The organism is Streptomyces sp. NPDC048566, from assembly GCF_043199735.1.
Classification (GTDB): Bacteria; Actinomycetota; Actinomycetes; order Streptomycetales; family Streptomycetaceae; genus Streptomyces.
In genome coordinates this window covers 495,131-551,062 of sequence record NZ_JBICWL010000002.1, presented here as the reverse complement: position 1 = coordinate 551,062, position 55,932 = coordinate 495,131, and the positions used below count along the sequence as shown (strand labels likewise).

Below are 55,932 nucleotides of genomic sequence, written 5' to 3'. Positions count from 1 at the left end.
ACATCGCCCTCAAGGCGTCGGCGGCCCCGCACACCGTCAACTCGTTCTCGTTCCTCGCCGCCAAGGGCTACTTCGACCACACCAAGTGCCACCGGCTCACCACCGACGGCATCTACGTGCTGCAGTGCGGCGACCCCAAGGGCACCGGCGCCGGCGGACCGGGCTACACGATCCCGGACGAGAACCTCAAGGACAAGAGCCTGAAGGGCAACGTGTACCCGGCGGGCACCGTCGCCATGGCCAACCAGTACAACGCGCAGACGCAGCAGGGGCGGAACACCGGCGGCAGCCAGTTCTTCCTCGTCTACCAGGACAGCCAGCTGCCGCCCGACTACACACCGTTCGGTACGGTCTCGGACGCGGGCATGAAGGTGCTCAAGAAGATCGCGGCGGCGGGCGCCCAGCCGGCCGACCCCCAGACGGGCAACACCGCGCCGAACGCGACCGTGGTCGTCGACAAGGCGACGGTCACCCGGTCCTGACCGCCGCCTGCGCAATTTCGGTCGCGCGGGATGCGGACAGCCGCCCCGCCGGTCGCCTATGTTGGCCGTGACGAAACTGTGGACGATGCCCGGGGGCGCTGAAGCCCCTCGCAGGCATCATGTGGAGGAGGCGCTGTGAGCAGCGACCCGTGGGGACGCGTCGACGAGACGGGGACCGTGTACGTGCGTACGGCCGACGGCGAGCAGGTCGTCGGTTCCTGGCAGGCAGGCTCGCCGGACGAGGCGCTGGCCTACTTCGAGCGCAAGTACGAGGGCCTGGTTGTCGAGATCGGCCTCCTCGAGAAGCGAGTGAAGACCACCGACCTGTCGGCGAAGGACGCCCAGACCGCCATCGATCACATCCGTGAGCAGGTGGTGGCCCACCACGCGGTGGGCGACCTGGACGCGCTGAAGGTGCGGCTGGACAAGCTCGTCGAGACGGTCGAGGCGCGCCGTGAGGAGCGCAAGGCCCAGCGGGCCAAGCAGTCCGACGAGGCGCGGCACGCCAAGGAGGCGCTGGTCGCCGAGGCCGAGGAGCTGGCGCAGAGCGACCAGTGGCGGGCGGCCGGCGAGCGGCTGCGGGCCCTGGTGGACACGTGGAAGGGGCTGCCCCGGCTCGACCGCAAGTCGGACGACGAGCTGTGGCACCGCTTCTCGCACGCGCGCTCGGCGTTCTCCAAGCGGCGCAAGGCCCACTTCGCCTCGCTGGACGCCCAGCGCGAGGAGGCCCGCAAGACCAAGGAGAGGCTGGTCGCCGAGGCCGAGTCGCTGTCGGCATCGACGGACTGGGGGCCGACGGCGGCCCGCTACCGCGAGCTGATGGCGGACTGGAAGGCCGCGGGCCGTGCCCAGCGCGAGCACGAGGACGACCTGTGGAACCGCTTCCGCGGCGCCCAGGACGTGTTCTTCGCCGCGCGCGGTTCGGTCTTCGCCGAGCGGGACGCGGAGCAGGCGGAGAACCTGAAGCTCAAGGAGGAGCTGGCCGAGGAGGCCGAGAAGCTCGTCCCGGTCCAGGACCTGAAGTCGGCCCGCGCCGCCTTCCGCTCGATCAACGAGCGCTGGGAGGCCATCGGCCACGTGCCGCGCGACGCCCGTCCGAAGGTCGAGGGCCGCATGCACGCGGTGGAGCGGGCTCTGCAGGAGTCCGAGGAGAGCGAGTGGCGCCGGACCAACCCGGAGGCGCGTGCCCGTGCCGAGGGTCTGACCGGCCAGCTCCAGGCCGCCGTGGACAAGCTCCAGGGCCAGATCGAGGCGGCGCGCTCGGCCGGCAACACCGCGAAGGCCGACAAGCTCCAGAAGGAGCTCGACGGCCGTCAGGCGCTGCTGGACCAGGCGCTGAAGGGCCTCCACGAGTTCGGCGGCTGATCCCACCGGCCTCCCGGCCGACGCGGAAAGGGGCTCCCGTACGGGAGCCCCTTTTTGCGTGCCGCCGGCCGGGCCGGCGGCACGCGCCGATCAGGCGTCCGAGGGGCGGCGGGCCGAGGTCACCCGGTACACGTCGTACACGCCCTCCACGCCCCGTACCGCCTTCAGCACGTGGCCGAGGTGCTTGGGGTCGCCCATCTCGAAGGTGAAGCGGGAGGTGGCCACCCGGTCGCGCGAGGTCTGGACCGCGGCGGACAGGATGTTGACGTGCTGGTCGGACAGGACCCGGGTGACGTCCGACAGGAGCCGCGAGCGGTCCAGCGCCTCGACCTGTATGGCCACGAGGAACACCGAGGACTGGGTGGGCGCCCACTCGACCTCGAGGATGCGCTCGGGCTCGCGGGAGAGCGAGTCGACGTTCACGCAGTCGCTGCGGTGCACCGACACGCCGCTGCCGCGGGTGACGAAGCCGATGATCGGGTCGCCGGGCACCGGGGTGCAGCACCGGGCGAGCTTGACCCACACGTCGTCGACGCCCTTGACGACCACGCCGGGATCGTTGTTGCTGCGCCGCTTGCGGCCGCGGCCCCGGGCGGGCGGTACGGACTCGTCGATCTCCTCGCTGGCCGCCTCCTCGCCACCGAGCGCCTGGACCAGTTTCTGCACGACGCTCTGCGCGGTGACGTGGCCCTCGCCGATCGCCGCGTACAGCGACGAGATGTCGGGGTAGCGCATCTCGTGCGCGAGGGTCACGAGGGAGTCGCCGGTGAGGATGCGCTGGATCGGCAGGTTCTGCTTGCGCATCGCGCGGGCGATGGCGTCCTTGCCGTGCTCGATCGCCTCGTCGCGGCGCTCCTTGGAGAACCACGCGCGGATCTTGTTCCGGGCGCGCGGCGACTTCACGAACCCGAGCCAGTCGCGCGACGGGCCGGCGCCGGCGGCCTTGGAGGTGAAGACCTCCACGAGGTCGCCGTTGTCCAGGGTCGACTCCAGCGGCACCAGGCGGCCGTTGACCCGTGCTCCTATGGTCCGGTGGCCGACCTCCGTGTGCACGGCGTACGCGAAGTCCACCGGGGTGGCGCCCGCCGGAAGCGCTATGACGTCGCCCTTGGGGGTGAACACGAAGACCTCGTTGCGCGAGAGGTCGAAGCGCAGGGACTCCAGGAACTCGCCCGGGTCCTCGGTCTCCTTCTGCCAGTCCAGCAGCTGGCGCAGCCAGGCCATGTCGTTGACGGTGTCCTGGCCCGCGCTGCCCTTGGCGGCCCGGGGCACGTCGGTACGGATCTTGGAGGACCCGGCGACGGTCTCCTGCTTGTACTTCCAGTGCGCGGCGATGCCGTACTCGGCACGGCGGTGCATGTCGAAGGTGCGGATCTGCAGCTCGACGGGCTTGCCGTTCGGGCCAATGACCGTCGTGTGGAGCGACTGGTACATGTTGAACTTCGGCATCGCGATGTAGTCCTTGAACCGGCCGGGGACCGGGTTCCATCGCGCGTGGACGGTGCCGAGGGCCGCGTAGCAGTCGCGGACGGTGTCCACGAGCACGCGGATGCCGACCAGGTCGTAGATCTCCGCGAAGTCCCGGCCGCGGACGATCATCTTCTGGTAGACGCTGTAGTAGTGCTTCGGGCGGCCGGTCACGGTCGCCTTGATCCGCGCCGCGCGCAGGTCGGACTGGACCTCGTCGGTCACTATGGCGAGGTACTCGTCGCGCTTGGGGGCGCGCTCGGCGACCAGCCGCACGATCTCGTCGTACATCTTGGGGTAGAGGATCGCGAAGGCGAGGTCCTCCAGCTCCCACTTGATGGTGTTCATGCCCAGGCGGTGGGCGAGCGGCGCGTAGATCTCCAGGGTCTCGCGCGCCTTCTTCTCCTGCTTCTCGCGCTTGAGGTAGCGCATGGTGCGCATGTTGTGCAGGCGGTCGGCGAGCTTGATGACCAGGACGCGGGGGTCCTTGGCCATCGCGACGACCATCTTCCGCACGGTCTCCGCCTGGGCGGCCTCGCCGAACTTGACCTTGTCGAGCTTGGTGACGCCGTCGACGAGCAGGGCGACCTGGTCGCCGAAGTCCCGCTTGAGGGTGTCCAGGCCGTACTCGGTGTCCTCGACCGTGTCGTGCAGCAGTCCGGCCATCAGGGTGGCCGGGTCCATGCCCAGTTCGGCGAGGATGGTGGTGACGGCGAGCGGGTGCGTGATGTACGGGTCGCCGCTCTTGCGCTTCTGGCCGCGGTGCCAGCGCTCGGCGACCTGGTAGGCCTTCTCGATCTGGCGCAGCGTGCCCGTCTCGATCTTGGGGTCGTTGCTGCGCACGATCCGCAGCAGCGGCTCCAAGACCGGGTTGTACGGGTTGGAGCGCTGGACGCCGAGGCGGGCCAGCCGGGCGCGGACGCGGTTGGAGGAGCCTCCGGAGCGGGCGAGCTGGCCGGGGGCGGGGCGGACCGCGGGGGCGCTGCCGGGGCGCTCGGGGGGTGCCGGCTTGGGGCGCGGCTGCTCGGCCGCCGTGTCGTCCGGTGCGGCCTGGGCGTGCTCCACCGGCCCGCTCGCGGCGTTCTCGGCGGGCTGCTCCGCCGGGCCCGAGGCGGGCTCGGGCTTGGTGGAGGCGGTTCCTCCCAGGCGTTCCGCACTGGGGGCGACTGGCTGGGCCTCGTCTGGCAAGAGGGCTCCTCGTGCGCGATCCGGGTCCCCCGGTCAGGCTCCGGAGACCCCATGGTAGCGATCCCGGGCGGCGGCCTCTCGGCCGGCCGTCGGGACCACCTCGTGGACGACAACGCCCAAGGCGGGCTCCGGATTCCTCCGAAGCCCGCCTTGGGCGTTGTCCTGCGGGTGTCCCGGGCCGCTCCGCGGGCCCCCGGAGCCTTCCTCCGGGGGCCCGCGAAGGGCGCTCAGATCGTGAGCAGCGCCTCCAGCGGCGCTCCCGCCAGAGCCGGCTCCAGGCGGCCGCGGCCGCCCAGGAAGCCCAGTTCCATCAGCACGGCGACGCCCGCGGTCTCGGCGCCCGCCCGGCGGATGAGCCGGAGCGATGCCTCGGCGGTGCCGCCGGTGGCCAGGACGTCGTCGACGACCAGGACGCGGTCGCCCGTGCGCAGGTCCTCGGCGTGCACCTCGATCTCGGCGGAGCCGTACTCCAGGTCGTAGGCCTGCGCCAGGGTCGCTCCGGGGAGCTTGCCCGCCTTGCGCACCGGGATGAAGCCCAGTCCGGCGCGGACCGCGACCGGGGCCCCGAGGATGAACCCGCGCGCCTCCAGACCGACGATCTTGGTGGCACCGGTGCGGACGGCGACGTCCGCGAGCGCGTCGGTCAGGGCGCCGAACGCGGCCGGGTCGGCCAGGAGCGGGGTGATGTCCTTGAACATCACCCCGGGCTCCGGGTAGTCCGCCACGTCGCGGATGCGGCTGGCGAGCAGCTCCTCGATCCCGGTCATCGGCGCTTGCCCGACGGACGGCCGCGGCCGCGCGAGCGGGACGCGGGCTGGTTGCGGGGGCCGACGACCGCCGGTGCGGCGTCCTCGGGGTCCTGGTCGTCGTAGGAGGTCTCGGCGCTCTGCGGTTCCGGCGCTTCGCCCTTGGCCGCGGCCTGCGCCCGCTTGGCGAGCACGCGCTTGCGCAGCGCCTTCATCTGCGGCTCGCGCTCCTTGAGGTCGGCGACGAGCGGGGTGGCGATGAAGATCGACGAGTACGCTCCGGCCGCGAGGCCGACGAACAGCGACAGGGAGATGTCGTTGAGCATGCCGGCGCCGAGCACGCCGCCGCCGATGAACAGCAGGCCGGCGACCGGCAGCAGCGCGACCACCGTGGTGTTGATGGACCGCACCAGGGTGCTGTTGATCGAGCGGTCGGCGACGTCGCTGTAGGTCCAGCGGGTCTGCTTGGTGATGTCCTTCGTCTGCTCCTTGAGGCTGTCGAAGACGACGACCGTGTCGTAGAGCGAGTAACCGAGGATCGTGAGCAGACCGATCACGGTGCCCGGCGTGACCTCGAAGCCGACGAGGGCGTAGATGCCGACCGTGATGGTGATGTCGTGGATCAGGGCCACCAGGGCGGCGATGGCCATGCGCCACTCGAACGCGATGGCGAGGTAGATCACCACGAGCACCATGAAGATCGCCAGGCCCTCCCAGGCCTTGTTGGCGATCTGGTCGCCCCAGCTGGGGCCGACCAGGTCCGCGTTGATCTTCTCGGCGTCGACGCCGAGGTCCTGGGCGAGCTTGTCCTTGATCGCGTCCGACGTGTCGGTGTCGATGCCGGCGATCTGGACGCGCAGGCCGCCGTTGCCCAGCTTCTGGACGACCGCGTCGTGCCCGGAGGCGTCTTCCGCGAACGTCTCCGCCTGGCTGACCGTGACGCTGGTGCGGTCCGTGGTGAAGACGGCGCCGCCCTGGAACTCGATGCCCATGTTCAGGCCGCGCACCGTCAGGCCGAGGATGGCCGTGATGGTGATGAGGATCGAGATGCCGTACCAGATCTTGCGCTTGCCGACGAAGTCGTAGCCGATCTCGCCGCGGTGGAGCCGGGCGCCGAGGGTGCCGAGTTTCGACATCTCACGCCTCCTTCGTGTCGACGGGGGCGGACGCGCGACGGGTGCGGCGCAGCGGCGGCTTGGCGCCCAGTCGCTTCGGGTCGAGGCCGGACCAGGGGTGGCCGCTCGCGAAGAACTTCTTGCGGGCCAGGATCGTCATGAGCGGCTTCGTGAACAGGAAGACGACGACGACGTCCAGCAGGGTGGTCAGACCGAGGGTGAACGCGAAGCCCTGGACCTTGCCCACGGTCACGATGAAGAGCACCGCGGCGGCGAGGAACGACACGAAGTCGGAGACCAGGATGGTGCGCCGGGCCCGCGGCCAGGCGCGCTCGACGGCGGGCCGCAGCGAGCGGCCCTCCCGGATCTCGTCCCGGATGCGTTCGAAGAACACGATGAACGAGTCCGCCGTGATGCCGATCGCGACGATCGCACCGCAGACCGCCGGCAGGTTCAGCGCGAAGCCGATGGCCGGGCCGAGCAGCGACATCAGCACGTAGGTGAGGACGGCGGAGACCATCAGGGAGGCGATGGCGATGAGCGACAGGCCCCGGTAGTAGACCACCAGGTAGAGGACGACCAGGGCGAGTCCGATGGCGCCCGCGATCAGACCGGCGTGCAGCTGCTCGCCGCCGAGGGCCGCGGTGACGGTGGTGACGCTGGACTCCTTGAAGCTGAGCGGCAGCGCGCCGTACTTCAGCATGTTGGCCAGGTCCTGGGCCTCGGTCTGGGTGAAGCTGCCGGAGATCTCGGCGCTGCCGCTGAGCGACTGGGCGACCGAGGGGTCGGAGACGACCTCACCGTCGAGGACGATGGCGAACTGGTTCTGCGGGGGCTGGTTCTGCGCGAGCTTGCCGGTGATGGCGGCGAACTTCTTGGAGCCACCGGACGTGAAGTCCATGGTGACCTTCCAGCCCGCGGCGCTCTGCGTGTCGAAGACCGCGCCGGCCTTCTTGATGTCGGTACCCGCGACCTCCGCCGGGCCGAGCACGTACTTCTGCCACTGGCCGGAGGAGTTCTGGCCGCACGCGACGGTCGGGTCCGAGGGCTTGGCGCCGTCGCCGGCCTTGGCCCGGTCGGCCTTGTTCGTGCAGTCGAGGGCCGCGTACTGGGCCTGGAGCTTGGCGGTGGCGGGGTCCGCGCTGCCGCTCGGGGCGGGCGTGGCGCCGGAGGAGGCGGAGGAGCTCGCGGAGCTGCCGGCCGAGGGGCTGGAGCCGGCCTTCAGGGCGTCGCTGACCACGCGGCCCTGGGAGGTGGCCGTGGCCGACGGCGTCGCGGACGACGAGGGCGAGGCCGACGAGGTCGCCTTGTCGGTCGCCTTGTCCGTGGCCTTGCCGGTGGCCTTGGAGCCGCCGGAGGCGCTGGGCGTGGGGCTGGCCGAGGCGTCGGCACCGGAGATCTCGGTGGTCAGCACGGGGCGGAAGTAGAGCTTGGCCGTGGTGCCGACCTGCTCGCGGGCCTGCTTGGAGTTCGTGCCCTTGGGGATGTTGACGATGATGTTGTCGCGGCCCTGGGTCTGCACCTCGGCCTCGGACACACCGAGACCGTTGACACGGCGGTTCATGATGTCGACCGCGGTGTCCATGTTGGTCTTGTTGATCGCGTTGGGCTGACCGGGCTCGTTCTTCGCCGTGAGCGTGATGCTCGTGCCGCCGGCGAGGTCGATGCCGAGACGCGGGGTGGTCTGTCCGGAGGCGAACATTCCCCCGGTGAGCGCCGCGATGGCGATCAGGATCAGGACCAGCGCGCGCCCAGGCCTGCTCTGGGCCTTGGCGCTCCGGCCCTTCTTCGGTGCTGCCACCTTCTCGTACTCCCTCTCGGGCCGCCCGGCGCCGGTCGGGGCGGGGGCGGCCATGCCATGGTGTCGGGACTCCGTGCGAGAACAGCACGTCCCGGGAGGCGCGGGGCGGACGGTTCGCGCCCCGCTCCCGGGTCGTGGCTACTTCGCGTCGGCCTCGCCGTCGGTCTTCTTCGGCTCGCTCGCCTCGACGTCGGAGGCCGGGTCGGCCTTCGCCTCGGCGGCCTCGTCGGCGGGCGCGGCGGGCGCGGCCGGCGCGTCCTTCTTGCCGAGGTCGAGGGGCTTGTCGTCGGAGGCGTCGGAAGCGGCGTCGGCGGCGGGCTCGTCGGTCTCGGTGAGGGAGGAGGCGTCGTCCGGCACGTAGCTGCCGTCGGCCTTCAGGTCGTGCTCGATGCCGTGCACGATGCGGTTGTACTCGTCGTCCGAGAGGACGGCGCCGATCGCGTTCTTCGCGAAGAGCAGGTCCACACCCGGGGCCGCGTCGAGGAGGACGGTCTCCTCGTTGACCTCCTTGACGGTGGCGTACATACCGCCGATCGTGCGCACGCCGGAGCCGGGCTGCATCTCGTCGCGCATGGACGCCGCCTGCTGCTGCTTCTTCTTGGCCGACCGGGTCATCAGGAACATGGCCCCGATGAGCACGATGAACGGGAGGAGGGTCACGAGACTCACGGGTCGGAACTTCCTTCTTCGACCGCACGTGGTGAGCGGCCTGCTGGATGGGGGTGTGCATGCCGTCGGCAAGGGCGGCATCGGCGGAGTCTAAGCGAGTCCGCGCTCAGGGAACAACGCTCGGCGCGGCACCGGGGTTCCTGCCCCGGCGCCAGTGCGCGCCGTCACGCCCCGAACAGGTCCTGTTGTCCGTTTCCGCCTGCCGACGACCGGGGTGGCGCGAGGCCGAGATGCGCCCACGCCGCAGGGGTCGCCACCCGGCCACGGGGAGTACGGGCGAGGAGTCCCTCCCGGACCAGGAAGGGCTCGGCGACCTCCTCCACCGTCTCACGCTCCTCCCCCACCGCGACAGCGAGCGTGGACAGGCCGACCGGGCCGCCGCCGAACAGCTTGAGGAGCGCCTCCAGGACGCCGCGGTCGAGCCGGTCGAGGCCCCGGTCGTCCACCTCGTACACCTTCAGGGCCGCGGCCGCGATCTCCCGGGTGATGGTCCCGTCGGCCTTGACCTGCGCGTAGTCGCGCACGCGACGCAGCAGGCGGTTGGCGATCCGGGGCGTGCCGCGGGAGCGGCCGGCGATCTCGGCGGCGCCCTCGGTGCCGATCTCGACGTCCAGGAGACCGGCGGAGCGGTGGATGACGCGCTCCAGCTCGGCGGGCCCGTAGAACTCCATGTGGGCGGTGAAGCCGAAGCGGTCGCGCAGCGGCGGCGGCAGCAGTCCCGCGCGGGTGGTGGCCCCCACCAGGGTGAACGGCGGCAGCTCCAGCGGGATGGCGGTGGCGCCGGGGCCCTTGCCGACGACGACGTCGACGCGGAAGTCCTCCATCGCCATGTAGAGCATCTCCTCGGCGGGCCGGGACATGCGGTGGATCTCGTCCAGGAACAGCACCTCGCCCTCCTGGAGGGAGGAGAGGATCGCGGCGAGGTCGCCGGCGTGCTGGATGGCGGGGCCGCTGGTGATGCGGATGGGAGCGCCCATCTCGGCCGCGATGATCATCGAGAGGGTGGTCTTGCCGAGGCCGGGCGCCCCGGACAGCAGGACGTGGTCGGCGGTGGCGCCGCGCGCGCGTGCGGCCCGCAGCACCAGGTCGAGCTGTTCGCGGACCTTCTCCTGCCCGATGAACTCGTCCAGGTCCTTGGGTCGCAGGGCCGCCTCGACGGCCTGGTCCTCACGGTCGGCGACGGGTCCCACCAGCCGCTCGGCGGCCTCGTCGGTCGTGTCGTCCCAGTTCATCGGTGGTGCCTCGCGGTCTCGTGGGTGGTGGGGCGGTCTGCGGTCCGCAGGGCTGCGGTCGCCCCCGCGGGCGGGCGGGGGCGAGCGGCTCAGCGGGCCCGGTTCAGGGTCTGCAGGGCACTGCGCAGGAGCTGGCCCACCTGCGGGGTGCCGTCGGCGGCCTCGGCCTGCGGGGCGACGGCGGAGACCGCCTCGTCGGCCTCGCGGGTCGCGTACCCGAGGCCGATCAGCGCGGCGTGCAGCTGCTCCCGCCAGCCCGCGGCGACGGCCGTGCCGATGGCCGGTCCGCCGGGTCCCAGCGGTTCGCCGAGGCGGTCCTTCAGCTCCAGGAGCAGCTTCTGCGCGCCCTTCTTGCCGATGCCGGGGACGGCGACGAGCGCCTTCTCGTCGCCGGTGGAGACGGCGCGCCGCAGGGCGTCGGGGCTGTGCACGGCGAGCATGGCCTGGGCCAGCCGCGGGCCGACTCCGCTCGCCGTCTGGAGCAGCTCGAAGACCTGCCGCTCGTCGTCGTCGGCGAAGCCGTAGAGCGTCAGGGAGTCCTCGCGGACCACGAGCGAGGTGGCGAGCTTGGCCGCCTGGCCCATACGCAGTCCGGACAGGGTGTTGGGCGAGCACTGGACGGCGATGCCGATGCCGCCGACCTCGACCACGGCGGAGTCGGGGGCGAGCGCGGCGACCGGGCCGCTGACGAAGGCGATCATGCGGTACGGCCTTTCGTGGCGTGGCGTGCGGCGTGCGCCGCGACCGCCTGCTGCAGTCGGTTCTGCGCGGTGGCCCGGTGGCCGTCGGTGCCGGCGGCCTGCTGGAGGCGGTTCTTGGCGGGGCCGCGCCAGATGTGGCAGATGGCGAGCGCGAGGGCGTCGGCGGCGTCGGCGGGCCTGGGGGGCGCGTCGAGGCGGAGCAGCCGGGTGACCATGGCGCCCACCTGCGCCTTGTCGGCGCGTCCGCTGCCGGTGACGGCGGCCTTGACCTCGCTCGGCGTGTGCAGGGCGACCGGGATGCCGCGCCGGGCCGCGCAGAGCATCGCGACGGCGCTGGCCTGGGCGGTGCCCATGACCGTACGGACGTTGTGCTGGCTGAACACGCGCTCCACGGCGACGTATTCGGGGCGGTACTCGTCCAGCCAGCCCTCGATGCCCTGCTCCACGGCGACCAGGCGCAGGCCCAGCTCCGCGTCCGCCGGGGTGCGCACGACGCCGACGCCGCACAGCGTCAGGGGCCGGCCCGCGACTCCCTCGACCACCCCGACACCGCACCGGGTCAACCCCGGGTCCACCCCCAGCACCCGCACGCCGGCTCCTCCTCGGTTCGCCTGTTCGTGCAGGCTATCGGGTGGCACCGACAAAGCGACGGGCCGACGGGTGTGTCCCGTCGGCCCGTCGCTCTGCCGGTGCCCGCCGTCAGGCGTCGACCTTCTCCATGACCTCGTCGCTGACGTCGAAGTTGGCGAAGACGTTCTGCACGTCGTCGCTGTCCTCCAGGGCGTCGATCAGCTTGAAGATCTTCCGCGCGCCGTCCTCGTCGAGCTCGACCTGCATGGTCGGGACGAAGTTGGCGTCCGCCGAGTCGTAGTCGATCCCGGCGTCCTGGAGCGCGGTGCGCACCGCGACCAGGTCGGTGGCCTCGGAGAGGACCTCGAAGGTCTCGCCGAGGTCGTTGACCTCCTCGGCGCCCGCGTCGAGGACGGCGCCCAGCACGTCGTCCTCGGTCAGCTCGCCCTTGGGGACGATGACGACGCCCTTGCGGTTGAAGAGGTACGAGACCGAGCCCGGGTCGGCCATGTTCCCGCCGTTGCGGGTCATCGCGACCCGGACGTCCGAGGCGGCGCGGTTGCGGTTGTCGGTGAGGCACTCGATGAGGACCGCGACACCGTTCGGGCCGTAGCCCTCGTACATGATCGTCTCGTAGTCGGCGCCGCCGGCTTCGAGACCGGCTCCGCGCTTGACCGCCGAGTCGATGTTCTTGTTCGGGACCGAGCTCTTCTTGGCCTTCTGGATGGCGTCGAACAGCGTCGGGTTGCCGGCCGGGTCGGCGCCGCCGGTACGTGCCGCGACCTCGATGTTCTTGATCATCTTCGCGAAGAGCTTGCCGCGCTTGGCGTCGATCACGGCCTTCTTGTGCTTCGTCGTAGCCCATTTAGAGTGGCCGGACATCTGCCTGTCTCCTTCGCGTTACCCAACCTGGACGAGCTCCCCCGGGCTCGCGGAGCCCGAGGGGACCCCCAGATCCTACTAGGACGCCGCTGTCCGGTTCGCGCGCACCATGTCGACGAACAGGCCGTGCACGCGGTGGTCGCCGGTCAGCTCGGGGTGGAACGACGTGGCGAGCGCGTTGCCCTGGCGGACCGCCACGATGTGGCCCTCGTGCTCGGCCAGCACCTCCGCCTCGGCCCCCACGGACTCCACCCAGGGGGCCCGGATGAAGACGCCCTCCACGGGATCGCCCGCGACGCCCCGGACGTCGACGGCGGCCTCGAAGGACTCGTTCTGGCGCCCGAACGCGTTGCGGCGCACGATCATGTCGATCCCGCCGACGGTCTCCTGGCCCGAGCGCGGGTCGAGGATCTTGTCGGCGAGCATGATCATGCCGGCGCAGGTGCCGTAGACGGGCAGACCGTCCCGCACGCGCGCGCGGAGCGGCTCCATCACCCCGAAGAGGACGGCCAGCTTGGAGATGGTGGTGGACTCGCCGCCGGGGATGACCAGGCCGTCCACCTCGGCGAGTTCGTCGGGGCGCCGCACCGGCCTGGCCACGGCGTCCGCCGAGGCCAGGGCGACCAGGTGCTCCCTGACGTCGCCCTGGAGGGCCAGGACGCCGATGACAGGAGTGTTCATGGGGACTACCAGCCGCGGTTGGCGTAGCGCTCGGTCTCGGGGAGGGTGTCGCAGTTGATGCCGACCATGGCCTCGCCCAGGTTGCGGGAGGCGTCCGCGACGATCTTCGGGTCGTCGAAGAAGGTGGTGGCCTTCACGATGGCCGCGGCGCGCTTGGCCGGGTCGCCGGACTTGAAGATGCCGGAGCCGACGAAGACGCCCTCCGCGCCGAGCTGGCGCATGAGCGCGGCGTCGGCGGGGGTGGCGACGCCACCGGCGGAGAACAGCACCACGGGGAGCTTGCCGAGTTCGGCGACCTCCTTGACGATCTCGTACGGGGCCCGCAGCTCCTTGGCGGCGGCGTAGAGCTCGTTGTTGTCGAAGCCGCGCAGCCGGGCGATCTCGTTCTTGATCTGGCGCAGGTGGCGGACGGCCTCGACGACGTTGCCGGTGCCGGCCTCGCCCTTGGAGCGGATCATGGCCGCGCCCTCGGCGATGCGGCGCAGGGCCTCGCCGAGGTTGGTGGCACCGCAGACGAAGGGGGTCGTGAAGGCCCACTTGTCGGAGTGGTTGACCTCGTCGGCCGGGGTGAGGACCTCGGACTCGTCGATGTAGTCGACGCCGAGGGACTGAAGGACCTGGGCCTCGACGAAGTGGCCGATGCGGGACTTGGCCATCACCGGGATGGAGACCGCGTCGATGATCTCCTCGATCATGTTCGGGTCCGACATCCGGGCCACGCCGCCGTCCTTGCGGATGTCGGCGGGGACCCGCTCCAGGGCCATGACGGCCACGGCGCCGGCGTCCTCGGCGATCTTCGCCTGCTCGGCGTTGACCACGTCCATGATCACGCCGCCCTTGAGCTGCTCGGCCATGCCGCGCTTGACGCGGGCGGTGCCGATCGCGGTGTTCTCGGACGGGGCGGCGGACTGGGGGAGCGTGCTGGACACGGGTGACCTCGCTGGGTGAAAGAGGGTTTGTGCTCTGTCGAGGAAACGCGAGGCGGCCAGTCCACTGCAAGGGCCAATGAAAAGGCGGTGGATCGTTTTGGCCGGCGCACGGCCCTCGCGCTCCGGCCGCCGGGGTCCCCGCCGCCCGCGCCACGGCGGGGCCGCTCCGCCGGCGGGCCTCCGCCCGGCCGCCCGGCCGCTCAGCCGGCGGGGCGCTCCGCCAGCGCGACCGGCGGCTCGTCGTCCATCTCGAAGGCCATCGGGAACGGGGCGTGTCCGGCGAGCCGGAACCAGCGGACCTTGCGGTGCCGGCGCAGGGCGCGGGCGGCCCGGACCGCGTCGTTGTGGAAGCGCCGCGCCATCGGCACCCGCCGGACCGCCTGGGCCAGCTCGCCGGCCGCCTCCTCGCCGCCGGGCACCTCGCGGACCGCCTCGACCTGCTGGGTCTCCCCGAAGACGGCCCGCAGGGCCTGGCTCAGCTCGCTCTCGGCCACCTCGCGCTGCTCCTCCTCGGCCTGCCGCGCGGCGTGGGCCGCCTCGTACAGGACGATCGACGCGGCCGGGTCGAGCACGCCGGAGGTGGCCAGTTCCTGCGCCACCGAGGCCCTCCGCAGCAGTTGCGCGTCGAGGGCGGCGCGGGCCGCGTCGATCCGGGCGTGCAGGCGGTCGAGCCGCCCTGCGGTCCAGCTCAGGTAGAGGCCGATCGCGACGAGCGCGACGAGGATCCAGATGAGGGTTGCGGTCACGGGCCGCAAGGCTACCCGGCCCGCGGCGCCGCTCCCGCGGGCCCGTCGTGCGCCCTTCGCGGCGGGCGAGCGGGGTGCCGGGCGGGCCGCCGCTTCGGCGCTCCGCGGACGACCGGTGGTCCGCCGTCACCGGACGGCCACGGTGCGGATGTCCGGGGCGCTCCCCCGTTCCCCGGTCCTCGGCCCGCCGGGCCCCGGAACCCCGGGCCGCCGATCCGGCAGCGGCGGGGCGGGCGGCGAGGGACCGGCCGGCCCACCGCCAAGAACACGGAAACACCGGACACCGACCAGGCGCGTCAGGCGTTGATGGGGAGCCCGTCGACGGAGCAGTGCCGGACGGCAGCGGCGGGGCGGGGCGGGGCGGCGAGGGACCGGCCGGCCCGCGACGGGGAGCGGCCCGGCAGGGGCGGACGGCTCCCGGCGTTCCGGCGGCCCGCTCAGTCCCGGGCCAGGCCGAACCGCGCGCGCAGGCCCGTGCGCTCGTCGGCGGCCACCGCCGCCGCTCCGTCCGTCACCGTCTCGTAGACGGAGAGGATGTCCGCGCCGACCGTCGACCAGTCGAAGCGCCGGACGTGGGCGCTGCCCCGCTCCCGCAGCTCGGCCCGGCGCTCGGGGTCGGCGAGCAGCCGCAGTGCGGCGGCCGCGAGGGCGTCCGCGTCCTCGTTGGCGAACAGTTCGCCGGCCGCGCCCTGGTCGAGGACCTGGGAGAAGGCGTCGAGGTCGGCCGCGAGCACCGGCGCGCCGGCGGACATCGCCTCGACGAGGATGATCCCGAAGCTCTCGCCGCCGGTGTTGGGCGCGACGTACAGGTCCACGCTGCGCAGGAAGCGGGCCTTGTCCTCGTCGCTGATCATGCCGAGGAACTCCACGCGCGAGCGCATCTCGGCGGGGAGCGACTCCACCGCCTCCTTCTCGTCGCCGCGTCCCGCGACCAGGAGCCGTGTCTGCGGACGCTCGGCGAGGATCGCCGGCAGCGCCCTCATCAGCACCGGCAGCCCCTTGCGGGGCTCGTCGATGCGGCCGATGAAGCCGATGGTGTCGCCCTGCCACTCGGGCCGGGGCTTGGCGCGGGCGAAGAAGTCGACGTCGACGCCGTTGGGGATGACGACGGCGTCACCGCCGAGGTGCTCGACGAGGGTGCGGCGCGCGTACTCGCTCACCGCGATGCGCGCGCTGATCTTCTCCAGCGCCGCCTGGAGGATGGAGTACGCGGCCACCATCGCCCGGGAGCGCGGGTTCGAGGTGTGGAAGGTCGCCACGATCGGGCCCTGGGCGGCCCAGCAGGTCAGCAGGCCCAGCGACGGCGAGGAGGGCTCGTGGATGTGGACCACGTCGAAGGTGCCCTCGTGCAGCCAGCGCCGTACGCGCGCCGCGGACAGGAAGCCGAAGTTCAGCCGCGCCACGGACCCGTTGTAGGGCACGGGGACGGCCCGGCCCGCCGACACGACGTACGGCGGCAGCGGGGTGTCGTCGTCCGCGGGGGCGAGGACGGAGACCTCGTGCCCCAGGCCGATGAGGTGTTCGGCCAGGTCCCGGATGTGGAACTGGACGCCCCCGGGGACGTCCCAGGAGTAGGGGCAGACGATGCCGATCCTCACGGAGTCCTCTTCTCGGACGTCACCGGGGCCGCGTCGCGGGGTGCCGCCGCGGTCTCCGGGGCGCCGGGGTGACCCGCGGCGGCGTCGGGCCCGCGGTGCTCCCCGGGCGCCTTGCCGGGGTCGAGGTCCTTGAGCCACAGCCGCTGGAGCATGTGCCAGTCCTCCGGGTGGGCGGCGATCCCCGACGCGAAGGCGTCGGCCATGGCCTGCGTCATCGCGGACGTCTTCTCGGCGCGGGTGCCCGACGCGCGCACCTCGACGGGCGGGTGGACCCGGCCCTGCATGACGGGAGAGTCGTCGTACCAGAGCGTCACGGGAAGCAGCGCGGCGCCGGTCTGCTGGGCGAGCAGGGCCGGTCCGGCCGGCATCCGGGTGGCCTCTCCGAAGAACCGCACCTCGACGCCGGAGGAGGACAGGTCGCGTTCGGCGACCAGGCAGACCAGGCCGCCGTCGCGCAGCCGCCGGGCCAGCGTGCCGAAGGCGCTGCCGCCGCTGTGCGGCAGCACCTCCATGCCGAGGCCCTCGCGGTAGGCGACGAAGCGGTCGTACAGCGACTCGGGCTTGAGACGCTCGGCGACGGTCGTGAAGGGAGTGCGCAGTTCGGTGGTGACCCAGGCACCGGCGAGGTCCCAGTTCGCCATGTGCGGCAGGGCGAGGATGACGCCCCTGCCCGCGGCGAGCCCGTCGGTCAGGTGGTGCAGGTCCTTCGGCGCGAACCCGCCGCGCACCCGGTCCGCGCTCCACGCGGGGAGCCGGAAGGACTCCATCCAGTAGCGCAGGTAGGAGCGCATGCCGGCCCTGGACAGTTCGGCGAGGCGCTCCGGTGTCGCGTCGGGCAGCACGCGGGCGTAGTTGCCCTCCAGCCGCCGGACGCCCTTGCCGCGCCTCTTCCAGGCGACGTCCGCGACGGTGCGCCCCAGACGCACCGCGACCGCCTCGGGGAGCTTCTTGACGGTGCTCCAGCCGGCGGCGTAGGCGCCGTCCACCAACCGGTCCCGGAGCCGGGTCACGACGCGGCCTCGCTGCCCGCGGCCGCGGCGGCGTCCGCCTCGGCGGACTCGCGGCGCACGGTGACGACGCGCTGCACCAGAGTGACGAGACTGCCGACGGCGACGATCCACAGCGCGATCGGCAGCAGCACCTGGATGCCGGGCACGCCGAACGCGTGCAGGCCCGCGAGTCCGGCGGCGACCAGGGAGATCACGAGCCGCTCGGCCCGCTCCACGAGCCCGTTGACGGCGACCGGCAGGCCGATCGCCTCGCCGCGGGCCTTGGTGTACGACACCACCTGGCCGCTGGCCAGGCAGAAGATCGAGACCGCGCACAGCACGTTGTCGTCGCCGCCGCCCGCGTACCAGAGCGCGAAGCCGCCGAAGATCGCGCCGTCGGCCACCCGGTCGAGCGTGGAGTCGAGAAAGGCGCCCCACCGGCTGGAACGGCCGAGCTGGCGCGCCATGTTCCCGTCGACGAGGTCGGAGAACACGAAGAGCGTGATGACGATCGTGCCCCAGAAGAACTCCCCCCGGGGGAAGAAGACCAGCGCGCCCGCCATGACACCGGCCGTGCCCAGGAAGGTGACCGTGTCGGGGCTCACCCCCCGGCGGATGAGAAACGCGGCGAACGGTGTGAGGACACGCGTGAAGAATGCACGCGCGTACTTGTTCAGCATGGCCTTCCCGAGGGTCGGTGTCGCCGGAGGGCCCCTGCTGGCCACCGGCCGCCCCATCGTAGTCACGCGGGCGCCGCCGCGGCGGCCGGGCACCCGCACCCCCGTGTCACGGCCGGGCGGCGCCCGTGCGGGCGATGGCGCGATCACGTCCGCCGTATGGACGCGCCGTGACCCGAGTGCGAAGCTCGAAGACACCGCGGGCGTCACCGGAGCCGCCCTCGCCGGCCGGACCCGGACGGTGTCCGGGCAGGGAATTCGGCGTGTCCGCGCCCACAGTGACCTCACCGTGCACGGGAGGCAAGGCCATGGGCGACAAGGCGAACGCACACCCCGGAGCCGCCGGCAGGGCCACGGCGGCCGACCACCCCGCGTCCGTGCGGAACGTGGTGCTGGTCGGCCACAGCGGAGCGGGCAAGACGACGCTGGTGGAGGCTCTCGCGCTGACGGCGGGAGCGGTGAACCGGGCGGGCCGCGTGGAGGACGGCGGAACCGTCTCGGACTACGACGAGATCGAGCACCGGCAGCAGCGCTCGGTGCAGCTCTCGCTGGTGCCCGTCGACTGGGGCGGCTGCAAGGTCAACCTGCTGGACACCCCGGGGTACGCGGATTTCGTCGGGGAACTGAGGGCCGGTCTGCGCGCCGCGGACGCGGCCCTCTTCGTCGTCTCGGCCTCGGACGGGGTGGACGGCTCGACCCGGATGGTGTGGGACGAGTGCGAGGCCGTCCGCATGCCGCGGGCCATCGTGATCACCCACCTCGAATCGGCCCGGGCGGACTTCGAGGAGACGACCCGGATCTGCGCCGAGGCGTTCGGGGGCGACGATCCGGACGCCGTGCTGCCGCTCTACCTGCCGTTGCGGGGCCCGGAGGGACCGGACGGGCACGCGCCGGTGACCGGGCTGATCGGCCTGCTGACGGAGCGGCTGTTCGACTACTCCTCCGGGGAGCGCGCGGAGGCGGAACCCGGCCCGGGGCAGCGGCAGCTCATCGCGGACGCCCGCAACCGGCTGATCGAGGGGATCATCGCCGAGAGCGAGGACGAGACCCTCATGGACCGCTACCTCGGCGGCGAGGAGGTCGACCTCAAGACGCTCGTGCTGGACCTGGAGCGGGCCGTGGCCCGCGGCAGCTTCTTCCCGGTGCTGGCCGCGGCCCCGGCCGCCGAGGGCGCCCGCCAGGGCCTCGGCACGATCGAGCTGCTGGAGCTGGTCACGGGCGGGTTCCCGACGCCGCTGGAGCGCCCGGCGCCCGCGGTGACCACACCGGACGGCGCGCCCCGCGAGGTGGCGGCGTGCGATCCCGACGGGCCGCTCGTCGCGGAGGTGGTGAAGACCGCGTCCGACCCCTACGTCGGCCGGGTCTCCCTGGTCCGGGTGTTCTCGGGGACCCTGCGCCCCGACGCGACCGTGCACGTCTCGGGGCACGGGCTCACCGACCGCGGCCACGAGGACCACGACGTCGACGAGCGGATCGGCGCGCTGTCGGCGCCGTTCGGCAAGCAGCAGCGCGCGCTGACCCACTGCATCGCGGGCGACCTGGCGAGCGTGGCCAAGCTGGGCCGCGCCGAGACCGGGGACACGTTGTCGGCCAAGGACGACCCGCTGCTCATGGAGCCCTGGCGGATGCCCGACCCGTTGCTTCCGCTCGCCATCGAGGCGCACGGCAAGGCGGACGAGGACAAGCTCTCCCAGGGGCTCGCCCGGCTGGTCGCCGAGGACCCGACCATGCGGCTGGAGCAGAACCAGAGCACCCACCAGGTCGTCCTGTGGTGCCTGGGCGAGGCGCACGCGGACGTGGCCCTGGAGCGGCTGCGCAACCGGTACGGCGTCCAGGTCGACGTCGTCGCGCACCGGGTCTCGCTGCGGGAGACGTTCGCGGCCCCGGCCTCCGGGCGGGGGCGGCACGTCAAGCAGTCCGGCGGGCACGGGCAGTTCGCGATCTGCGAGATCGACGTGGAGCCCCTGCCGAACGGTTCGGGGATCGAGTTCGTGGACAAGGTCGTCGGGGGCGCCGTGCCCCGGCAGTTCATCCCGTCGGTGGAGAAGGGGGTGCGCGCGCAGGCGGCCCGCGGGGTGGCGGCCGGCCACCCGCTCATCGACGTGCGGATCACGCTGCGCGACGGCAAGGCCCACTCGGTGGACTCCTCCGACGCCGCCTTCCAGACGGCGGGCGCTCTGGCGCTGCGCGAGGCCGCCGCCGGGGCCCGCATCCACCTGCTGGAGCCGGTGGCCGAGGTGGGCGTGCTGGTCGGCGACGACTACGTGGGCGCCGTGATGAGCGACCTGTCGGGCCGGCGTGGCCGGGTCGTCGGCACCGAGCAGGCGAGCGGCGGACGGACGCTGGTCCGGGCGGAGGTGCCGGAGATCGAGATCGGGCGGTACGCGATCGACCTGCGGTCCCTCTCGCACGGCACCGCGCGCTTCGACCGGCGCTACGTGCGGCACGAACCGATGCCGCAGCAGGTCGCCGAACGACTGCGCGAACAGGCCCCGGAGTCCTGAGGACGCGCCGCGGCATGCGCCGGCGGGCGGCTTGGGCCGTCCGCCGACGCATGCCGGCCACGGCCGTTACCCTGGGAACCTGATCAAGACGATGACCTGATCAACAGGTGTGCGGAGCACCGAAGTCGGGAAGGCCGCAGAAGCGGGGGCGGCGGCGATGGGGGCGGAAGTGGCGTTCGAGGGTTTCGATTTCACTCCTGGGGCACAGGTGCCGCTCACGGGCTCCGCGGGCCAGACGGCGGCGACCTTCGCCCTCGCCTCGGCCGCGTACCGGGACAGTCCGGTGGCGGAGATCCTCAAGGCCGACAACGAATGGCACCAGTCCACGGTCAAGCCGCCGCGGCTCAAGCTGCTCGCCCCCAATCTGGGCGAGGCGTTCGCGACGGCCGTGGCCGGGCGCATGCTGGGCGTCGGCCGCAAGCCGCTGATCCAGTCCTTCGGCACCGAGCCGCAGGTGATCGTGGAGCACTGCCTGGCGGCGACCAACATCCGCCGGCAGCGGGACAACTGGCTGTCCGCCGTCATGGTGCTGTGCGGGCTGCTGTTTTTGCCGGGCCTCGTGGTGTGGCTGCTGGTCTTCACGATCCGCACGCAGATCGCCAAGAGCGAGAACAAGCGCGCCTCGGCTCTCGGCACCACGCTGCTGTTGGCCGCCGGCGCGCTCGGCGTGCTCTTCCTGCTGAAGATGCCGTTCACCGGGTTCTGGGGCTGGTACGGGCGCGCGTCGGTGGTCCTGCCCGTCGTGGGGTGGCTGTGGGCGAAGCGGATCTGCGAGCGCACGGCCAAGGACCTGCGGGAGCGCTGGGACAGCCTCCTGTCGGGCGGCGCCCTCGGCGCCAAGATCCCCGAGGCGGTCCCCGGCAGCCCGGGTGAGTCGGCCGCCGAGCGGCTGCGCCAGTCCCTCGCCCGCCTCGGCGCCGAGCAGCAGTCCAACGCGGTGTTCTACGCCGGCCCCAAGGGCATCCTCGGCATGGGAACGCGCTGGGGCAGCTGGCAGCTCGCCGAGGACCTGGTGCCCCGGGACGCGGCCAAGGAGATCCACCCGTTCCGCAGCTGGGACGTCGTCCGCAGCATCCACGACCAGTTGCGCATGCTGGAGCGCGGTCCGCTCAACACCGGTGGTTTCCCGGCTCCTTCGATCCGGCACTGGGTGGTCACCCCGGTCGGGGAGAACGCCAAGGCGGTGTCCCGGCCCGGCGGCACGGACGTGGACGCCTACACGGTCAAGACGCACGCCATCCAGGAGATCTGCAACAAGCAGCAGTTCGGCAGCGGCGACCGGCACTACCTCGGGGTGCAGTGGACGCTCTGGGACGGCCAGTTGGTCATCACCATGCTGATCACGGTGACGGTGCTGCACGAGACGCTGCGCATCGAGGTCACCGGTCACGCGCTGGGCCCGGTGAACCCACTGTTCACCACGAAGCCGGAGGCGCCGACCAAGGAGGTCGCCAAGACCGTCCGGTTCTGGGAGACCCGCAAGGTCAGCCTGCCGCTGGTCACCGCGGACGAGGTGGTCCGGCTCGCCGCCCGGGCCCCGCTCAGCTGGTATCCGCCGGTCCTGGACTGGCTGGGCGGCTCACTGGTACTGCCCGAGCCGTTCGGACTGAGGCACGCCTGGGCCGACCAGCCGTGGCGGCACCGGTTCATGGCGGACGACGCGCTGCGGGCGGCGACCCCCGTGCTGCGGGTGGTGCACGCGGCGGCGATCAGGGTGCTGGAGGAGAACGGCGTGGACACCGAGAGGTTCGGCACCCGCTCCGCGTTCCTCAGCACCGCGGTGCAGGACGCGTCCCCGCGCAAGGCCGATCTGTACGACGCCTAGGGTCGGGGGGCCGCGGAGCACGGACGGCCGCCGCCGGCCGTGCCCGGGAGCCGGCCGGGAGCCCGGTCCGGCCGCGGCCCCCGTGCGCGTTGCGATGCCGCGGCGGGCGACCGCAGGAGGGCCCGGGCGGCGCGCCCGCGGTGGGCCGGAGGGGCGCCCCTCGCCTCGCGGCTCGAACGGAGGCGACGACTCCCCCGGGGGCCCGGCGCGGCACCGGGCCCGCTCCGCGGTGCCGTGACGTGACGTGGGCGGAAGGCTGCGCCGGACGGCTCGCGGCGTCCGGTCCGGTGCACCACGCGGCGGGTCACCGCCCGCGTACCGGACGTACGTCCTCGGGTGATGCGCCGACGCGGCGCGCTGCCGTGCCGGGCGTCGCCGGGAGCCGGTGGACGGTGCGGCGGCGACGGCCGGCGCCCCGACCGGAAAGGTTCACCGGCTCGCGACGCCCGCCACGGCACTAGGGCCAGGCGTCCGCGAGCATCGTGCGGGTGTCGGCGAGGAGCTGGGGCAGGACCTTGGTGTGGCCGACGACCGGCATGAAGTTGGTGTCGCCGCCCCAGCGGGGCACGATGTGCTGGTGCAGGTGGGCGGCGATCCCGGCGCCGGCGACCGTGCCCTGGTTCATGCCGATGTTGAAACCGTGCGCGCCGGAGGCGGTGCGCAGGGCGGTCATGGCCTGCTTGGTCAGCTCGCCCAGCTCGGCGGTCTCGTCGGTGGTGAGATCCGTGTAGTCGGCGACGTGCCGGTAGGGCACGACCATCAGGTGGCCCCCGTTGTACGGGTAGAGGTTCAGTACCGCGTACACCTGTTCGCCGCGCCGCACGATCAGCCCGTCCTCGTCGGACTTGGCCGGGATCGAGCAGAAGGGGCAGCCGTCGTCGGCCCCCGGCCCGGTGGGCTTGTTCTCGCCCTGGATGTAGGCCATCCGGTGAGGCGTCCACAGGCGCTGGAACGCGTCCCGCGTCCCCACTCCGATCTGCTGCTCCGGCTCACTCGTCATGGAGTGCAGCATATTGCGTCGCCCGTTCGCGGCGTGTCGCCGGGGGCGGGGCAAGGGCGCCTGCGGCGAAGCTGGGGCCATGGACGAGGACAGCCCGACGAGCCGCTGGACGCGGCGCACCGAGGTACCGCTGGAGATCGCGTCGCTGGCGTTCCTGACCGCCTACGCGGTGCACGTGCTGGCGCACGGGATGTCCGACTGGGGGCACCAGGTCTGTCTCGTCGTGATCGCGGTCAGCTGGGCCATGTTCGTCGTCGACTACCTGGTCCTGTGGCGGCTGAGCGGCCGGCGTCTCGGCTTCGTCCGGACCCACGTCCTGGACACGGTCGTCCTCGTGCTGCCGCTGCTGCGGCCGCTGCGCGTGGTCCGGCTCTACGACGCGGTGCTGCGCCGCAGGGGCGAACCCCGGCTGCCGCTGTACGCCCGCGTGATGTTCTACGCGAGCATCGCGGTCCTGCTGCTGGGCTTCGGCGGCGCGCTCGCCGTCTACCAGGCGGAGTACCAGGCGCCGGGCGCCACGATCCGCACCTTCGGCGACTCCGTGTGGTGGGCGGCCTCCACCCTGGCGACGGTGGGGTACGGGGACGTGACGCCGGTGACCGTCCGGGGACGCGTCATCGCCGTCGCCGTGATGGCGTGCGGCCTGGCGCTGCTCGGAGCGGTCACGGGGTCGTTCTCGTCCTGGCTGCTCCAGGTGTTCGCGCGCGAGGGGGACGACGCGAGGCCCCCGGGGGGCTGAGCCTCCCGGGGGCCTCGCGCACACCGCCGCGCGGCGGTGTGTCAGACCTGTGCGCGCTCCTCGACGACGCGGGCGATCTTGGCGATCGCCTCGTCGAGCGGGATGCCGTTCTCCTGCGAGCCGTCGCGGTAGCGGAAGGAGACGGCGCCCGCCGCCATGTCCTCGTCGCCCGCGATGACCATGAAGGGCACCTTCTGCTTCTGGGCGTTGCGGATCTTCTTCTGCATGCGGTCCGAGGAGCTGTCCACCTCGACGCGCAGGCCCTTCCTGCGGGCCTCGGCGGCGAACGAGTGCAGGTAGTCCACGTGCGCGTCGCCGATCGGGATGCCGATCGCCTGGACGGGTGCCAGCCACGCCGGGAACGCGCCCGCGTAGTGCTCCAGGAGGACGGCGAAGAAGCGCTCGATGGAGCCGAAGAGCGCGCGGTGGATCATGACCGGGCGCTGCTTGGTGCCGTCGGGGCCGGTGTACTCCAGGTCGAAGCGCTCGGGCAGGTTGAAGTCGAGCTGGACGGTCGACATCTGCCAGGTCCGGCCGATGGCGTCCTTGGCCTGCACGGAGATCTTCGGGCCGTAGAAGGCGGCGCCACCGGGGTCCGGGACCAGCGGGAGTCCCTGCTTCTCGGCGACCTGCCGCAGCGTCTCGGTGGCCTCCTCCCAGATCTCGTCCGAGCCGACGAACTTCTCCGGGTCCTTGGTGGACAGCTCCAGGTAGAAGTCGGTGAGGCCGTAGTCGCGCAGCAGGTTCAGGACGAAGGTGAGCGTCTTGTCGAGCTCCTCCGCCATCTGCTCCTTGGTGCAGTAGATGTGCGCGTCGTCCTGGGTGAAGCCGCGGGCACGGGTCAGACCGTGCACGACGCCGGACTTCTCGTACCGGTACACGGTGCCGAACTCGAACAGGCGCAGGGGCAGTTCGCGGTAGGAGCGGCCGCGCGCGTCGAAGATCAGGTTGTGCATCGGGCAGTTCATGGGCTTGAGGTAGTAGTCCACGCCCTCGTCGAGCTGCATGGGCGGGTACATGCCGTCGGCGTACCAGTCCAGGTGGCCCGAGGTCTCGAAGAGCTTCCCCTTGGTGGCGTGCGGGGTGTAGACGAACTCGTAGCCCTCCTCCTCGTGCCGGCGGCGCGAGTAGTCCTCCATGACCCGGCGGACGACGCCGCCCTTGGGGTGGAAGACGGCGAGGCCGGAGCCGATCTGGTCCGGGATGGAGAACAGGTCCAGCTCGTTGCCCAGCTTGCGGTGGTCGCGCTTCTCGGCCTCGGCGAGGAAGTCGAGGTGCGCCTTCAGCTCCTCCTTGGAGGGCCAGGCGGTGCCGTAGATGCGCTGGAGCATCGGGTTCTTCTCGCTGCCGCGCCAGTAGGCGGCGGCGTTGCGCATGAGCTTGAACGCCGGGATGTTGCGGGTGGTGGGCAGGTGGGGACCGCGGCAGAGGTCCTTCCAGCACAGCTCGCCGGTCTTGGCGTCGAGGTTGTCGTAGATGGTCAGCTCGCCGCCGCCCACCTCGACGTCCGCGCCGTCGTCGGAGGAGGCGGAGCCCTTGATGCCGATGAGTTCCAGCTTGTACGGCTCGGCGGCGAGCTCGGCGCGGGCGTCCTCGTCGGTGACCACACGGCGGGAGAAGCGCTGGCCGCGCTTCTGGATCTCCTGCATCTTCTTCTCGACGGCCTTGAGGTCCTCCGGCGTGAAGGGCCGCTCGACGTCGAAGTCGTAGTAGAAGCCGTCCTTGACCGGCGGCCCGATGCCGAGCTTGGCCTCGGGGAAGAGCTCCTGCACGGCCTGGGCCATGACGTGCGCGGCGGAGTGGCGCAGGATGTTCAGGCCGTCCTCGGAGGAGATCTCGACGGGCTCGACCTCCTCGCCGTCCCTCACCTCGTACGCGAGGTCCTTCAGCTCGCCGGCCACCCGGGCCGCGACGACGGTGCGCTCGCCGGCGAAGAGCTCGGCGGCCGTCGTGCCCGTCGTCACCACGCGCTCTTCCCGCTCGGAATCGCGTTGGATGACCACACGGACGTCTGACACCGGACTCTCCTGACTGAAGGCGACTCCACACCGTCTACGGCACGGCGTGGCAATGCCCGAATCCTACCGAGCCCCGGGACCCCTCCGCGAAAGGGTTGTGGTCGACGGCGCGCTCAGTCCTCGCCGCAGCCCTCCTCGAGGAAGGCGGCCGGCTCGGCGTCGCGCTGCCACGACTTCATCAGCCGGTCCCGCTCCGCCTCGTCCACCCGGACCGGCACGACCCCCGAGGCGTCCGTCAGCCGGCGGAAGCCCCCGCGGCTCTCCAGCCGCCCGCGCACCCGCACGGGCAGGCCGTCGAGATGGGCCTGCCCGGCCGTCCGGTAGGCCTCCTCGTCGAGCGTGGTCAGCACGTGCGGGACGGCGGCACCGGCGATCACCCGGAGCCGGACGGTGCCCGGGCCGCGCGGATCGGGCCGGCGCATCCGGACCACCGCTCCGGTGATGCGGACGGCGACGGACGGCTCCTCGCGCAGATAGCGCGCTCCGGCCTCGCGCAGCACGGGCAGGTCCCCGGGGGAGAACTCCACCGCCTCGGCCGGGCTCGTGCCGCCCCCGGGGACACCCCGGGCGGGCGACCACTCGACGGCGATCCGGGCGCCCTCGGTCCCGCGGACGAGGGCCACCAGCGCCTCGGTCAGCTCGTGGCTGACGCCCGCCTCGACCGCCGCGTCGAACGCGTCCATGCCGCCGGTGGCGCGCCGGTAGTCGATCGCCTCGCGGGCCGCGTACAGCGCCTGGTGCAGCCGGACCGCGAGCGGCCGGCCGGTGGCGACGGGAACGAACGCGGTGAGGCGGCGGCCTCCCGGTTCGGCACCGACCAGCACGCCGTCCAGGGCGGCCGTCGCCGATCCGCGGTGCCGGGCGCCGTGGTAGCCGGCCCGCGCGCGGGTGGCCAGGGCGGCCGCGAGCAGGGTCCGGCGCGCGGCCCCGCGCAACTGCTCCTCGACCGTCCAGGGCGCGGCGCCCGCGGGCCCCGTCGGCACATCGCGCCACCAGCGGATCTCGTCGCTGGGGACGGCGAGCGCCAGCAGCACGTCCCGCGCGGACGGCGAGCCGCTGCGGGCGAGCGCGACGAGCGCCTCGCCGAGCAGGTCGTCGCTGTCGGGGAAGGCCCGGTTCTCCGGCACCAGCAGACTGGTGCCGCCGCCCCCGGGCCCCGGTGGCGTCCAGCGGCCGTAGCGTCCCGGCGCTCCCCCGCGCCGCCGCCAGCCGTGGCGTTCCAGGAGGGCGCCGAGGACGACCGGGTCGACCTGGTCGGGGGCGGGCGGGTCGTTCCACGGCGGTTCGGCGGGATGGGCCCTGACCGGGCGCAGGGGTTCGTCGATCGGGCGGTGTGTCATGGTCTGCCTCCCGTCCCGACCCTCGTCATGATCTCGCAGAGGGCGCGGTCGTCGAAGATCCGGGCGGTCGGGATGCGGACGGTGGTCCGCTGCCGGCCCGTGACGGCGTGCCCGGCGAGGTTGATCCAGTAGCAGCAGTGCCGCAGGTCGAGGCGGTCGTGGCCGGCGCGCAGCCAGTCGTCCCGGGATCTCGGCACGAGCATCACGACGAGGATCTTGTGCACGGAGACCGGGGTGCGCGCGAGTTTCGCCAGGTGGGCGTTGTCGAGCGTGAAGGAGAACGCGGGCCCCGGTGGGTGCGGCGGTATCTGGTAGGTGCATTTGAGCTGCACCTTGATGGTGACTTCGTCGTCGACCGTGTGCCCGGGGGCGCTGTGGCTGACGTGCCAGTCGATGCCGTTGTCGGGAAAGGGCTGGGACAGCGAGCAGCCGGCCGCCGCCGCCACGGCGTGGAGGTATCCCACCTGAAGGGTCTCCATGCAGGCGGTGGTGGCGAGTGAACCGCGATGGGGTGCCGTCCGCTGGGGCAGCAGCCCGCCCCGTTCGGGCTGCGCGAGTGCCATGAGTCCAACAGCCTTCCAGGCTCGGTGTGTCCGCGCTGCGGGTCGCTGAACTGCGCAGACCCGTATCTCTGTTGTCTCCTTCCGGCGTACGGCGCAAACAGCCCGGGTATCACCAAACGGGCAGAAGACGGTGCGTCAGCTGCCGTGGGTGAACGAGGAGTTGTGTTGGTATGACGTGCTGGTACGAGGGCCCTCTGGCCGCGTTCGACACGGAGACGACGGGTGTGGACGTCGAGACCGACAGGATCGTGTCGGCCGCCGTCGTCGTCCAGGATGCCCCGGGCTCGCGCCCGAGGACGACCCGGTGGCTGGTGAATCCGGGGGTGCCGGTGCCCGCGGGGGCGACGGCGGTGCACGGGCTCACCGACGAGCACCTCCGGCGCAACGGCCGCTGGCCGTCGCCGGTGGTGGAGGAGATAGCCCGTGAGCTGGGCGAGCAGGCCGCGGCGGGCCGGCCGCTCGTGGTGATGAACGCTCCCTTCGACCTGACGCTGCTGGACCGGGAGTTGCGCCGGCACCGGGCGTCGTCGCTGGAGCGGCGGCTGGACCCGTCGGCGCTGCGGGTGCTCGACCCCCGGGTGCTGGACAAGCATCTGGACCGCTACCGCAAGGGCCGCCGCACCCTGACCGACCTGTGCGCGCACTACGGCGTGGCGCTGGAGGGCGCGCACGACGCGGCGGCGGACGCGCTGGCGTCGCTGGAACTCGTCCGGGCGGTGGGGCGCCGGTTCGCCTCACGGCTCGAACGGCTGTCGCCGGCCGAACTGCACACCCTCCAGGCGGTGTGGCACGCGGCGCAGGCCCGCGGGCTCCAGGCGTGGTTCGCGCGCAGCGGTTCGGACGAGGCGGTGGACCCTGCGTGGCCGCTGCGCCCCGAGCTGCCCGCCGCCGCCTGAACGGCCCCGAGGGGAGCGGGCGGACCGGTGCTTCCGGGCGGACCCGAGGTCCGGGCGGAACGGGAGGGTTCCGGGCCGCCGCCACCGGCGGGCGACCGGGAGCCCGACAACGAAAGACCGGCCCGTCGGTGACGGACCGGTCTTCTCCGGGTGGGCGATACTGGGTTCGAACCAGTGACCTCTTCGGTGTGAACGAAGCGCTCTCCCACTGAGCTAATCGCCCGGGAACGGACTGAACCATACAGGTCCCGGCGGGTGGGGTTCAAACCGCTTCGAGGCGGCCGAGCAGTCCGCGTCGCCCCGCGCGCATCATCAGGGCGTGGTTGGCGCGGAAGAAGGGCCGTCCGAGCACGGCGAACCGGCGCAGGAGCGCCGTCGCGACACGCACCTCCTGGTCGTACCGGGCGCGGGTGCCCGATCCGGCCGGGTCGAGGGTCCAGCGCGCCCAGCCGACCAGGTCGCCCGACAGGGAGATCTCCAGGACGCCCGCCTCCGGGTCGCGGCGCGCCTCGCGTGCGGTGACGGTGATGTCGTAGGGCAGGGCGGAGCGGATGCGGATGACGCCGCTGCGCTCGTCCAGCGGCGTCACCTGCCGTACCTGCGGCCACCAGAGCGGGTAGTCCTCGGCGCGCTCCAGGGCCGCGTACACCGCGGCGGGGGCCGCGGGCAGATCCCACTCGCTGTGGAAGCGGTAGTGATTCCAGTCCATGCAGCGAGTGTGCCCCGCCCCATGCGCGCACGCCCTCCCGCCCGCGTCCCTGACCGCCGAGGCCGCGGTGCCGCCCCCGGCCTCGCCGGCGCGCGGCCTCCAAGCCCGTTCGCGGGCGGGGCTGTTCGCCGTCGCCTCCCGGCGGGCACCCGCGGTCCCGTGCGGCGGCCGGAGAGCCGGGTGCGGGTCCTCGTGCGCAGGGCCCGTCCCACCGACCTGAGTACGGCGTGAGTACGCGCACTCATGTCCCGGCCCGGGGGGCGGAACCACACTCCGAAGCATGACCCCGATACCGCCCCCGGCCGAGGAACTGCGGCTCCTGGACGCCGAGCTGCGTCAACTGGACGCCCGCCGAGCCGTGTTGCTGCACCGCCGTGCGTGGCTGGTCCACGTGCTCCAGCCACGGCCCGGCATGCCGGCCGGCCCGGTCGCCGCTCCACGGGTACCGCCGGCCCGGCGGCCCGAGGCCACGGCGCCCGGCGTGCAGAACGTGCTGCTGCTCCTCGGCGGCGCGCTGCTGACCGTGGCCGCCATCGCGTTCACCCTGGTCAGCTGGGGGCATCTGGGCATCGTCGGCCGGTCCGTCGTGCTCGGCGCGGTGACCGCGGCCGTGCTCGGATCACCGGCGGTGCTGCTGCGGCGCGGTCTGCGGTCGACCGCCGAGTCGCTGGCGGGGCTCGGGCTCGTCCTCACGGTGCTGGACGCGTACGCGCTGCGCGCGGCGGCCCTTCCGCACGTCGACGGCTTCGGGTACGCGGCGTTCGCCTCGGCCGCTCTGGCGGTGGGCTGGGCCGCTTACGGACACGCGTTCGGCGCGCGGCGTGCGGGCCCGGCGGGCGCGGGGCGGGAGCCCGGCGCGGCCCCCGACGCCGCCGGGCGGCCGGGCAGGGGGTCGGCGCGCGGCCTGCGGCTGCCGCTGCCGGCCGCCGTGTTCGCCGCTCAGTTCCCGCTCGTGCTGTGGGCCCTCGCCGTCGGGGCCGAGGCGCACGCGGTCACGGCCGCCCTGCTGGCGACGGCGGCGCTCGACGCGACGGTCGCCCTGCGTTTCCCGGCGACGGCGGTCCGGGTGGCCGCCGCCGCGGGCGCGTTCGGCCTCGGCGGCTCGGGCACGCTGGCCGGCTTCCTGCTCTCCTGGACGGCCAGCGGGCCGAGCGCCGCCGCGCAGGCGGCTGCGCTGCTGCTGCTGGCCGCGTCGATCGCCCTCACGGTGGCGTGGACCGCGGACCGGCCGGGCCTGGCGACCGGCGCGGCCGCGGCCGGCGGACTGATCGCGGTCGGCGCGGCCGGCGGGGTGCTGCGGACCCTGCTTCCCGCCGAGTGGACGGTGACCGGCCATGTCGTCTGCGGGCTCCTGCTGCTGGCGGCCGTGCGGCCCGGGGTACCGGAACCGGTGCGCCGCGGGACGGCCGCGGCCTCCGGGACCGTGCAGGCTCTCGCGGTGCTGGCGGCGCTCCCGGCGGTGGCGGTGTCCGTCGTGGGACCGCTCGCCCGGCTGGGCTCGGTCTGGTCGGGCGCGCCGGCGTCCGCCCGGGAGGCGGTGACGGACGGCCTGCTGCCCGTCCCCAGCCTGGTCGGCGCGCCGGTCGTCCTCGGCCTGGTCGCGGCGGTCCTGGTCCGGGCGGTGCGCTCGGCGGACCAGCGCCCGCGGGCCCTGGTGGCCGCCGTGGTCCTGACCTGGGGAGCGGCGCTGACGCTGCCGGCCGCACTCGGCCTCTCCTTCACGGGCGGCCTGGTGGCGCACGCCCTGACGACGGCGGCCCTGCTGGCGCACGCCCGCCGCGCCCGCCCCGCGGTGACGCCCGCGGTCCTCGCCCTCGCCACCTCGGTCGACCTCGCCCTCCTGGCGCTGGCCTCGCGGCCGGCGACGCTGGCCGTGTCGGCCGCACTGGCACTCGTCTTCGCCGTGACCGCGCGGCGGCCCGGCCTCGGCCCGTTCGCCGCCCCCGCGGCGGTCGCGCACGCCACCGTCCTCGCCTGCGCGGCGGCCGCGTCCTTCGGCTGGCAGCCCCCGCACGCGGGCCTGCTCGTCCTGGTGGTGCCCGCGCTGGCCGCCCTGTCCGCGGCGCGCTCCGACGACGTGCCGACGACGGTGGCGGTCGAGATCGCCGGGACCGTCGCCGCGCTGGTCGCCGTCGCCCTGGCCGCCACGGACCTCCCGACGCTCGCCACGGTCCTCGCGCTGTGCGGTGTCGTCGCGGCCGCCACGGCGGCGCGCGCGGACCGCCGGTCGGTCGGGTACGCCGCCACCGCCCTGTTCGTGCTCGCCGCCTGGGTCCGGCTCACGGCCTGGGGGGTGAGTGCCCCGGAGGCGTACACCCTGCCCGTGTCGGTCCCGGCCCTGTTCGTGGGCGCGTACCGGCGGCGCGTGGACCCGGCGGTGTCGTCGTGGACCGCGTACGCGCCCGGCCTGTGCCTGACCCTCGTACCGAGCCTGATGGCCGCGTGGGCCGACGCGCAGGCAGCGCGCCCCCTGCTGCTCGGCGCCGCGGCGCTCGCCGTGACGCTGCTGGGCGCCCGGCACCGCCTCCAGGCCCCGCTGGCGCTCGGCGGGGCGGCGCTCCTCCTGGACGCCTTGCACGAACTCGCCCCGTACATCGTGCAGCTGGTCGACGCGCTGCCCCGCTGGGTCCCGCTGGCCCTGGCCGGTGCCCTGCTGCTCGGTCTGGGCGCCACGTACGAGCAGCGGTTGCGCGACGCGCGGCGGGTGCGGGACGTGCTGGGACGGATGGGCTGACGGCGCGGCGGCCCGCCAGGCCGGCCGCGCCGCCCGACCGTGACCACGGCCCGTCACGCACCCGCGTCGCGTCGGCCCCGGCCGCGGTTGCGGCGGCCGGTCCGGCGGGGCCCGCTCGGCCGGACGGCTTCGGACCGCCGGAGTGAATGCGCGAGGGCCTCGGCGGCAATGGGATGCGGCCCGGGGCCGACCGGCTCACGTCCGGCGCCCGTGGGCGGAAGGGCGGAGTCCGCGCGGGCGGGGCGGGATTGCCGACCGTTTCCCGCGCGCTCCCGCACAATTCGGCAGGGGGCCGTCCGGGCGTTTCTCCCGCGCGTCGGGCCGCGGGTACTTGACGAGCGCCCGGAGTCCCGCCCGTTGCACGGGGGCCCGGGCGGCGCCGCTCCCCCACGCCGCCGGAACCCGCCCCCCACCGCCCCAAGCGCCCCCGTCCCGGCGGCAGGTGACACGGCGTCGGGGCCGCGACAGGAAAACGAACGCATTTCCATCCACCGGGACCCCGGTTCCCGACCCCGTGCCCGCCAATTCGACGAACGACGGAAATACCCCTCTCCATCTCTCCCGAGAGATCGGACGGACTCGCGTTCTTGTCGTACTTCCGCAGAAATACGGCAACGCCCGGAAATACGCGCACCGGATTTCCGGGCACTGCACGGAACAAGAGCTTCTCTCAGAAGTCCACATAATCCGGGAAGTTCACTTCCCGGTGGCCGGTAAAGCCCACCTTCCGCCACGGAAGCCGACCCTGACCCTCCGTCACACCGGGGGGTCGGAGCCGGCCCGACGCTGACCGTCCGTCACCACGCGCGTCCCCCGTGCGTCACGGGCGAGGCCGGCGGGTCGCGGCGGGGCGGACCGGGAATCCGGCCGGACCCCGACCTCGCGCGACGGGCGCGCCCGCTCGCCGCGGCGCGGCCCGGGCCGCCTCCGCGACCGGAACGCCGCAGGCGGAGCGCACGCGCTCGACCGGTCGAACAGGTTGCGCACCGCGGGCCGGGCGCAGTGCACGGCCGAAAACATACGGCCACCGCCGGCTTCGGCGGCGGCGGACGGAACGGAGCGTGAGCGACGGCGCCCGCTCCGTGGCGCAGCGGCCCGCACCGAAGGGGGCCGGCCCGACCCACGAGGACACCCCGCGCGACGTGACCGGAGGACGCGGGAGGGGAGCGGTCCATCCGGAACAGGGCCGCACCACCGGACGGACCCGGGCCCGGCCTCCCGGGTCGCGGTGATCCGTGCGCGCGGCCCGGGGCACCGGCGGGCCGGACGCCCCCGTGCGCGGGCCGTGCGGGGTACCGGTGCGCGGCCGGAGCGCACCGGACGGCGCCGCGCGGACGGCACCCGCCGCGACGTCCCACGCGGCCGGCGGTTCCGGGCACGGCGAAGGCCCCGGTCCACGATGACGTGGACCGGGGCCTTTCGCACAAGTGGGCGATACTGGGTTCGAACCAGTGACCTCTTCGGTGTGAACGAAGCGCTCTCCCGCTGAGCTAATCGCCCGGGCGCAGGGAGAACATTACCCCATGTCAGGGGATGGCCTCGACCGGCGCGGACGGACCGCCGGGGGCGGGTGCCGGGGCGTCACTCCGCGATGTTCCAGGGCATCTCGAAGCCGAACTTCCAGACGTACACGGTGACGAGCACGGCCACGACCACCAGGCCGATCGTCGTCAGGATGATGTTGCGGCGGCGGACCCGGGGGTCGAGGGCGCGCTGGGTCGCCTCCGTGACCTTGCGTTTCGTCCAGCGGAGCACCAGCTGGGCCCAGACGAACTCGGTCGCCCAGATGGCCATGCCGCCGAAGATCACCAGCCAGCCGGGGCCGGGCAGGGGCAGCATGATCACGCCGGCGACGACCACCGCGAGCCCGACGACGAAAACGCCGACCTGCCAGCTCACGTGCAGCGCGCGGCGCGACCTGACGAATTCCGGCGCCCGCGAACCGAGCGCTCGCTCATTCTCCGCTTCGTCGTCCACCACGGCGACCTTGCCCGACTCGTCACTCCCCGTATTCATACGACCAAACCCTACCCGAGAGAATCCGGTCACCGGAATGGCCCTATCCGGCGAAGGCGCCCTCGGCCGGATGAGTTACATAAAGACACGCAAAACCCTCGAAGGGGTTTACAACGGCACCGTAGGTGGCATGTCGATTTCGCCGACGTGCGAATCCCCGAGCGCACACTGAGCGAAAGGCCCTGGCGCTTATGAACACCACGGTCAGCTGCGAGCTGCACCTGCGCCTCGTTGTGTCGAGCGAGTCCTCACTGCCTGTACCCGCAGGACTGCGGTATGACACGGCCGATCCCTACGCCGTGCACGCCACCTTCCACACCGGAGCCGAGGAAACCGTCGAGTGGGTGTTCGCCCGCGACCTCCTCGCCGAGGGCCTGCACCGGCCCACCGGTACCGGAGACGTCCGAGTCTGGCCGTCCCGGAGCCACGGCCAGGGCGTCGTCTGCATCGCCCTGAGCTCTCCGGAGGGCGAAGCCCTGCTCGAAGCCCCCGCGAGGGCCCTGGAATCCTTCCTGAAGCGAACGGACGCAGCCGTGCCCCCGGGCACGGAACACCGGCACTTCGACCTCGACACGGAGCTCTCGCACATCCTGGCCGAGAGCTGACGCGTCTCCACAGAGCCGCCCGGCGCCGTCCACTCGGGGAGACGGCTCGGGCCCACAACCGCATAGGGATGACACCGGCGCCGGCGTCGCGGAAGGTCCGCGGCACCGGCGCCGGTGCGTGTCCGGCGTCCCGGCGTCCGCGCGCGCCCGCCGGGACGCACTACCATCGGCCAGCATCGGACGGGCGCCCTCGCCCGGCCCCCAGGCCAGGGAGCGAATCGTGCTGATCACCCACGACACCCGGTGCGCGCTCGACACCGTGGTGGATCTGGTGAACACCGCACCGGAGGACGGGACCGCCGACGGGCTCGCGGACGTCCCGTCGCTCGCGGACTTCGTGCGCACGCACGCCATCAGCGACGTCGGGGTGCTGTCCGCGGACGATCTCGCCGCGGTGCTCCGGATCCGCGGCCGGTTCGCCGCGATCTTCGCGGCCGAGGCGCCGCGGGCCGCCGCCGCGCTCATCAACGAGCTGATCGCCGCCGCGGGCACCACCCCCCGGCTGACCGATCACGACGGCTACGACTGGCACGTGCACTACTTCGCGCCGGGGGCCTCGGTCGCCGACCACCTCGCCGCCGACTGCGGGATGGCCCTGGCCTTCTTCGTCGTCGCCGGGGAGCAGGACCGGCTGCGCCGCTGTGAGGCGCCGGACTGCCGGCGGGCCTTCGTGGACCTCTCCCGCAACCGCTCCCGCCGCTACTGCGACAGTCGCACCTGCGGCAACCGGCTCCACGTGGCCGCCTACCGGGCACGCCGCAAGGAGGCCACCGGCTGAGCCGTGGCCGGCCGGCCTCCGGGGGACGCCCGGTGCGCGACGGCGGGGATCGAGAGCGGGGACACCAGGCCGGGCGCCCTCCGGGGGGACCGGACCGACGGAGCCCTCGGCGGGTGACGCCAGGGGCTCCGTGTACAGCTCAGAGCAGCAGCAGGTCGTGCAGCGAAGCCATGAGGAGCAAGCAGCCGATCACTGTCAGGAAGATCATCAGCGGCGGCTGGGAGAGCGCGAAGAGACAACCTCGCCGCTCCTTGGACGGGGCGGCGGTGTCGCTCGGTGTTGTGTCCAGCATCTCGCGGGCGATGATGACGCAGGCGGCACTCCCTGCGCGATCAACACGCACGGAATATACGGGAGTTCGCTGGATCATGTGACGGGCGTGCCCGAACCTGAACGGTTCGGCGCGTTCCGTGCGCCGCGCGTGCGATCTTGTGGACGATCCCCCCCCCCGCGCGCCACGCCGCCCCGGCCCGCTCGCTCCGCTCGGACGCGCGGGGCGGAGCGTCCCGGGGCAGGCCCTCCGGCCGGAACGGGAGTCCATGCCGGCACCGCGTCACCGGCGGACCCGCCCGGCGCTCCGGGAGCCGACCTCACGAGCGTCGCGGGCGCACCGGCGCGTTCCGGCGGGGTACCGCCCTCCCACCCGGCCCCCGGCGGCCCGGCCCGCGCCCGCGGGCCGTCCGGGCGGGACGGCACCGCCGCACCCGCCCCGAGTCCGGCGAACGCCGGTCGGCGGCACCCCGGCCGGCGTCTGTCAGATGCCGTGCTTCTTCAGGATGGCCTCGATGTCGCTGAAGTCGTCGCCCGCTTCCCCGCCGCGCGGCGCGGCGGTGGGACGGGGCGCCTGCCCCAGCGTGGGCGCCGACGCCGCGGGAGCGACCGCGTCGCGCTCCGCGGCCGCCTTCGCCGCCTTGCGCTCCCTGCGGGTCCCGCCGCCCCGTCGCTCCACGGCTCGGGTGATCATGAACAGCAGCCAGGCGCCGCCCAGCACCACGAAGCCGGCCCAGGCGGTCGGGCTGAACGCGGTGTCGGCCACCCAGCCCACCGCGCCCGTCATGACCAGGCCGATCGGCACCAGGGAGTAGGCGGCGATCCGGGCGGCCGACAGGAAACGCTTGCGGTACGCCGTCACGGCCGCGATGCCGAGCCCGGCCACGGAAACGGCGGAACAGACGGTCTCGGCAATCATCCGGTCCTCCGGGCAGCGTCGGTCGAGCGGGCGGTTCGTCCCTTCCATCCTGCACCGACACCCGGCTCCGGGGCCACGCCCGGGGCCAACCTCAGGGAGATCTCGGGGGTGCCCTCCTCCCCGGGTGCCGGTCGGGCCGCCCGCTGCCGGAACCCACCGGTTCGTCCACTCCCCGCCCGGACTGGAAGACTGGCGACCATGAACGACTTCTCCCCCGCCTCCGCCGCCCCCGGCCAGGACCCCGTCGTGCTGGACGTGTGGTGCGAGCTGCAGTGCACCGACTGCCGTGACGCGCTCGCCGACCTCCGGGCCCTGCGGGCCCGCTTCGGCGACCGCCTGGAGGTGCGGCTGCGGCACTTCCCGCTGGAGAAGCACCGGCACGCCTTCGCCGCGGCGCAGGCGGCGGAGGAGGCCGCCGAGCAGGGCGGCGGCTGGGCCTACGTCGAGGCCGTGCTCGGCCGGGTGGCGGAGCTGGACCGCGGCGGCGAGCGCTTCCTGGTCGAGGTCGCCGGAGAACTCGGCCTGGACGCCGAGGAGTTCGACACGGCGCTGATCGACGGCCGGCACATCCTGATCGTCGACGCGGACCAGGCGGAGGGCAAGGCGATCGGCGTGACCGGTACGCCGACGTACGTCATCGGCGGTGAACGTCTGGACGGCGGAACGAGCCAGGACGGACTGCGCGAGCGTGTCGAGCGGATCGCGGAGCGGCTGCTCGCCGAGCAGGGCTGAGCCGGCCGCGGCGCCGGGCGGCAGGCCGGGAGCGGCAGGCCGCTCCCGGCCGCCTTCCCGGTCTCCGGGCCGGGGCCGTGCCGCCTGACGCGCTACAGCAGGTTCTTGTAGAGGTAGTACTCCGTCGTCCCGTAGCCGAGGGACGCGTAGAGCCGTTCGGCCGGGGCGTTGTCCGCGAAGACGTGCAGCGCGAGGCGCCGGCAGCCCGCCGCGCCCGCCTGCGCCTCGGCGAGCAGCATGAGCGTCCGGCCGTGGCCGTGGCCGCGCCGGCCGGCGCGGACGGCGACGTCGTAGACGAACGCGCGCCCGTCCCGGAGTCCGAGCCACAGCTCGCCGACCGGGACGCCGTCGTGTTCCAGGACGGTCAGCAGCGCGCCCGGGCTGTCCTGCCCCCGGGGCAGCGCTCTGCGGAAGTCGCGGTCCGACTTGGCGTGGGCCTCGGCCTCCGGCACCCCGCGCCGAATCCAGTCCTCGGCGTACTCCCGCCGCCCGGCGCGTTCCCAGGCCGCGTACTCGTCGGGGGTCATCGGCCGCGTGGCGGCGCCCGGCGGCAGCGTGGGCGCGTCCGCGCCGACGGCCTTCTCCATGCCGCGGCCGCGCAGGACGTAGCCGAGCGCACGGGTGAGGGCGAGGGCCCGGGGCGCGTCCCCCGGCACCGCGACCTCGATCTGCCGGCAGCCCCAGCCGCGCGCCACCTCCTCCGCGGCCAGGGCGGCCACGGTGCCGCGACCGCGGCCGCGGTCGGGCTCCTCGATGCGGAGGTCGCTGATCCTGGCGAAGTCCGGTCCGAGTTCGGCGCTCGTGGCGAGGCGCACCGCTCCGACCGGACGGCTGTTCACGCACACCTGGTAGCGGCGTGAACGCCTCCCGTCCTCGGCGAGCTGAAGCGGCTCGGTCGGCCGCAGGGTGGTGGTCATCACAAGAGTTCTACCCCGTGCGGCGCGCGGTCGGCCCTGCCCCCTCGTCATCGGGCCCCGCCGGCCGCGCAGGGTCAGGGGTCGAGGTCGTCGCCGGCCCGCTCCTCGAAGATCCGCATCGCCTTGGCGGTCACCGGCCCCGGCGCGCCCGGCAGTTCGCGTCCGTCGATCCGGTGCACGGCCTGCACGTCGCGCAGCGTGGAGGTCAGGAAGACCTCGTCGGCGCGGTCCAGGACGTCGACGGGCAGATCGGTCTCGCGGGCGCCGGTCCACTCCACGGTGAGGGCGCGGGTGATGCCGGCGAGGCAGCCGGAGGCTACGGGCGGGGTGTGGATCTCGCCGTCGAGGACGACGAAGACGTTCGATCCGGTGCCCTCGCAGAGCCGGCCCACGGTGTTCGCGAACAGCGCCTCGGACGCGCCGTGTTCCCGGGCGCGGGCCAGGGCGACGACGTTCTCGGCGTACGAGGTGGTCTTCAGGCCGGTCAGGGCGCCGCGTTCGTTGCGGGTCCAGGGCACGGTGACGACGGCAGTGGTGTCGGGACGCCGGTCGGAGGAGCCGAGCGCGACGACGAGGGTGGTGCCGCGGTCGCCGCGGTCCGAGCCGAGCGGGCCGTGGCCGCCGGTGTAGGTGATGCGCAGCCGGCCCAGCGGCATCGGGTTGGCGTCGAGGACGGCGGCGCAGGCCCGGCGGACCTCGTCGGCGTCGGGTTCGGGCAGGCCGAGACCGCGTGCGGAACGGGCCAGCCGGTCGAGGTGGCGGGTCAGCGCGAACGGGCGTCCGTGGACGGCCTTCACGGTCTCGAAGATGCCGTCACCCACGGTCAGTCCGTGGTCGAGGACGGAGACGCGGGCGGCGTCCATGTCCTGCAGCCCGCCGTCGAGCCAGAGCTTCACTGATCACCTCGCGGATGCGTGCCGGACCCGCCGTCCGGGGCGGTGCCGCCGCTCGGTGTGCGGCGGCCCCCGGACCGGGTCAGGGCGAGACGGCCCCGTCGGCCGCCTCGTACTCCCCCGACGCTACCGCGAGCAGCCGGGCCGCCTTCAGCTCGGTCTCCCGCCACTCCCCCTCGGGGTCGGAGCCCCAGGTGATCCCGGCGCCGGTGCCGAAGCGCAGGGCGCCGGCTGCGCGGTCGATCCAGAAGGTGCGGATGCCCACGGCCAGCTCGCCGGTGCCGCGGTCGGCGTCGACCCAGCCGATGCCTCCGCAGTAGGGTCCGCGCGGCACGGTCTCCAGGGCGTCGATGATCCGCAGGGCGCTGGACTTCGGCGCTCCGGTGACGGAGCCGGGCGGGAAGGCGGCGGCCAGGAGTCCGGGCCAGCCGGCGCCGGCGCGCAGGGTGCCGCGGACGCCGGACACCAGGTGCACGAGCCCCGGGTGCTTCTCGACGACGCAGAGGTCGGGCACCGTGACGCTGCCCGGTTCGCAGACCCGGCCGATGTCGTTGCGGACGAGGTCCACGATCATGACGTTCTCGGCGTAGTCCTTCTCCAGCAGGTCCGCCTCGGTGCGTCCGGTGCCCTTGATCGGTCCCGACTCGATCACGCGGCCGGTGCGGCGCAGGAAGAGTTCCGGCGAGGCGGTGGCCGTCTCGACGCCGTGGCCGGGGAGCCGGATCGTTCCGGCGTACGGAGCCGGGTTGCCGCGGGCCAGCAGGGCGGTCAGCGCGTCCACGTCGGCGCCGGGCTCGACGGGCGCGGAGAGGACCCGGCACAGGTTCGCCTGGTAGACCTCGCCGGCCGCGATGTGCTCGCGTATCCGCCGCACTCCGGCCGTGTACGCGGCGCGGTCGAGGGACGACGTCCAGTCGCCGGCCGCGGGTCCCCGCCACCGGCCGGGCACCGGGGCGGGCACCGGCTCCCGGCGTACGTCACGGAAGCGGGCGCAGGTCAGGCGCCCTTCGAAGTCGGCGGCGACGGCCCAGAATCCGGCCGATTCCAGGGCCGCGGGGTCGGCGGTGACGTCGAGGAGGCCGGTCGCGACGAGGTCGCCGAAACGGGCGAGCGGAGGGAGGTCGAGCACGTGGTCGAGTCTAGAGCGGGCGTCCTGAGGGTGCCCTGACCACGTCCTCGGCCGGACAGGGCGCAGCACGCTGCACAAACGCGTTTTTGTACTGGCCCCGGAATCCGCTAGAGTTCAACTCGTCGCCGGGCCGCGCAAGCGGAACGGAAACGACAAGCGGACGTAGCTCAGTTGGTAGAGCGCAACCTTGCCAAGGTTGAGGTCGCCAGTTCGAACCTGGTCGTCCGCTCGCAGGAACGCGGGGGATCTTCCCGAACCACCGCACTCCTGGTGGAGTGGCCGAGAGGCGAGGCAACGGCCTGCAAAGCCGTCTACACGGGTTCAAATCCCGTCTCCACCTCCAAGGACGATTAGCTCAGCGGGAGAGCGCTTCCCTGACACGGAAGAGGTCACTGGTTCAATCCCAGTATCGTCCACTGGTCCGCAAGGATCCCCGCGCGATTAGCTCAGCGGGAGAGCGCTTCCCTGACACGGAAGAGGTCACTGGTTCAATCCCAGTATCGCGCACGCAGCATCAGCGGGAGACGTGGCGCATCGCCGCGTGACCTGCGCGATTAGCTCAGCGGGAGAGCGCTTCCCTGACACGGAAGAGGTCACTGGTTCAATCCCAGTATCGCGCACCACCGAAAGCCCCCGGCCGTCTCGTACGGCCGGGGGCTTCGTCGTGTCCGGTCCCGCCGTGGCCCACCCGGCCACGGCGGGACCGGAGGGGCCGCTCCGGTGCGGAGCGGCCCCTCCGCACGGTCAGGACGAGAAGAGCATGTGCCCAAAGCTCTTGTGCCGGCGGTGACCGCCGTGACCGCCGTAGTGGCCGCCGCCGTGACCGCCGTGCTGCGGGGCTCCCCAGGCGGGCGCGGGCGCGGAGGGGTAGCCCTGCGGGACGCCCGGGGGCGGCGGGGCGGGCTGCGCCCACTGCGACTCCACCCGCGTCAGGGCCTCCAGCTCGCCGTAGTCGAGAAAAATCCCGCGGCAGCCGCTGCACTGCTCGATCTGCACACCGTTGCGGTTGTACGTGTGCATCGGCGCATGGCACTTCGGACACTGCATGCTCGGCTCAACTCCTCGCCGGTCGGTACTGCTTCCGTCAGGACAGACACTGCCCGGCGTCCGCCGGTTGCACCCGCGCCGGGAATCATCGGCCCGGCGCCCGGCACGTCACCCCGGCATGCGGTCGCACGCGTCGACGACGGCCTGCTGCACCTCGTCCAACGGACGCCGCGCCGCCGCGGACTTGGCGACGGCGAGCGCGGCGGTCTGCACGGTGAGGGCGCGGGCGGCGGTGTCGAGGGCGGGCCACGGGTCGCCCTGCGCGGGGACGGCGGGTCCGCCCGCACGCCGGTAGGCGGTCAGGAACCGCAGCCACTCGTCGGGCGGGAGCAGCCCGCACGCGTACCAGGCGGCCGGCCGGGCCAGGTCCCAGACGGGGGCGCCGACGCCCAGGTCGTCGACGTCGATGAGGACCCAGGGGCCGTCCGGCGCGGGATGCCGGACGAGCTGGCCGAGGTGCAGGTCGCCGTGGCAGAGCGTGGTGGCCCCCGGCATCGGGGCGTGCGAGCGCGCCCAGCCGGGCAGGCCGTCCCAGGCCCGGAGCACGGGCCCGGCGCCGGGGTGCGGGCCGGCCGCGCGCAGCCGGGCGATCGCGCGGGCGGCCTTGGCGGGGCCGCGCATGGGTGGCAGGCCGGCCGGGACCGGGGCCCGGTGCAGCCGGGCGAGGAGGGTCGCGGCGGCCTCCCAGGGGGCGGCCTGCGGAGTGTCGGGGTCGACGGGGCTGCCGTAGGGCCAGAGGGTCACCTGCCGGCCGAGCAGCTCGGTCGGCGCGGGCCGCCGCGGGGGCAGCAGGACGCCGGGCAGGCGTGCGGCGACACGGAGGCGGCGGCTCAGCGCCGCGGGGTCCGTGTCCGGGGCGTGGGCCTTCGCGACGGTGTCGCCGTGCCGCACGACGGTGGCGTCGTCGCGGTCCGCGAGCGCCGCGTCCGCGGTGGCGCAGGTGCAGTCCGCGGCCGGATGGGCGGCACGGCGCGCGCCCGCGGCGAGCGCCGACAGCAGGTCGTCTGCGGTCACGTATCCCCCTGGAACGGTGCGGCCCGCCGGGGTGGCCGGGGCCTGCGGCACCGCGGACGAGCCTACGCAGGCGGCCGGCGCGGCGGCGGAACGGCCCGGCCCCGGGCGGCCGTGCGCGGTGAGGGCCCGGGCCGGCGCCGGCGGTTCGCGGGGACGGGGGATGAGGAATGCCCGCGCAGCTCCCCAGCTGCGCGGGCATTCCTCGTGCCGTCCGCCGCACCCCCGTCCCCACGGGGTTTCATGGCCGGATGTCCCCGCCCGGACCGCTCTTCCGGGCCTGGGGCGCCGCTCAGCGCCCCAGCATCACGCCCACGGACGACGCCTGTGTGACCACTGCCTCCCAGCCGCCGAAGACGACCACGAGCAGGGCCGCCAGGGGAAGGACCATCGCCGTCGCCACCAGGGGGTGGCGACGGCCCCGGGGACGGGTGCCGGACGCCGCGCCGCGGGCTGCGCGCCCCTGCGTGCGGAACGCCGTCCGCGATGCCGTCCGGGACATGGTCCCTCTCCTGACCGAGTTTCTGTTGTGCTGGGCAGCGGCGGGCGCTTGACCTCGGGGGACGAGTGCTGCACCCGCCGCTTGACCTCCAATCTAGGGGCACGGCGCGGGCACGGCGTCATGCCCTCGTACCGATTGGCGGGCCTCCCGGAGGATGAGCGACGACCTGCGGACTACTCCCCTGGGTGGAGACGCGGCCCCGGGTCTCAGGGTCTTCCCCGAGGGGGCGCGATCCGCCCCTACAGCTCCGGACCGACCTCCCGGGGAACCGGCTGCTCCACCAGAGCGAGCACCCGGGTCGCCATGAAGCGGGCGGTCCGCACCACTGATCCACTTCGGGTGACTTCGCTCACTTCGACCACCCCGCGGCGCACCGCCGTCTCCACCCTGCGCCCCGCTCTGCTCGCCACCACCTCGTACGTACGCGTCGTGTCCCCGGCATCCACGACGATCTCCACGCGGTCACCCTTCACGGACTCAATCCCCCTTCTGTGACGGGTGGTTGGGATGAGGCGCTCCCCGAAGAGGTCCTGGGCGCACGCTCCCTGACCACCTCTCAAGTCTCCCACCCGGCACTGACAATCGATCGGGACGAGAGGGCGCGGCCTCTGCGCGCACCCGGCCGGGGAAACGTAAGCTGTGGCTCGTCAAACGGACCGGGCAGCGGGGATGGACATGGCGATGATGCGCCTGAGGCGCGAGGACCCGCGTGTCGTCGGCTCGTTCAGGCTTCACCGACGGCTCGGCGCGGGCGGGATGGGCGTGGTCTACCTCGGTTCCGACCGGCGCGGACAGCGGGTCGCCCTGAAGGTGATCCGGCCGGACCTGGCGGAGGATCAGGAGTTCCGTTCGCGGTTCGCCCGCGAGGTCTCGGCGGCACGCCGGATCAGGGGCGGCTGCACGGCGCGCCTCGTCGCCGCCGACCTGGAGGCCGACCGCCCGTGGTTCGCCACGCAGTACGTGCCCGGGCCGTCCCTGCACGACAAGGTCGCGGAGGAGGGGCCGCTGGCGGCCTCCGACGTCGCCGCCGTCGGTGCCGCGCTCTCCGAGGGGCTGGTGGCGGTGCACGAGGCGGGCGTCGTCCACCGCGACCTCAAGCCGTCGAACATCCTGCTGTCCCCGAAGGGGCCGCGGATCATCGACTTCGGCATCGCCTGGGCGACCGGCGCCAGCACGCTCACGCACGTCGGCACGGCCGTCGGCTCCCCCGGGTTCCTCGCCCCGGAGCAGGTGCGCGGCGCGGCCGTCACCCCGGCGACGGACGTGTTCGCGCTGGGCGCGACGCTGGCGTACGCGGCGACCCAGGACTCGCCGTTCGGGCAGGGCAGCTCCGAGGTGATGCTCTACCGCGTGGTGCACGAGGAGCCCCAGCTGCACGGCGTTCCGGACGCGCTCGCGCCGCTCGTCCGCGCCTGCCTGGCCAAGGACCCCGAGGAGCGGCCCAGCACGCTCCAGTTGTCGCTGCGGCTCAAGGAGATCGCGGCGCGCGAGGCGCAGGGCATGGCGGACGTCCGGCCGCCCACGCAGCGCGTCGACCCGGACCGGCCCTCGGGCCGTCTCGCCGAGAGCTACGCCGAGCAGCGCACCCAGCGGCGCCCGCAGGGCACTCCCCCGCCGCGCACCGGCGGGACGGGCGCCGGGGCACGGTCGGGCGCCCGGCCCGCGCCCTCCCGCACCGCCGGGCGGTCCGGCAGCAGGCCGGCGCCGCGCAGCGGCACCGGACGGCCCGGGCCGCGGACGACCGGCACCGGCCGGCGGCCCGCCAACCCGCGGCTGCTGCGCCAGCGGCTGTTCGTCTTCGTCGTGGTCACGCTGCTCGTCGCACTCGGGATCGCGGTCGCCCAGGGCTGCCAGGGACCGGCCCGCGGACTGGGCGGCGAGGACCGGCGCACGGACGTGCGCAGCGAGCAGCCGACGGGCGCCCCCGCGCCCTCGGCCGGCCCGGCGGCGGGCGCCGCCCGCGGCGGGACGCCGCCGGACGGCCGAGCATCGGTCCCGTCTGCGGACGGGTGAGCGCGGGTCCCGTGGGCGGCTCGGCTGCGGGGACGTCACATCCCGGGGCGGCCGGTGGCCACGGCGTAGAAGGCGACGGCCGCCGCCGCTCCGACGTTCAGCGAGTCGACACCGTGCGCCATGGGGATGCGGACCCACTCGTCGGCGGCCCTCAGAGCGCGGGCGGACAGTCCGTCGCCCTCGGCTCCGAGCATCAGCGCGACCCGCTCCATGCGGTGCGGGGCGGTCTCGTCGAGGGAGCGGGCCTTCTCGTCCGGGGTGAGGGCGAGCAGGGTGAACCCGGCGTCGCGGACGGTGTCCAGGCTCCTGGGCCAGGCGTCCAGCCGGGCGTAGGGGACGGAGAAGACCGCGCCCATCGAGACCTTCACCGAGCGGCGGTACAGGGGGTCCGCGCAGTCCGGGGAGAGCAGCACCGCGTCCATGCCGAGCGCGGCGGCGGAGCGGAAGATGGCACCGATGTTGGTGTGGTCGTTGACCGACTCCATGACGACGACCCGGCGCGCGGAGCGCAGCAGTTCGGCGGCGTCGGGCAGCGGCTTGCGCTGCATGGAGGCGAGGGCGCCCCGGTGCACGTGGTACCCGGTGACCCGCTCGGCCAGCTCGGGGCCGACCACGTAGACGGGGGCGGGCAGTTCGTCGATGACGTCCCGCATCACGTCGACCCACTTGGCCGACAGCAGCATGGAGCGCATCGCGTACCCGGCGTCCCCGGCACGCCGGATGACCTTCTCGCCCTCGGCGATGAACAGGCCCTCGGCGGGTTCGCGCCGGCGGCGCAGCTCGACGTCGGTGAGGTCCGTGTAGTCGCTCAGACGCGGGTCGTCGGGATCGTCGACGGTGATGAGATCGGCCACGGGGTGTACTGCCTGTCCTGGGTGTGGTGCCAACGGCTGGGAACGGGTCGGGGCGGGTCGCCCGTGGTCACGCGGAGGTCGTGGTCACGCGGAGGTTCCGGGGCCCGCGTTCACGACGTCGCCGATGACGATGACCGCGGGCGGGCGCACGTCCTCGGTGCGGACGGTCTCGGCGACCGTGCCGAGCGTGGCGTCGACGCGGCGCTGCGCGGCGGTGGTGCCCTCCTGGACGAGCGCCACCGGGGTGGCGGCCGGCCTGCCGTGCGCGACGAGGGTGTCGGCGATCATGCCGATCTTGTCGACGCCCATCAGCACGACGAGGGTGCCGCGGAGCCGGGCCAGAGCCGGCCAGTCGACGAGCGAGCGCGCGTCGTCCGGGGCGACGTGGCCGCTGACCACGGTGAACTCGTGGGCGACTCCCCGGTGGGTGACCGGGATGCCGGCCGCGCCCGGCACGGAGATCGAGCTGGAGATGCCCGGGACGATCGTGCAGGGGATGCCCGCCTCGGCGAGCGCCTGCGCCTCCTCCATGCCGCGGCCGAAGACGAAGGGGTCGCCGCCCTTGAGGCGGACGACGGCCTTGCCCTGCTTCGCGTGCTCGACGAGCGCGTTGTTGATGGCCTCCTGGGCCATGTACCGGCCGTAGGGGATCTTGGCCGCGTCGATCACCTCGACGTGCGGCGGAAGTTCGGCGAGCAGGTCCCGGGGGCCGAGCCGGTCCGCGATGACCACGTCGGCCTCGGCGAGCAGACGGCGTCCGCGCACGGTGATGAGGTCCGGGTCGCCGGGCCCGCCGCCGACCAGGGCGACACCCGCCGTACGCGTTCGGTAGTGGGGCGCGACGAGTGTGCCGTCGCGCAGGCCCTCGACGACGGCGTCCCGGATCGCGGCGGTGTGCCGCGGGTCGCGGCCCCTGGCGTCCGTGGTGAGGACGGCGACGGTCACGCCCTCGCTGTGGCCGGTGGCCGGGGTCCAGGCGGTCGCCCGGTCGGCGTCGTCGGCGCGGACGCACCAGACGCGGTGCCGCTCCCCCTCGGCCGACGCGGCGGCGTTGGCGTCCGGGTCGTCGGTGGCGATCAGCGCGTACCAGGCGTCGGCGAGGTCGCCTTCCTCGTACGGGCGCCGCGTCCAGTGGATCTCCCCGGCGTCCGCCATCGCCTCGACCGACGGGGTGGCGCCCGGGGACACGAGGTGGATGTCGGCGCCGGCCGCTATCAGGGCCGGGAGCCGTCGCTGGGCCACCTGGCCGCCGCCGAGGACGACGACACGGCGTCCGGCGAGACGGAGGCCCACGGGGTAGGCGGGATGTTCGGCCATGGAGGTACGGCTCCTCGTGCGGGCGGGCGGTGCGGTGGGCGCGCCGCGGCTTCGGAGCGGCCCTGACGTGGGGATCTTAGGCGTGCGTCCAGAGTACGGCGGAGCCGGGTGGGCGGGCGCTCGCCCGCCCGCCCCGGCCGCCGCCGGCGGACCTACTTCTCGGTCACGCCGGCCGAGTCGAACGTCGCCACCTCGTGCATGGCGCGGGCCGCGCTCTGCACCACCGGCAGGGCGAGCAGGGCCCCGGTTCCCTCGCCGAGGCGCAGGTCGAGGTCGATCAGCGGCCGCAGGCCCAGCTTGTTGAGGGCGGCGACGTGACCGGGCTCGGCGCTGCGGTGGCCGGCGATGCAGGCGGCCAGCACCTCGGGGGCGATCGCCCGGGCCACCAGGGCGGCGGCGCCGGCGCTCACGCCGTCCAGGATCACCGGTGTCCGCAGGGAGGCTCCGCCGAGCAGGAGCCCGACCATGGCCGCGTGCTCCAGGCCGCCGACGGCGGCGAGGACGCCGATGGGGTCGGCGGGGTCCGGTCCGTGCAGTTCGACGGCGCGGCGCACGACCTCGGTCTTGCGGGCGAGGGTCTCGTCGTTGATCCCGGTGCCGCGTCCGGTGACCTCGGCGGGGTCGGCCCCGGTGTAGACGGCGATCAGGGCGGCCGAGGCGGTCGTGTTGGCGATGCCCATCTCTCCGGTCAGCAGCGCCTTGTTGCCGGCGGCGACGAGGTCGCGGGCCGTCTCGATGCCCACCTCGACGGCCGCGACGACCTCCTCGCGGGTCATCGCCGGACCGGTCGTCATGTCGGCGGTGCCGGCCCGGACCTTGCGGGGCAGCAGTCCGGGGGTGGCCGGCAGGTCGGAGGCGACGCCCACGTCGATGACGCAGACCTCGGCGCCGACCTGGTTGGCGAAGGCGTTGCAGACCGCCCCGCCGCCGAGGAAGTTGGCCACCATCTGCCCGGTGACCTCCTGCGGCCACGGGGTGACGCCCTGCGCGTGCACGCCATGGTCCCCGGCGAAGATCGCGACGGCGGCCGGCTCCGGGATCGGCGGCGGGCACATCCGGGAGAGGCCGGAGAGCTGCGCGGAGATGATCTCCAGCATCCCGAGGGCCCCGGCGGGCTTGGTCATCCGCTTCTGGCGCTCCCACGCCTCGCCGAGCGCCTTGGCGTCCAGCGGGCGGATGTTGGAGACGGTCTCGGCGAGCAGGTCGTGCGGCTCCTCGCCGGGCAGGGCGCGCCGGCCGTAGGTCTCCTCGTGCACCACCCAGGACAGCGGCCGCCGCTTGGACCAGCCGGCCTGCATCAGCTCGGGCTCGTCGGGGAACTCGTCGACGTACCCGACGCACAGGTAGGCGACCACCTCCAGGTGGTCGGGGAGCCCGAGCGCGCGGACCATCTCGCGTTCGTCGAAGAAGCTGACCCAGCCGACGCCCAGGCCCTCGGCGCGGGCGGCGAGCCACAGGTTCTCGACCGCGAGGGCGGAGGAGTAGGGCGCCATCTGCGGCTGGGTGTGGCGGCCCAGGGTGTGGCGGCCGCCGCGGGTCGGGTCGGCGGTGACGACGATGTTCACCGGGGTGTCGAGGATGGCCTCGATCTTCAGTTCCTTGAACTGCTTGGCGCGGCCCTTGGGGAGCGACTTGGCGTAGGCCTCGCGCTGCCGCTGGGCGAGTTCGTGCATGCTGCGCCGGGTCTCGGCGGAGCGGATGACGACGAAGTCCCAGGGCTGGGAGTGCCCGACGGAGGGCGCGGTGTGCGCGGCCTCCAGGACCCGCAGCAGCACGTCGTGCGGGATGGGGTCGCCGCGGAAGCCGTTGCGGATGTCGCGGCGCTCGCGCATCACCCGCAGCACGGCCTCGCGTTCGGCGTCGTCGTAGCCGGGGGCCGCCGGGCCGCCGGGGCCGGCCTCCGCGGCCGTGTGCTCCTCCTGGCCGGCGCCCCGGGTGTCCAGGTCCTCCGCGCGCTGCGCGGCGACGGGCTCCGGTTCGGCGTCGGACGGCACGGGACCGGCCTCCGCCTCGCGCGGGGCGGGAACGGCCCCCTCGGCGGATCCGAGGTCCGGGGCCACGGGGCCGGCGGGCGGCTCCGGGGCCGGCGCGAGATGCGCGACGGGCTCGGGTCCGGGGTCCGCCGGCTGCGGTTCGGCGACCGGCTCGGCGGGCAGCGGCGGCGCCGTCATGGCGTGCGCCGGGGTCGGGGCGAGGTGCGCGGAGGCCGCCACCTGGCCCTCCACCGGAGCGAACCGGCCGACGGAGTCGTCCGCGGACGGCGCGGGCGAGGGGGCCGCGAGGGCTTCGGCGTCCCCGGCGGCGTCCGCCTGGTGCGGCTCGCCCGGCTCAGGGTGGACGGCATGCGCGGCGACGCCGACCGGCACGGAACCGGCGTCCGGGCCGTCCTCGGTGGTGAACACGGCCGCGGGGACCTCGTCCGCCGCGGGCGATGCCCCGTTCACGGTGGCGGCGGCCGGTCCCTCCGCGGGCTGCACGGCGCCCTGCGGGACGGCGTCGAGGCCGTCGACCGGGCGGCCGTGCGAGGCCCCGGCGGTGTGCGCGGCCAGGGCGGACAGCGCGGACCCGGACGGGTCGAAGCCGGGCTGGGCGTGGGTCTGCGGGGCGTCCGGACGGGGCGCTTCGGCGAGGTGCGGGGCGCTCGGGTCCGGGACGGAGGCGGCGGCCTGGTCCGGGACCGCGCCCTCCGGCGCGGCGGGTTCGGCGTACCGCGCCGCTTCGCCGGGCTCCTGGGGCGCCGCCGCGAGGGGAGCGTCGGGGGCCGGGTACGGCTCGTCGGCGGGCTCGGTGTCCGCGTGCGCCGGGAGATCCGGCGCGTGCACGTCCGGGCCGGGGTCGGCGAGGGCCGCCGGCTCGGCGTCCGGGGTGGCCGGAACGGCGTCCGGGGTGGCCGGAACGGCGTCCGGGGAGCCCAGGGTGGCGGGGGCGTCCGGGAACTGCGGGGCGTCGGAGACCGGCGGGCCGGACGGACCGTCCGCTGCGGGCACCGCCTCCGGGCCGGGCTCGCCGGCGGCGGGCGGCTCGACGTCCTGGAGGTCGAGGGACGCCTCGGCGGACGGGGCGGACGGGGCGGCCGGCGGGGTCGCGTCGTCCGGGGCCGCGCCGTGGCCGGGAGCGTGCGCGTGCCCGGTCTCCTGGGCCGCGCCGGCCGGGTCGGGCGCCGCGGGGTCCGGACCGGGCCCGGCGGCGGCCTGCGGGACGACCGGCTCCGCGGCCACGGCCTCCGGCCCGGCCTGCGGAGCGCCCCAGGGCACGGCACCCTGCGGCGCGGTGTCGCCGGCCGCGGCGGTGTCGAGGTACTCGGGTCCCGCGGTCACCGGGCCGGCGTGCCGCGCCGGGGCGACCGGCGCGGCCACGGAGCCGGGCCGGGCGCCCGCGGGTCCGCGGTCGGCCAGCGACCGCACCGGGCTGGAGGAGCCGTCCGGCGTCGGCGGGCCGAGGTGCAGCGGGCGGCGGGGCGGAACGGGCTGCTGAGGGGGTGCCGGTGCCACGGTGCGGACGGCACCGAGGTCGACGGAGCCGGTGTCGCGGCCGGCCGCCTCGTGCGGGCCGGGCTCGTGGGCGAAGGGCATGGGCGCCGGCGGCGGCACCTCGTTGCCCCAGGCGCCCTGGGCGCCGGGGGCGCCCGGGAGCAGCAGGAGGTCGTCGTCCTCCGCGGAGCCCGCGGAGGGGTCGAGGTAGGCGTACGCACCCGGCGCGGCGACGCCCGGCTGCTCCACCATGCCTGCGCCCTCCGGCATTCCCTCGCCCGGGACCTGGCCGGTGTCGGTCATGCGTACCCCTCGCCCATCGGTTAGTGCTTCCTAGTCCAGCTCGCCCGGAACGGCGCACCGACCGCCCCGCAGTGAAGAACGAGCGTGCGTGCCCAGCGGCACGAACGACCGGCCGAGAAAGACGACAAAGCCATCGACTGGCATTGTCCCGGCCGTCCCGCTCTCGCGACAGCGTGATCCGCGAGCATGCGCTGTGGACTGCGCCACGTTGCGCGTCCTCCGGTTCTGCCGTACCACACACGCCTCAAAACGGGCGGGTTTTCCGGACATTGGCCTACGAAAGGCCGACCCCTCGGGAGCGGTACAACGATCGGCCAGCCTACCGCGCGCAGTACGACAACAGGATCACGGGGCGCGATCGGGCAGACGGCCGCTGAGCAGGAACGCGACGCTCCGCTCCTTCTCCGTCCAGGCCCTCGTGTCGAGTTCGACGGACTGGATGAGGGCGCACTCGACGTCGTAGCCGTGTTCGGTCAGGTCGCGGCCGACGAGTTCGGCGGCGTCGCGGGTGGCGGCGTGCGTGACGATGCGCTGCGGGCGGCGGTCGGCGACGGCGGAGACGACCGCCGCTCCCCCGGCGCCCACGCGCACGACGTCGGGTTCGGGCAGGTCCTCCAGGGCGTGCGGCGCGTTCCCGCGCACGATCTGCATCTGCACCCCGAAGCGGCGGGCGGCGTGCTCGGTGCGGGCGCAGGCGCCGGGGCTGCGGTCGACCGCGATGACGGCGGCGCCGGTGCGGGCGGCCTCGGTGGCGAAGGCGCCGCTGCCGCAGCCGATGTCCCAGACGAGGTCGCCGACCCGCGGCCCGAGGCGGGCGAGTTGGGCCGAGCGCAGCAGTTCCGTCTCGCCCTCGCCGAGCGCGCCGCCGTACGCCTGGGCGGGCAGCGCCCAGCCGCGCGGCCCGGCGCCGGGCTCGCCGCCGGCGATCCAGCCCCCTTCGGCGGTGGCCGTGGCGCCGCCGATGACGATCACCACGTTGGGGTCGCGCCAGCTGTGGTCGGCCGCCTTGTCCGAGGTCAGCATGGTGACCCGCTCGTCCGGTGTGCCGAGTTCCTCGCAGATGACGAAGGTGCGGTGCACCCCGTCGAGCAGCAGTCCGAGTTCCGCGGGGCCCGCTCCGGGCGAGGTGAGGACGGCGACCTTGGTATGGGCGCGGCACACGTTCACCGCGCGGCGCAGCGTGCGCCCGTGGGCGACGACCACCTGGGCGTCGTCCCAGGGCATTCCGGCGCGGGCGAAGGCGGCGGCCACGGCGGAGACGGCGGGGACGACCTCGACCTCCAGGCCGAACTCCGGCGCGCGCAGGGTGCGGACGACGCCGAAGAACCCCGGGTCTCCGTCGGCGAGGACGACGGCGGTCCCGCGGTGGCCGGCGATGCGCCGGGCGGCGAGCCCGACACTGCCGAGCCGGACGCGTTCCGCGCTGCGGGGCACCTCGGGGAGCCCGAGATGGTGCGGCGCGCCCGCGACGAGTGTGGCGGCGCCGAGGGCGGAGCGTGCCGCCGCGGTGAGCGGTGAGCCGTCCCAGCCGATCACCGTGACCCGGTCGGCCATCGTCGTCAGTCTCCAGAGGGTCGTCGCGGGTCGTCGGGTCCGGCCCGAGCGGGCTCCGTGAGGGTACCTGGTGCGTCCGGACCGCGCCGAGCCGGTGCGGCGGAGAGACGCGCCCGGTCCCGCGGTCCGGTGGTCCTCTGCCCGCCGGGGTCAGTTCCAGTCGGCGTACGAGGTGTATCCGGCGGCGTCGGCCCGGTGGTCGCCGGTGTCCTCCAGGTCCTCGGGCAGCAGGCTCCACACGATGAAGTCGGTGCGCAGGTCGGTCCAGCCGCCGTCGTCGGTCCGGGTGCGCGCTATGCAGGCGTTGCGCAGGACGCCCTCGCTGATGCAGCCGATCTTCTGGGCCACCTGCTGGGAGGCGGTGTTGTCGGCGGCCGTGCGCAGTTCGAGGCGCTCGAACTTCTGGTCGTGGAAGAGCCACCGGGCGGTGGCGAGCGCGGCCTCGCAGGCGTACCCCTCGCCGCGCGCCCAGGGGGCGATGATGTACGACAGCTCGGTGGAGCGGACCCGCCAGTTCGTCTTGCCCAGCTGGACGACGCCCACCAGCCGCTGGGTGAGGAACTCGGTGACGGCGAGGTCGAGTCCGCGTCCCGCGGCGCGTTCCGTGGGCGCGTAGTCGGTGACCCAGTCGCGGGCGCCGTCCTCGGTGAACGGCTGCGGGATGGAGGTCCAGGCGGCCACCATCTCGTCGTTCATCATCTCGGCCAGCGGAGCGACGTCGTCCTCGTCGAGCGCACGCAGGACCAACCGCTCCGTGCTGATGGAGATGTCGGGGAAGGTGCTCGTCATGCGACGCTCCGTAACCGTCGGGGACTTCGGACCTGATGAACCGCCAGGTCCGCTGAACTGCCCAGCATGCAGCATGAAACCACCGAACCGCACAACGGGGTCCACTCCCGGTGATGGAGTGGACCCCGTACGGTGACCGGCCGCGCGCGAGGGCCCCGGGGGCTTCCCGTCACCCCCGGTGGATCAGCGCGCGGCGTCGGACCCGGCGCATCGCACGGCGGAGGGCCGTCCGCGTACCGGGTCCTTACGGGCGGTCCGGCAACGCGGCGGGGTGCCGTGGCCGTCGTCGTGCGCCCGCCGGGGATCGACGGGACGGTCCTTGGGCGGTCGGCCGAACGTCCGGCGCCCGCCTACGAGAAGGAGGGGACGACGGAGCCGGCGTACTTGTCCTCGATGAACTTCGCGACCTCGGGCGAGGTGAGGAGCTTCGCGAGCTTCTTCACGCGCGGGTCGTTCTCGTTGCCCTTCTCCACGGCGAGGAAGTTGCCGTAGGGGTTCTTCTTCGCGGACTCCAGGACGAGGGCGTCGGCGGCGGGCTTCAGGCCGGCGGAGATGGCGTAGTTGCCGTTGATCACCGCGGCGTCCACGTCGTCCAGGGCACGGGGGGTCAGCCCTGCCTCGACCTCCTTGAACCGCAGCTTCCTCGGGTTCCGGGAGATGTCCTGCGGGGTCGCCTCGGTGCCGGTGCCGTCCTTGAGGGTGATCAGGCCCTTGGAGGCGAGCAGTTGCAGGGCGCGCGCCTCGTTCACCGCGTCGTTCGGGACGGCGACGGTCGCGCCGCTCTTGAGGGCGTCGGCGCTCTCCACCTTGTGGGAGTAGAGGCCCAGCGGCTCCAGGTGCACCGTGACGACGGGCACGATGTGGGTGCCGCGCTTCTTGTTGAAGTCGTCGAGGTAGGGCTGGTTCTGGAAGTAGTTGGCGTCCACCGAGCCGTCCTCGGTCGCCGTGTTCGGCACGATGTAGTCCTGGAACTCCTTGACCTCCAGGTCCAGGCCCGCCTTCTTCGCCAGGTTCTTCTTGACGAAGTCCAGGATCTCGGCGTGCGGGACGGGGCTGGCGGCCACGACGAGCGGGCCGCCGGTGCCGGCGGAGGAGGACGCGGAGTCCTTGCCGGAGCCGCAGGCGGAGAGCCCGAGGGTGAGGGCTCCGGCGGCGAGGACTGCGGTGGTGATCTTGACGGTGTTACGCACGAAAAGTGCCTTTCCTCAGGGGTGGTACCGCCCCGTCACGAGGTGAGCGGGGACATTCGGGGGGGTGGGTGCGCGCGGCCGGGGCGGGCCGGACGGCGGTCAGGCGGTCTCGCCCGGGCCGGCGGCGGTCTCGCGGGACCTCGGCAGCCGCAGGCGCAGCCTCGGGGCGGCGCCCGTGTGGCCGCCCCGCCGGTGCAGTCCGCGGGCCGCGCGGTCGCCGGCGAACTGGATGACGGAGATGACGACGGCGAGGATCGCCACCGTGATCCACATCATTCCGGTCTCGAAGCGCTGGTAGCCGTAGCGGATCGCGATGTCCCCGAGGCCGCCGGCGCCGACCGTGCCGGCCATCGCGGAGTAGCCGATGAGGGCGACGACGGTGGTGGTCGCCGAGGAGATCAGCGAGGGCAGCGCCTCCGGGACGAGGACCTTGCGCACCACGGTCCAGGTGGTGCCGCCCATCGCCTGGACCGCCTCGACGAGTCCGCCGTCGACCTCGCGGACCGCCGTCTCGACCAGGCGCGCGAAGAACGGGACGGCGCCGACGGCGAGCGGCACGATGGCCGCCTCCCGGCCGATGGTCGTCCCGGTGATCGTGCGGGTGAAGCCCATCAGCGCCACCATGAGGATGATGAACGGCAGGGAGCGGGCGACGTTCACGATCTGCCCGGCGGTCTTGTTCACGACCACGTTCTGCAGCAGCCCCCCGCGGTCGGTGAGGACGAGCAGGACGCCGAGCGGCAGTCCGCCGGCGATGGCGATGAGCGTGGACCAGCCCACCATGTAGAGCGTGTCCCAGCACGCCTGGGACAGCAGGGGCTGCATCTCGGTCCAGGTCACTTGGCACCTTCCTTCACCGGCGCGGGCCGCGCCGGCTGTTCGACGACGTCGACGCGCAGTCCCCGCTCGCGCAGGAAGCCGACGGGCACGACGTTCTCCTCGTACGCCCCGGGCAGTTCGATGCGCATCCGTCCGACCTGACGACCGCCGACGGTGTCCATCGCGGCGCCGAGGATCGAGATGTCGATGTCGTAGGTGCGCGAGAGCTGCGAGATGACCGGCCGGCCGGCGGCCTCCCCGACGAAGGTGACGTCGACGACCGTGCGGTCCTCGCCGCCGGCCCGTCCGCCGACCGGGAAGAGGGCGGAGGCCAGCTGCGAGCCGGGGGCGGCGAGGAGTTCGCCGACCGTGCCGGACTCCACGACCCGGCCCCCCTCCATCAGGGCGGCGGAGTCGCACACCGACTTGACGACGTCCATCTCGTGGGTGATGAGCAGGACGGTCAGGCCCAGGTCCCGGTTCAGGTCGCGCAGCAGGCCGAGGATGGAACGGGTGGTCTCGGGGTCGAGGGCGCTGGTCGCCTCGTCGGAGAGCAGCACCTCGGGGTCGCCGGCGAGGGCGCGGGCGATGCCGACCCGCTGCTTCTGTCCGCCGGACAGTTGCGCGGGGTAGGACCC

Annotated in this window: 49 protein-coding genes and 7 tRNA genes (2 of these 56 only partly in view); 16 read left to right on the top strand and 40 right to left on the bottom strand. The window is 73.8% G+C overall.

Annotated features, from left to right (window positions below; all coding sequences use genetic code 11):
* Both ACGFS9_RS06335 and ACGFS9_RS06330 read left to right on the top strand, forming a co-directional pair.
* On the top strand, positions 1-482 hold the 3' portion of the coding sequence (locus tag ACGFS9_RS06335; RefSeq protein WP_393251148.1) for a peptidylprolyl isomerase. The gene continues 364 nt to the left of window position 1, outside the view; 482 of the gene's 846 nt are visible here — the last part of the coding sequence; the start codon falls outside the window, past its left edge; the stop codon is at positions 480-482.
* 135 nt (positions 483-617) lie between these two features.
* Positions 618-1,847 (top strand): DUF349 domain-containing protein, encoded by a 1,230-nt coding sequence (locus ACGFS9_RS06330; protein WP_393251147.1) that lies wholly within the window; start codon positions 618-620, stop codon positions 1,845-1,847.
* 90 nt (positions 1,848-1,937) lie between these two features.
* Here ACGFS9_RS06330 and ACGFS9_RS06325 read toward each other — a convergent pair whose 3' ends face one another.
* From ACGFS9_RS06325 to pgsA, 15 genes are all read right to left on the bottom strand, one after another.
* Complete coding sequence (locus tag ACGFS9_RS06325; protein WP_393251146.1) at positions 1,938-4,502, bottom strand: RelA/SpoT family protein; 2,565 nt, start codon at positions 4,500-4,502, stop codon at positions 1,938-1,940.
* 227 nt (positions 4,503-4,729) lie between these two features.
* Positions 4,730-5,269, bottom strand: coding sequence for an adenine phosphoribosyltransferase (locus ACGFS9_RS06320; protein ID WP_393251145.1), 540 nt, complete (start codon positions 5,267-5,269; stop codon positions 4,730-4,732).
* Positions 5,266-6,384, bottom strand: coding sequence for a protein translocase subunit SecF (secF, locus tag ACGFS9_RS06315; RefSeq protein ID WP_393251144.1), 1,119 nt, complete (start codon positions 6,382-6,384; stop codon positions 5,266-5,268). The genes ACGFS9_RS06320 and secF overlap by 4 nt, the downstream gene beginning before the upstream one ends.
* Before the next feature lies 1 nt (position 6,385).
* A complete protein-coding gene (secD, locus tag ACGFS9_RS06310; protein WP_393251143.1) occupies positions 6,386-8,164 on the bottom strand; it encodes a protein translocase subunit SecD in 1,779 nt (592 codons plus the stop codon).
* A gap of 138 nt (positions 8,165-8,302) precedes the next feature.
* Positions 8,303-8,833 (bottom strand): preprotein translocase subunit YajC, encoded by a 531-nt coding sequence (yajC, locus tag ACGFS9_RS06305; RefSeq protein WP_393251142.1) that lies wholly within the window; start codon positions 8,831-8,833, stop codon positions 8,303-8,305.
* 164 nt (positions 8,834-8,997) lie between these two features.
* Positions 8,998-10,065 (bottom strand): Holliday junction branch migration DNA helicase RuvB, encoded by a 1,068-nt coding sequence (ruvB, locus tag ACGFS9_RS06300; protein WP_393251141.1) that lies wholly within the window; start codon positions 10,063-10,065, stop codon positions 8,998-9,000.
* An 89-nt stretch (positions 10,066-10,154) separates the two neighbouring features.
* Positions 10,155-10,766: a Holliday junction branch migration protein RuvA gene (ruvA, locus tag ACGFS9_RS06295; RefSeq protein WP_393251140.1), complete on the bottom strand. Its 612-nt coding sequence runs from the start codon at positions 10,764-10,766 to the stop codon at positions 10,155-10,157.
* Positions 10,763-11,356 carry a crossover junction endodeoxyribonuclease RuvC gene (gene ruvC, locus ACGFS9_RS06290; protein ID WP_393251139.1) on the bottom strand — a complete coding sequence of 198 codons (594 nt, stop codon included), beginning with the start codon at positions 11,354-11,356 and terminating at the stop codon, positions 10,763-10,765. Before ruvC ends, ruvA begins: the two co-directional genes overlap by 4 nt.
* 109 nt (positions 11,357-11,465) lie before the next feature.
* On the bottom strand, positions 11,466-12,218 hold the full coding sequence (locus ACGFS9_RS06285; protein WP_393251138.1) for a YebC/PmpR family DNA-binding transcriptional regulator: 753 nt from the start codon (positions 12,216-12,218) through the stop codon (positions 11,466-11,468).
* Between the two features lie 78 nt (positions 12,219-12,296).
* Positions 12,297-12,899, bottom strand: a complete 603-nt coding sequence (gene pdxT, locus ACGFS9_RS06280; protein ID WP_393251137.1) for a pyridoxal 5'-phosphate synthase glutaminase subunit PdxT — start codon at positions 12,897-12,899, stop codon at positions 12,297-12,299.
* 5 nt (positions 12,900-12,904) lie between these two features.
* Positions 12,905-13,828, bottom strand: coding sequence for a pyridoxal 5'-phosphate synthase lyase subunit PdxS (gene pdxS, locus ACGFS9_RS06275; protein WP_393251136.1), 924 nt, complete (start codon positions 13,826-13,828; stop codon positions 12,905-12,907).
* A gap of 200 nt (positions 13,829-14,028) precedes the next feature.
* Positions 14,029-14,574 (bottom strand): hypothetical protein, encoded by a 546-nt coding sequence (locus tag ACGFS9_RS06270; RefSeq protein WP_393251135.1) that lies wholly within the window; start codon positions 14,572-14,574, stop codon positions 14,029-14,031.
* Positions 14,575-15,011: 437 nt separating this feature from the next.
* Positions 15,012-16,172 carry a glycosyltransferase family 4 protein gene (locus ACGFS9_RS06265; protein ID WP_393251134.1) on the bottom strand — a complete coding sequence of 387 codons (1,161 nt, stop codon included), beginning with the start codon at positions 16,170-16,172 and terminating at the stop codon, positions 15,012-15,014.
* Positions 16,169-17,182, bottom strand: coding sequence for a phosphatidylinositol mannoside acyltransferase (locus ACGFS9_RS06260; protein WP_393251133.1), 1,014 nt, complete (start codon positions 17,180-17,182; stop codon positions 16,169-16,171). Before ACGFS9_RS06260 ends, ACGFS9_RS06265 begins: the two co-directional genes overlap by 4 nt.
* Positions 17,179-17,898, bottom strand: a complete 720-nt coding sequence (pgsA, locus tag ACGFS9_RS06255; protein ID WP_393251286.1) for a phosphatidylinositol phosphate synthase — start codon at positions 17,896-17,898, stop codon at positions 17,179-17,181. Before pgsA ends, ACGFS9_RS06260 begins: the two co-directional genes overlap by 4 nt.
* A gap of 248 nt (positions 17,899-18,146) precedes the next feature.
* On the opposite strand from pgsA, the gene ACGFS9_RS06250 reads away from it, so the two are divergent.
* Positions 18,147-20,342: an elongation factor G-like protein EF-G2 gene (locus ACGFS9_RS06250; protein ID WP_393251285.1), complete on the top strand. Its 2,196-nt coding sequence runs from the start codon at positions 18,147-18,149 to the stop codon at positions 20,340-20,342.
* Positions 20,343-20,499: 157 nt separating this feature from the next.
* Complete coding sequence (locus ACGFS9_RS06245) at positions 20,500-22,167, top strand: hypothetical protein (RefSeq protein WP_393251132.1); 1,668 nt, start codon at positions 20,500-20,502, stop codon at positions 22,165-22,167.
* Between the two features lie 457 nt (positions 22,168-22,624).
* Here ACGFS9_RS06245 and ACGFS9_RS06240 read toward each other — a convergent pair whose 3' ends face one another.
* Positions 22,625-23,179 carry an HIT family protein gene (locus ACGFS9_RS06240; RefSeq protein WP_393251131.1) on the bottom strand — a complete coding sequence of 185 codons (555 nt, stop codon included), beginning with the start codon at positions 23,177-23,179 and terminating at the stop codon, positions 22,625-22,627.
* A 67-nt stretch (positions 23,180-23,246) separates the two neighbouring features.
* On the opposite strand from ACGFS9_RS06240, the gene ACGFS9_RS06235 reads away from it, so the two are divergent.
* A complete protein-coding gene (locus ACGFS9_RS06235; protein WP_393251130.1) occupies positions 23,247-23,906 on the top strand; it encodes a potassium channel family protein in 660 nt (219 codons plus the stop codon).
* A gap of 41 nt (positions 23,907-23,947) precedes the next feature.
* Here ACGFS9_RS06235 and thrS read toward each other — a convergent pair whose 3' ends face one another.
* From thrS to ACGFS9_RS06220, 3 genes are all read right to left on the bottom strand, one after another.
* Positions 23,948-25,924, bottom strand: a complete 1,977-nt coding sequence (gene thrS, locus ACGFS9_RS06230; protein WP_393251129.1) for a threonine--tRNA ligase — start codon at positions 25,922-25,924, stop codon at positions 23,948-23,950.
* Positions 25,925-26,037: 113 nt separating this feature from the next.
* Positions 26,038-27,264, bottom strand: a complete 1,227-nt coding sequence (locus tag ACGFS9_RS06225) for a hypothetical protein (protein WP_393251128.1) — start codon at positions 27,262-27,264, stop codon at positions 26,038-26,040.
* Positions 27,261-27,827, bottom strand: coding sequence for a DUF4365 domain-containing protein (locus tag ACGFS9_RS06220; protein WP_393251127.1), 567 nt, complete (start codon positions 27,825-27,827; stop codon positions 27,261-27,263). Before ACGFS9_RS06220 ends, ACGFS9_RS06225 begins: the two co-directional genes overlap by 4 nt.
* 170 nt (positions 27,828-27,997) lie before the next feature.
* Between ACGFS9_RS06220 and ACGFS9_RS06215 the strand changes: the two genes are divergently transcribed.
* Positions 27,998-28,723: a 3'-5' exonuclease gene (locus tag ACGFS9_RS06215; protein ID WP_393251126.1), complete on the top strand. Its 726-nt coding sequence runs from the start codon at positions 27,998-28,000 to the stop codon at positions 28,721-28,723.
* A gap of 151 nt (positions 28,724-28,874) precedes the next feature.
* Here ACGFS9_RS06215 and ACGFS9_RS06210 read toward each other — a convergent pair.
* Positions 28,875-28,946 (bottom strand) — tRNA-Val (locus ACGFS9_RS06210).
* A gap of 39 nt (positions 28,947-28,985) precedes the next feature.
* Entirely contained in the window at positions 28,986-29,432 is a 447-nt protein-coding gene (locus ACGFS9_RS06205; protein WP_393251125.1) for an SRPBCC family protein, read from the bottom strand.
* 280 nt (positions 29,433-29,712) lie between these two features.
* Here ACGFS9_RS06205 and ACGFS9_RS06200 point away from each other — a divergent pair, with 280 nt between their 5' ends.
* A complete protein-coding gene (locus ACGFS9_RS06200; RefSeq protein ID WP_393251124.1) occupies positions 29,713-32,166 on the top strand; it encodes an SCO7613 C-terminal domain-containing membrane protein in 2,454 nt (817 codons plus the stop codon).
* A gap of 1,428 nt (positions 32,167-33,594) precedes the next feature.
* Here the strand turns inward: ACGFS9_RS06200 and ACGFS9_RS06195 are convergent.
* Together ACGFS9_RS06195 and ACGFS9_RS06190 are read right to left on the bottom strand one after the other, a co-directional pair.
* Positions 33,595-33,666, bottom strand: a tRNA-Val gene (locus ACGFS9_RS06195).
* Positions 33,667-33,747: 81 nt separating this feature from the next.
* The gene (locus ACGFS9_RS06190; RefSeq protein ID WP_393251123.1) at positions 33,748-34,182 is read right to left on the bottom strand and encodes a TIGR02611 family protein; all 435 of its coding nucleotides are present in this window, start codon (positions 34,180-34,182) and stop codon (positions 33,748-33,750) included.
* Between the two features lie 191 nt (positions 34,183-34,373).
* On the opposite strand from ACGFS9_RS06190, the gene ACGFS9_RS06185 reads away from it, so the two are divergent.
* Both ACGFS9_RS06185 and ACGFS9_RS06180 read left to right on the top strand, forming a co-directional pair.
* Positions 34,374-34,787 (top strand): SsgA family sporulation/cell division regulator, encoded by a 414-nt coding sequence (locus ACGFS9_RS06185; RefSeq protein ID WP_003959770.1) that lies wholly within the window; start codon positions 34,374-34,376, stop codon positions 34,785-34,787.
* A gap of 220 nt (positions 34,788-35,007) precedes the next feature.
* The gene (locus ACGFS9_RS06180) at positions 35,008-35,565 is read left to right on the top strand and encodes a CGNR zinc finger domain-containing protein (protein ID WP_393251122.1); all 558 of its coding nucleotides are present in this window, start codon (positions 35,008-35,010) and stop codon (positions 35,563-35,565) included.
* A 139-nt stretch (positions 35,566-35,704) separates the two neighbouring features.
* On the opposite strand, the gene ACGFS9_RS06175 is transcribed toward ACGFS9_RS06180, so the two are convergent.
* The gene (locus ACGFS9_RS06175) at positions 35,705-35,908 is read right to left on the bottom strand and encodes a hypothetical protein (protein WP_393251290.1); all 204 of its coding nucleotides are present in this window, start codon (positions 35,906-35,908) and stop codon (positions 35,705-35,707) included.
* Between the two features lie 411 nt (positions 35,909-36,319).
* Entirely contained in the window at positions 36,320-36,754 is a 435-nt protein-coding gene (locus ACGFS9_RS06170; protein ID WP_393251121.1) for a hypothetical protein, read from the bottom strand.
* A 198-nt stretch (positions 36,755-36,952) separates the two neighbouring features.
* On the opposite strand from ACGFS9_RS06170, the gene ACGFS9_RS06165 reads away from it, so the two are divergent.
* Entirely contained in the window at positions 36,953-37,486 is a 534-nt protein-coding gene (locus tag ACGFS9_RS06165; protein ID WP_393251120.1) for a DsbA family protein, read from the top strand.
* A gap of 92 nt (positions 37,487-37,578) precedes the next feature.
* Here the strand turns inward: ACGFS9_RS06165 and ACGFS9_RS06160 are convergent, their stop codons facing one another.
* From ACGFS9_RS06160 to ACGFS9_RS06150, 3 genes are all read right to left on the bottom strand, one after another.
* Complete coding sequence (locus tag ACGFS9_RS06160) at positions 37,579-38,403, bottom strand: GNAT family N-acetyltransferase (RefSeq protein WP_393251119.1); 825 nt, start codon at positions 38,401-38,403, stop codon at positions 37,579-37,581.
* Between the two features lie 74 nt (positions 38,404-38,477).
* Complete coding sequence (locus tag ACGFS9_RS06155; protein WP_393251118.1) at positions 38,478-39,299, bottom strand: aminotransferase class IV; 822 nt, start codon at positions 39,297-39,299, stop codon at positions 38,478-38,480.
* Positions 39,300-39,378: 79 nt separating this feature from the next.
* Positions 39,379-40,425 (bottom strand): chorismate-binding protein, encoded by a 1,047-nt coding sequence (locus ACGFS9_RS06150; protein WP_393251117.1) that lies wholly within the window; start codon positions 40,423-40,425, stop codon positions 39,379-39,381.
* Positions 40,426-40,581: 156 nt separating this feature from the next.
* Between ACGFS9_RS06150 and ACGFS9_RS06145 the strand changes: the two genes are divergently transcribed.
* The 5 genes from ACGFS9_RS06145 (at position 40,582) to ACGFS9_RS06125 (ending at position 41,048) form a co-directional block, all read left to right on the top strand.
* Positions 40,582-40,654 (top strand) — tRNA-Gly (locus ACGFS9_RS06145).
* A gap of 40 nt (positions 40,655-40,694) precedes the next feature.
* Positions 40,695-40,768, top strand: a tRNA-Cys gene (locus tag ACGFS9_RS06140).
* A 1-nt stretch (position 40,769) separates the two neighbouring features.
* Positions 40,770-40,841 (top strand) — tRNA-Val (locus ACGFS9_RS06135).
* A 19-nt stretch (positions 40,842-40,860) separates the two neighbouring features.
* Positions 40,861-40,932 (top strand) — tRNA-Val (locus ACGFS9_RS06130).
* 41 nt (positions 40,933-40,973) lie between these two features.
* Positions 40,974-41,048: transfer RNA gene (locus tag ACGFS9_RS06125), tRNA-Val, on the top strand.
* Between the two features lie 121 nt (positions 41,049-41,169).
* Here ACGFS9_RS06125 and ACGFS9_RS06120 read toward each other — a convergent pair.
* The 4 genes from ACGFS9_RS06120 to ACGFS9_RS06105 form a co-directional block, all read right to left on the bottom strand.
* Positions 41,170-41,472 carry a zf-TFIIB domain-containing protein gene (locus ACGFS9_RS06120; RefSeq protein ID WP_393251116.1) on the bottom strand — a complete coding sequence of 101 codons (303 nt, stop codon included), beginning with the start codon at positions 41,470-41,472 and terminating at the stop codon, positions 41,170-41,172.
* 108 nt (positions 41,473-41,580) lie between these two features.
* Positions 41,581-42,486: an aminoglycoside phosphotransferase family protein gene (locus ACGFS9_RS06115; RefSeq protein ID WP_393251115.1), complete on the bottom strand. Its 906-nt coding sequence runs from the start codon at positions 42,484-42,486 to the stop codon at positions 41,581-41,583.
* A 289-nt stretch (positions 42,487-42,775) separates the two neighbouring features.
* Entirely contained in the window at positions 42,776-42,985 is a 210-nt protein-coding gene (locus ACGFS9_RS06110; protein WP_393251114.1) for a hypothetical protein, read from the bottom strand.
* A gap of 239 nt (positions 42,986-43,224) precedes the next feature.
* Entirely contained in the window at positions 43,225-43,458 is a 234-nt protein-coding gene (locus tag ACGFS9_RS06105) for a hypothetical protein (protein WP_393251113.1), read from the bottom strand.
* Between the two features lie 196 nt (positions 43,459-43,654).
* Here ACGFS9_RS06105 and ACGFS9_RS06100 point away from each other — a divergent pair, with 196 nt between their 5' ends.
* The gene (locus ACGFS9_RS06100; RefSeq protein ID WP_393251284.1) at positions 43,655-44,998 is read left to right on the top strand and encodes a serine/threonine-protein kinase; all 1,344 of its coding nucleotides are present in this window, start codon (positions 43,655-43,657) and stop codon (positions 44,996-44,998) included.
* Between the two features lie 35 nt (positions 44,999-45,033).
* Here ACGFS9_RS06100 and ACGFS9_RS06095 read toward each other — a convergent pair whose 3' ends face one another.
* The 8 genes from ACGFS9_RS06095 to ACGFS9_RS06060 form a co-directional block, all read right to left on the bottom strand.
* Positions 45,034-45,852 carry a TrmH family RNA methyltransferase gene (locus ACGFS9_RS06095; protein ID WP_393251112.1) on the bottom strand — a complete coding sequence of 273 codons (819 nt, stop codon included), beginning with the start codon at positions 45,850-45,852 and terminating at the stop codon, positions 45,034-45,036.
* An 84-nt stretch (positions 45,853-45,936) separates the two neighbouring features.
* Positions 45,937-47,169 carry a uroporphyrinogen-III C-methyltransferase gene (gene cobA / locus ACGFS9_RS06090; RefSeq protein WP_393251111.1) on the bottom strand — a complete coding sequence of 411 codons (1,233 nt, stop codon included), beginning with the start codon at positions 47,167-47,169 and terminating at the stop codon, positions 45,937-45,939.
* 152 nt (positions 47,170-47,321) lie between these two features.
* Positions 47,322-50,942, bottom strand: coding sequence for a nicotinate-nucleotide--dimethylbenzimidazole phosphoribosyltransferase (gene cobT, locus ACGFS9_RS06085; RefSeq protein WP_393251110.1), 3,621 nt, complete (start codon positions 50,940-50,942; stop codon positions 47,322-47,324).
* A 345-nt stretch (positions 50,943-51,287) separates the two neighbouring features.
* Complete coding sequence (gene cbiE, locus ACGFS9_RS06080) at positions 51,288-52,496, bottom strand: precorrin-6y C5,15-methyltransferase (decarboxylating) subunit CbiE (RefSeq protein WP_393251109.1); 1,209 nt, start codon at positions 52,494-52,496, stop codon at positions 51,288-51,290.
* Between the two features lie 150 nt (positions 52,497-52,646).
* Positions 52,647-53,285, bottom strand: a complete 639-nt coding sequence (locus tag ACGFS9_RS06075; protein WP_393251108.1) for a GNAT family N-acetyltransferase — start codon at positions 53,283-53,285, stop codon at positions 52,647-52,649.
* 350 nt (positions 53,286-53,635) lie between these two features.
* Entirely contained in the window at positions 53,636-54,475 is an 840-nt protein-coding gene (locus ACGFS9_RS06070) for a MetQ/NlpA family ABC transporter substrate-binding protein (RefSeq protein WP_393251107.1), read from the bottom strand.
* Between the two features lie 99 nt (positions 54,476-54,574).
* On the bottom strand, positions 54,575-55,315 hold the full coding sequence (locus ACGFS9_RS06065; RefSeq protein WP_393251106.1) for a methionine ABC transporter permease: 741 nt from the start codon (positions 55,313-55,315) through the stop codon (positions 54,575-54,577).
* Positions 55,312-55,932: the 3' portion of a methionine ABC transporter ATP-binding protein gene (locus tag ACGFS9_RS06060; protein ID WP_393251105.1), read on the bottom strand. 420 nt of this gene lie beyond the right edge of the window; the window shows 621 of its 1,041 coding nt (coding positions 421-1,041); its start codon lies off the right edge, out of view; it ends in the stop codon at positions 55,312-55,314. Before ACGFS9_RS06060 ends, ACGFS9_RS06065 begins: the two co-directional genes overlap by 4 nt.

Bases quoted from the DNA above. Each gene is read 5' to 3' on its own strand.
- ruvA (WP_393251140.1), bottom strand. From the start codon at position 10,766: ATGATCGCCTTCGTCAGCGGCCCGGTCGCCGCGCTCGCCCCCGACTCC.
- ACGFS9_RS06220 (WP_393251127.1), bottom strand. From the start codon at position 27,827: ATGGCACTCGCGCAGCCCGAACGGGGCGGGCTGCTGCCCCAGCGGACG.
- ACGFS9_RS06245 (WP_393251132.1), top strand. From the start codon at position 20,500: ATGGGGGCGGAAGTGGCGTTCGAGGGTTTCGATTTCACTCCTGGGGCA.
- ACGFS9_RS06075 (WP_393251108.1), bottom strand. From the start codon at position 53,285: ATGACGAGCACCTTCCCCGACATCTCCATCAGCACGGAGCGGTTGGTC.
- ACGFS9_RS06235 (WP_393251130.1), top strand. From the start codon at position 23,247: ATGGACGAGGACAGCCCGACGAGCCGCTGGACGCGGCGCACCGAGGTA.
- cobA (WP_393251111.1), bottom strand. From the start codon at position 47,169: ATGGCCGAACATCCCGCCTACCCCGTGGGCCTCCGTCTCGCCGGACGC.
- ACGFS9_RS06285 (WP_393251138.1), bottom strand. From the start codon at position 12,218: ATGTCCGGCCACTCTAAATGGGCTACGACGAAGCACAAGAAGGCCGTG.
- ACGFS9_RS06200 (WP_393251124.1), top strand. From the start codon at position 29,713: ATGACCCCGATACCGCCCCCGGCCGAGGAACTGCGGCTCCTGGACGCC.
- ACGFS9_RS06100 (WP_393251284.1), top strand. From the start codon at position 43,655: ATGGACATGGCGATGATGCGCCTGAGGCGCGAGGACCCGCGTGTCGTC.
- ACGFS9_RS06160 (WP_393251119.1), bottom strand. From the start codon at position 38,403: ATGACCACCACCCTGCGGCCGACCGAGCCGCTTCAGCTCGCCGAGGAC.
- ACGFS9_RS06225 (WP_393251128.1), bottom strand. From the start codon at position 27,264: ATGACACACCGCCCGATCGACGAACCCCTGCGCCCGGTCAGGGCCCAT.
- ACGFS9_RS06205 (WP_393251125.1), bottom strand. From the start codon at position 29,432: ATGGACTGGAATCACTACCGCTTCCACAGCGAGTGGGATCTGCCCGCG.
- secF (WP_393251144.1), bottom strand. From the start codon at position 6,384: ATGTCGAAACTCGGCACCCTCGGCGCCCGGCTCCACCGCGGCGAGATC.
- pgsA (WP_393251286.1), bottom strand. From the start codon at position 17,898: ATGGGGCGGCCGGTGGCCAGCAGGGGCCCTCCGGCGACACCGACCCTC.
- ACGFS9_RS06170 (WP_393251121.1), bottom strand. From the start codon at position 36,754: ATGATTGCCGAGACCGTCTGTTCCGCCGTTTCCGTGGCCGGGCTCGGC.
- ruvB (WP_393251141.1), bottom strand. From the start codon at position 10,065: ATGAACTGGGACGACACGACCGACGAGGCCGCCGAGCGGCTGGTGGGA.
- ACGFS9_RS06320 (WP_393251145.1), bottom strand. From the start codon at position 5,269: ATGACCGGGATCGAGGAGCTGCTCGCCAGCCGCATCCGCGACGTGGCG.
- ACGFS9_RS06165 (WP_393251120.1), top strand. From the start codon at position 36,953: ATGAACGACTTCTCCCCCGCCTCCGCCGCCCCCGGCCAGGACCCCGTC.
- ACGFS9_RS06110 (WP_393251114.1), bottom strand. From the start codon at position 42,985: ATGTCCCGGACGGCATCGCGGACGGCGTTCCGCACGCAGGGGCGCGCA.
- ACGFS9_RS06185 (WP_003959770.1), top strand. From the start codon at position 34,374: ATGAACACCACGGTCAGCTGCGAGCTGCACCTGCGCCTCGTTGTGTCG.
- ACGFS9_RS06240 (WP_393251131.1), bottom strand. From the start codon at position 23,179: ATGCTGCACTCCATGACGAGTGAGCCGGAGCAGCAGATCGGAGTGGGG.
- ACGFS9_RS06250 (WP_393251285.1), top strand. From the start codon at position 18,147: ATGGGCGACAAGGCGAACGCACACCCCGGAGCCGCCGGCAGGGCCACG.
- ACGFS9_RS06120 (WP_393251116.1), bottom strand. From the start codon at position 41,472: ATGCAGTGTCCGAAGTGCCATGCGCCGATGCACACGTACAACCGCAAC.
- ACGFS9_RS06190 (WP_393251123.1), bottom strand. From the start codon at position 34,182: ATGAATACGGGGAGTGACGAGTCGGGCAAGGTCGCCGTGGTGGACGAC.
- cbiE (WP_393251109.1), bottom strand. From the start codon at position 52,496: ATGGCCGACCGGGTCACGGTGATCGGCTGGGACGGCTCACCGCTCACC.
- ACGFS9_RS06215 (WP_393251126.1), top strand. From the start codon at position 27,998: ATGACGTGCTGGTACGAGGGCCCTCTGGCCGCGTTCGACACGGAGACG.
- cobT (WP_393251110.1), bottom strand. From the start codon at position 50,942: ATGACCGACACCGGCCAGGTCCCGGGCGAGGGAATGCCGGAGGGCGCA.
- pdxT (WP_393251137.1), bottom strand. From the start codon at position 12,899: ATGAACACTCCTGTCATCGGCGTCCTGGCCCTCCAGGGCGACGTCAGG.